46 protein-coding genes (1 of these 46 cut by a window edge) are annotated in these 57671 nt (G+C 71.2%); 30 read left to right on the plus strand and 16 right to left on the minus strand.

The features are described from left to right. Positions 1 to 491: 491 nt before the first annotated feature. Positions 492 to 743: a hypothetical protein gene (locus tag ASG96_RS19690; protein WP_157611058.1), complete on the plus strand. Its 252-nt coding sequence runs from the start codon at positions 492 to 494 to the stop codon at positions 741 to 743. A 75-nt stretch (positions 744 to 818) separates the two neighbouring features. Beyond that, positions 819 to 3698, plus strand: a complete 2880-nt coding sequence (locus ASG96_RS19695; RefSeq protein WP_057589056.1) for an AAA family ATPase — start codon at positions 819 to 821, stop codon at positions 3696 to 3698. Between the two features lie 288 nt (positions 3699 to 3986). Here ASG96_RS19695 and ASG96_RS19700 read toward each other — a convergent pair whose 3' ends face one another. Beyond that, on the minus strand, positions 3987 to 4370 hold the full coding sequence (locus ASG96_RS19700) for a MerR family transcriptional regulator (protein ID WP_057589235.1): 384 nt from the start codon (positions 4368 to 4370) through the stop codon (positions 3987 to 3989). 84 nt (positions 4371 to 4454) lie between these two features. Here ASG96_RS19700 and ASG96_RS19705 point away from each other — a divergent pair, with 84 nt between their 5' ends. The 4 genes from ASG96_RS19705 (at position 4455) to ASG96_RS19715 (ending at position 7329) form a co-directional block, all read left to right on the plus strand. Beyond that, positions 4455 to 5453 (plus strand): aldo/keto reductase, encoded by a 999-nt coding sequence (locus tag ASG96_RS19705; protein ID WP_056749922.1) that lies wholly within the window; start codon positions 4455 to 4457, stop codon positions 5451 to 5453. Positions 5454 to 5606: 153 nt separating this feature from the next. After that, positions 5607 to 6191: an isoprenylcysteine carboxylmethyltransferase family protein gene (locus tag ASG96_RS19710; RefSeq protein WP_235506324.1), complete on the plus strand. Its 585-nt coding sequence runs from the start codon at positions 5607 to 5609 to the stop codon at positions 6189 to 6191. Between the two features lie 239 nt (positions 6192 to 6430). Then, positions 6431 to 6592 (plus strand): hypothetical protein, encoded by a 162-nt coding sequence (locus ASG96_RS23415; RefSeq protein ID WP_157611060.1) that lies wholly within the window; start codon positions 6431 to 6433, stop codon positions 6590 to 6592. A gap of 275 nt (positions 6593 to 6867) precedes the next feature. Next, a complete protein-coding gene (locus tag ASG96_RS19715) occupies positions 6868 to 7329 on the plus strand; it encodes an SRPBCC family protein (protein ID WP_056749916.1) in 462 nt (153 codons plus the stop codon). Positions 7330 to 7605: 276 nt separating this feature from the next. On the opposite strand, the gene ASG96_RS19720 is transcribed toward ASG96_RS19715, so the two are convergent. The 3 genes from ASG96_RS19720 to ASG96_RS19730 form a co-directional block, all read right to left on the minus strand. After that, positions 7606 to 9450, minus strand: a complete 1845-nt coding sequence (locus ASG96_RS19720) for a SulP family inorganic anion transporter (protein WP_057589057.1) — start codon at positions 9448 to 9450, stop codon at positions 7606 to 7608. A 551-nt stretch (positions 9451 to 10001) separates the two neighbouring features. Continuing rightward, positions 10002 to 10883: an SDR family oxidoreductase gene (locus ASG96_RS19725; RefSeq protein ID WP_082588590.1), complete on the minus strand. Its 882-nt coding sequence runs from the start codon at positions 10881 to 10883 to the stop codon at positions 10002 to 10004. A gap of 531 nt (positions 10884 to 11414) precedes the next feature. Next, positions 11415 to 11972, minus strand: a complete 558-nt coding sequence (locus ASG96_RS19730) for an OsmC family protein (protein WP_057589058.1) — start codon at positions 11970 to 11972, stop codon at positions 11415 to 11417. 121 nt (positions 11973 to 12093) lie between these two features. Here ASG96_RS19730 and ASG96_RS19735 point away from each other — a divergent pair, with 121 nt between their 5' ends. Next, positions 12094 to 12747 (plus strand): TetR/AcrR family transcriptional regulator, encoded by a 654-nt coding sequence (locus tag ASG96_RS19735; protein WP_057589236.1) that lies wholly within the window; start codon positions 12094 to 12096, stop codon positions 12745 to 12747. 166 nt (positions 12748 to 12913) lie between these two features. On the opposite strand, the gene ASG96_RS19740 is transcribed toward ASG96_RS19735, so the two are convergent. Together ASG96_RS19740 and ASG96_RS19745 are read right to left on the minus strand one after the other, a co-directional pair. Continuing rightward, complete coding sequence (locus ASG96_RS19740) at positions 12914 to 13240, minus strand: hypothetical protein (RefSeq protein ID WP_057589059.1); 327 nt, start codon at positions 13238 to 13240, stop codon at positions 12914 to 12916. Beyond that, positions 13237 to 14085, minus strand: coding sequence for an alpha/beta fold hydrolase (locus tag ASG96_RS19745; protein ID WP_057589060.1), 849 nt, complete (start codon positions 14083 to 14085; stop codon positions 13237 to 13239). Before ASG96_RS19745 ends, ASG96_RS19740 begins: the two co-directional genes overlap by 4 nt. Positions 14086 to 14165: 80 nt before the next feature. Here ASG96_RS19745 and ASG96_RS19750 point away from each other — a divergent pair, with 80 nt between their 5' ends. Then, positions 14166 to 14849 carry a TetR/AcrR family transcriptional regulator gene (locus ASG96_RS19750; RefSeq protein WP_082591905.1) on the plus strand — a complete coding sequence of 228 codons (684 nt, stop codon included), beginning with the start codon at positions 14166 to 14168 and terminating at the stop codon, positions 14847 to 14849. Between the two features lie 126 nt (positions 14850 to 14975). Here ASG96_RS19750 and ASG96_RS19755 read toward each other — a convergent pair whose 3' ends face one another. The 3 genes from ASG96_RS19755 to ASG96_RS19765 are packed head-to-tail and all read right to left on the minus strand — an operon-like array spanning position 14976 to position 22979. Further along, positions 14976 to 17306 (minus strand): beta-galactosidase, encoded by a 2331-nt coding sequence (locus ASG96_RS19755; protein ID WP_057589061.1) that lies wholly within the window; start codon positions 17304 to 17306, stop codon positions 14976 to 14978. After that, the gene (locus ASG96_RS19760) at positions 17303 to 19498 is read right to left on the minus strand and encodes a glycoside hydrolase family 3 N-terminal domain-containing protein (RefSeq protein WP_057589062.1); all 2196 of its coding nucleotides are present in this window, start codon (positions 19496 to 19498) and stop codon (positions 17303 to 17305) included. The genes ASG96_RS19755 and ASG96_RS19760 overlap by 4 nt, the downstream gene beginning before the upstream one ends. Position 19499: 1 nt before the next feature. Further along, positions 19500 to 22979: a GH36-type glycosyl hydrolase domain-containing protein gene (locus ASG96_RS19765; protein ID WP_057589063.1), complete on the minus strand. Its 3480-nt coding sequence runs from the start codon at positions 22977 to 22979 to the stop codon at positions 19500 to 19502. A gap of 189 nt (positions 22980 to 23168) precedes the next feature. Between ASG96_RS19765 and ASG96_RS19770 the strand changes: the two genes are divergently transcribed. From ASG96_RS19770 to ASG96_RS19815, 10 genes are all read left to right on the plus strand, one after another. Further along, complete coding sequence (locus tag ASG96_RS19770; RefSeq protein WP_057589064.1) at positions 23169 to 24851, plus strand: ABC transporter substrate-binding protein; 1683 nt, start codon at positions 23169 to 23171, stop codon at positions 24849 to 24851. A 61-nt stretch (positions 24852 to 24912) separates the two neighbouring features. Beyond that, positions 24913 to 25899 (plus strand): ABC transporter permease, encoded by a 987-nt coding sequence (locus ASG96_RS19775; protein ID WP_056754821.1) that lies wholly within the window; start codon positions 24913 to 24915, stop codon positions 25897 to 25899. Next, the gene (locus ASG96_RS19780) at positions 25899 to 26849 is read left to right on the plus strand and encodes an ABC transporter permease (RefSeq protein WP_235509237.1); all 951 of its coding nucleotides are present in this window, start codon (positions 25899 to 25901) and stop codon (positions 26847 to 26849) included. Before ASG96_RS19775 ends, ASG96_RS19780 begins: the two co-directional genes overlap by 1 nt. After that, the gene (locus ASG96_RS19785; RefSeq protein WP_056754824.1) at positions 26846 to 28699 is read left to right on the plus strand and encodes an ABC transporter ATP-binding protein; all 1854 of its coding nucleotides are present in this window, start codon (positions 26846 to 26848) and stop codon (positions 28697 to 28699) included. Before ASG96_RS19780 ends, ASG96_RS19785 begins: the two co-directional genes overlap by 4 nt. 158 nt (positions 28700 to 28857) lie before the next feature. Next, positions 28858 to 29904, plus strand: coding sequence for a LacI family DNA-binding transcriptional regulator (locus tag ASG96_RS19790; RefSeq protein ID WP_057589065.1), 1047 nt, complete (start codon positions 28858 to 28860; stop codon positions 29902 to 29904). Between the two features lie 794 nt (positions 29905 to 30698). Then, complete coding sequence (locus ASG96_RS23680) at positions 30699 to 31184, plus strand: glucoamylase family protein (RefSeq protein WP_255359607.1); 486 nt, start codon at positions 30699 to 30701, stop codon at positions 31182 to 31184. A gap of 123 nt (positions 31185 to 31307) precedes the next feature. After that, a complete protein-coding gene (locus ASG96_RS19800; protein WP_056754836.1) occupies positions 31308 to 31784 on the plus strand; it encodes a hypothetical protein in 477 nt (158 codons plus the stop codon). Positions 31785 to 31935: 151 nt separating this feature from the next. Beyond that, complete coding sequence (locus ASG96_RS19805; RefSeq protein ID WP_200962726.1) at positions 31936 to 33261, plus strand: ABC transporter substrate-binding protein; 1326 nt, start codon at positions 31936 to 31938, stop codon at positions 33259 to 33261. Positions 33262 to 33545: 284 nt separating this feature from the next. After that, positions 33546 to 34271: a carbohydrate ABC transporter permease gene (locus ASG96_RS19810; protein ID WP_157611064.1), complete on the plus strand. Its 726-nt coding sequence runs from the start codon at positions 33546 to 33548 to the stop codon at positions 34269 to 34271. Then, complete coding sequence (locus ASG96_RS19815; RefSeq protein ID WP_056754842.1) at positions 34271 to 35122, plus strand: carbohydrate ABC transporter permease; 852 nt, start codon at positions 34271 to 34273, stop codon at positions 35120 to 35122. The genes ASG96_RS19810 and ASG96_RS19815 overlap by 1 nt, the downstream gene beginning before the upstream one ends. Before the next feature lie 89 nt (positions 35123 to 35211). Here the strand turns inward: ASG96_RS19815 and ASG96_RS19820 are convergent, their stop codons facing one another. Together ASG96_RS19820 and ASG96_RS19825 are read right to left on the minus strand one after the other, a co-directional pair. Then, positions 35212 to 35544 (minus strand): cupin domain-containing protein, encoded by a 333-nt coding sequence (locus tag ASG96_RS19820; protein WP_056754846.1) that lies wholly within the window; start codon positions 35542 to 35544, stop codon positions 35212 to 35214. 82 nt (positions 35545 to 35626) lie between these two features. Beyond that, positions 35627 to 36001, minus strand: a complete 375-nt coding sequence (locus ASG96_RS19825) for a hypothetical protein (RefSeq protein WP_057589067.1) — start codon at positions 35999 to 36001, stop codon at positions 35627 to 35629. Between the two features lie 151 nt (positions 36002 to 36152). Between ASG96_RS19825 and ASG96_RS19830 the strand changes: the two genes are divergently transcribed. Beyond that, positions 36153 to 36608, plus strand: a complete 456-nt coding sequence (locus tag ASG96_RS19830) for a hypothetical protein (protein ID WP_056754852.1) — start codon at positions 36153 to 36155, stop codon at positions 36606 to 36608. A gap of 40 nt (positions 36609 to 36648) precedes the next feature. On the opposite strand, the gene ASG96_RS19835 is transcribed toward ASG96_RS19830, so the two are convergent. Further along, entirely contained in the window at positions 36649 to 37770 is a 1122-nt protein-coding gene (locus ASG96_RS19835) for a carbohydrate kinase family protein (protein WP_057589068.1), read from the minus strand. A 153-nt stretch (positions 37771 to 37923) separates the two neighbouring features. Here ASG96_RS19835 and ASG96_RS19840 point away from each other — a divergent pair, with 153 nt between their 5' ends. Beyond that, positions 37924 to 39285 carry a 6-phospho-beta-glucosidase gene (locus tag ASG96_RS19840; RefSeq protein WP_057589069.1) on the plus strand — a complete coding sequence of 454 codons (1362 nt, stop codon included), beginning with the start codon at positions 37924 to 37926 and terminating at the stop codon, positions 39283 to 39285. A 19-nt stretch (positions 39286 to 39304) separates the two neighbouring features. On the opposite strand, the gene ASG96_RS19845 is transcribed toward ASG96_RS19840, so the two are convergent. Next, positions 39305 to 42475 carry a discoidin domain-containing protein gene (locus tag ASG96_RS19845; RefSeq protein WP_057589070.1) on the minus strand — a complete coding sequence of 1057 codons (3171 nt, stop codon included), beginning with the start codon at positions 42473 to 42475 and terminating at the stop codon, positions 39305 to 39307. 126 nt (positions 42476 to 42601) lie between these two features. Here ASG96_RS19845 and ASG96_RS19850 point away from each other — a divergent pair, with 126 nt between their 5' ends. The 9 genes from ASG96_RS19850 to ASG96_RS23870 all read left to right on the plus strand — a co-directional run bounded on the left by ASG96_RS19850 (position 42602) and on the right by ASG96_RS23870 (position 52661). Beyond that, positions 42602 to 43360 carry a LamB/YcsF family protein gene (locus tag ASG96_RS19850; protein ID WP_082588593.1) on the plus strand — a complete coding sequence of 253 codons (759 nt, stop codon included), beginning with the start codon at positions 42602 to 42604 and terminating at the stop codon, positions 43358 to 43360. Positions 43361 to 43383: 23 nt separating this feature from the next. Beyond that, positions 43384 to 44985 carry an urea amidolyase family protein gene (locus ASG96_RS19855; RefSeq protein WP_082591928.1) on the plus strand — a complete coding sequence of 534 codons (1602 nt, stop codon included), beginning with the start codon at positions 43384 to 43386 and terminating at the stop codon, positions 44983 to 44985. 187 nt (positions 44986 to 45172) lie between these two features. Continuing rightward, complete coding sequence (locus ASG96_RS24345) at positions 45173 to 46129, plus strand: lytic transglycosylase domain-containing protein (RefSeq protein ID WP_057589072.1); 957 nt, start codon at positions 45173 to 45175, stop codon at positions 46127 to 46129. Positions 46130 to 46291: 162 nt separating this feature from the next. Then, a complete protein-coding gene (locus ASG96_RS19865; RefSeq protein ID WP_057589073.1) occupies positions 46292 to 48016 on the plus strand; it encodes a nitrite/sulfite reductase in 1725 nt (574 codons plus the stop codon). Then, positions 48013 to 48762 (plus strand): phosphoadenylyl-sulfate reductase, encoded by a 750-nt coding sequence (locus ASG96_RS19870; protein ID WP_056754872.1) that lies wholly within the window; start codon positions 48013 to 48015, stop codon positions 48760 to 48762. Before ASG96_RS19865 ends, ASG96_RS19870 begins: the two co-directional genes overlap by 4 nt. Further along, positions 48759 to 49706: a sulfate adenylyltransferase subunit CysD gene (gene cysD, locus ASG96_RS19875; protein WP_056754874.1), complete on the plus strand. Its 948-nt coding sequence runs from the start codon at positions 48759 to 48761 to the stop codon at positions 49704 to 49706. The genes ASG96_RS19870 and cysD overlap by 4 nt, the downstream gene beginning before the upstream one ends. Before the next feature lie 73 nt (positions 49707 to 49779). Continuing rightward, positions 49780 to 51150: a sulfate adenylyltransferase subunit 1 gene (locus ASG96_RS19880; protein ID WP_056754876.1), complete on the plus strand. Its 1371-nt coding sequence runs from the start codon at positions 49780 to 49782 to the stop codon at positions 51148 to 51150. Beyond that, the gene (cobA, locus tag ASG96_RS19885) at positions 51138 to 52361 is read left to right on the plus strand and encodes a uroporphyrinogen-III C-methyltransferase (protein ID WP_057589074.1); all 1224 of its coding nucleotides are present in this window, start codon (positions 51138 to 51140) and stop codon (positions 52359 to 52361) included. The genes ASG96_RS19880 and cobA overlap by 13 nt, the downstream gene beginning before the upstream one ends. A 126-nt stretch (positions 52362 to 52487) precedes the next feature. Continuing rightward, positions 52488 to 52661 (plus strand): hypothetical protein, encoded by a 174-nt coding sequence (locus ASG96_RS23870; protein WP_157611066.1) that lies wholly within the window; start codon positions 52488 to 52490, stop codon positions 52659 to 52661. A 15-nt stretch (positions 52662 to 52676) separates the two neighbouring features. On the opposite strand, the gene ASG96_RS19890 is transcribed toward ASG96_RS23870, so the two are convergent. Beyond that, positions 52677 to 53231, minus strand: coding sequence for a hypothetical protein (locus tag ASG96_RS19890; RefSeq protein WP_057589075.1), 555 nt, complete (start codon positions 53229 to 53231; stop codon positions 52677 to 52679). 99 nt (positions 53232 to 53330) lie between these two features. Here ASG96_RS19890 and ASG96_RS19895 point away from each other — a divergent pair, with 99 nt between their 5' ends. Further along, entirely contained in the window at positions 53331 to 56363 is a 3033-nt protein-coding gene (locus ASG96_RS19895; protein WP_057589076.1) for a glycoside hydrolase family 38 C-terminal domain-containing protein, read from the plus strand. A gap of 59 nt (positions 56364 to 56422) precedes the next feature. On the opposite strand, the gene ASG96_RS19900 is transcribed toward ASG96_RS19895, so the two are convergent. Together ASG96_RS19900 and ASG96_RS19905 are read right to left on the minus strand one after the other, a co-directional pair. Beyond that, positions 56423 to 57376, minus strand: coding sequence for a phosphotransferase enzyme family protein (locus ASG96_RS19900; RefSeq protein ID WP_057589077.1), 954 nt, complete (start codon positions 57374 to 57376; stop codon positions 56423 to 56425). Between the two features lie 30 nt (positions 57377 to 57406). Beyond that, on the minus strand, positions 57407 to 57671 hold the 3' end of the coding sequence (locus ASG96_RS19905) for a hypothetical protein (protein WP_057589078.1). The gene runs 329 nt beyond the window's last position; 265 of the gene's 594 nt are visible here — the last part of the coding sequence; the start codon falls outside the window, past its right edge — the gene reads right to left on this strand; it ends in the stop codon at positions 57407 to 57409.

Here is a 57671-nt window from a genome sequence, read left to right on the forward strand (position 1 = left end):
GCTGGAGGCGATCCGGTGCTTGAAGCGCAGGATCTCCGACGCCATCTAACGCCAGCTCGTCACCGACGCCGCAGCCGCCGAGATCAAGGTGGCTGAGGATGAGAACGCGGGTCCGGGAGGGCACCGCGGGGCGTCTCACGTATCCAGCGCGGCTGGCTCGAACCCGCTCACCAGCGCTTCGGATCAGCCACTTCCCGGACCCGCGCCAACGACGCTACGCCGCACGCCCACCACGCGGAAGACCCACCTCGACGCGACCGGTTGACAACAGAAGGGAGCCGAAACGACGCGCTTGGCGAGTGTCGCTCGAAGGGCATCAGGTCGCGGCGTTCCCGAATTCTGCTAGGTCATCCTTCGTCGCGGCCGCTCTGGAGACCTACGGAGGCGGCCGGTCAGCTGTAGTAGTTCTCCCGATGTGCGAGGGGCGCTCGGCGCGAATGGTGGAGGTGTTGGCGGAAAAGCCGCCACACCTGACAAGGAGCACCAGGCTCATGAACACTCGCCACCTCGCCGCCGGTCTGCTGGCGGCAACTGCCTTCGCGGCTTCCGCTGGATCCGCCAACGCCACCGGCATGTCGCAGCCGATGCCGGAACCTAGCGGAACCGCTGCGGTACAGGCTGCATCAGCCGTCCGGGACTCGCTGATGAAGGAACTGCTGGCCGAGTACGCCACCAGCCACCGGCGATCGGTGCACAACGAGATCGTCCTGGCCGGGAACGTCCCTGTTTCCGTTGCCTTCTGACACCACCAGCAGATGGGTGCTCGTACGCTGAGGGCAGTGTGGGCGGATCCGTCCGCGCCCGTTGTGGAGTCGCCGATGGCCAGGACGTTCGAGCTGGAACAACCCCTCGGCCGGGACGAGGAGATCGTCCTGGCCGATGGCCTGCTCCGCGCCACCCTTGCCGACGCGGGTTCGGCCGACCCCCACGTCCGTGCCCTGCTCGTGGGCGGCGACGCCGGCATCGGAAAGACCACGCTCGTTCATGCTCTAGGCGCCCGGGCAGCGGCGCTTGATCTTGGCTTCACGGTCGGTCACTGCCTGGACCTGGCGACAGGGCCGCCGTTCGGTCCCGTCACCGAGGCATTGAGGGCGATCGTCAAGCACAGCGGAACCCGGCTGGAGGTCGTTCCGGGGCCGGCCCGATGGCTCGCCGCCGGCGAGCCGTCGTCGTCGGAGGGCTCCCTCGAGAGCCTGCTGCTGGCCACCGAGGCGCTTGCCCGGGCCGCGCCGTTCGTCCTCGCGCTCGAGGACCTGCACTGGGCCGACACCACGGTCCGCGACTTCACCCTGGCACTGCTGCGCACCTGCCGCGCCCCGCTGCTGCTCATCGTGACGCTCCGCACCGACGAGCTGACCCGGCGGCACCCGGTGCGGCCGCTGCTGCTCGAGCTGACCCGGAGCCCGGCCACGACCCGAGCCGACCTCGAAGGCCTCGACACGGACGGCGTCGCACAGCTGGCCCAGCGGCGCACCGGTCATACCCTGCCGGCCCTGGCCGTGAGCCAGCTGCTGGAGCGCTCGGCCGGCAACCCACTCCACGTGGAGGAGCTGCTCAGCGCCGCTGACAGCGCGGTCCCCCTGCTGCTGCACGACCTGCTGCTGCGCCACGCCGACAAGCTCTCGACAGGATCGGCTCGACTCGCCAGGCTCGCTTCGGTCGGCGGCAGCACGATCGACGTCGAGGTCCTGCGTGAGGCTTCCGGCCTGCCCGACCCACAGTTCCAGACGGCGCTTCAGGAGGCGCTCGACGCCAACGTCATCGTCCGGGTCCGGGACCGCTTCACGTTCCGGCACGCCCTGCTGCGTGAGGCGATCCACGACGACGTGCTTCCCCATGAGCGTTCCAAGATGCACGCCGCCTACGCGGCCGCGCTGCGTGGTCGCGTCGAGTCGGGGACGACCGCCGAACGGTGGCAGTTCGGTGCCGCGCTCGCACTCCACGCATACGCCGGCCACGACATCCCGCTGACCTTCCGGGCCTCGGTGTGGGCAGGGCTGGCCGGCAAGCAGTATGGCGCGGCTGCCGCAGCGGACCACTTCGAGCGTGCCCTCGAACTCTGGGACCGGGTGCCCGACGCCGGGGCCGTGACCGGTCTCGTCGAGGCAGACCTACCTCGGCTCGCCGCGAAGGTGCTCGCCAACGAAGGCGTTGGGGACCGCGTGCAGGACCTGCTGCGGCGGGCGGTCGCGCTGCTCGATCCGGACGGTGACCCCCTTGCTGCCTGCCGCGTGTACACAGCAGTCGGCAGCAGCTGGGGCGAGGTCCCTGAGCTGATCAGCAGAGCGGAGGCGCTGGAGCGTGCGATCACCCTTGCAGGTGACGAGCCCAGTCGTGAGCTTGCCGAGGCACTCATCGCGAGCTCGTTCCACCACAGCAACCTGGAGGAGTACGGTCTCGCCCTGAGATTGGCGTCCAGGGCCATTTCGGTGGCCGACACCCTCGGGGCAAAAGACCTGCTCGCGGAGGCTCGGTGGGAGCTGGCCGACCCGTTGTTCAATCTCGGCCGCTGCGCCGAGGCGTTGACTGTCTACCGCGACGCGGTCAAGTCGGCGCAGGCCGCCGACGAACCGGGCATGAGCCTGGAGGCGCGTGGGGAGCTCGCGTACTTCATGGTCATCTGTGGCCTCGTCGACGACGGACTGGCGCTGGCCAGGCAGGTCCGGACGGATGCCGAGCGCGCCGGGCTGCCCCGCTTCGTGGCCTTCGGTGCTGAGCAGGAGGTGGAATGGCTCGTCTGGGACGGGCGGTTCGCCGACGCAGAAGCCCTGTTCGAGGAAGCCTGCCTCCCCGCCAAGCAGGACTACCGCGATCGATGGATGCGGGTCACCCTCCTGCTCGCGCGGGGGGAGGCACGCTCGGCTCTGGCGATCGAGGAAGAGGGCATCGCTGCCGGGACCGCCCAGCCGGGAGTTGGCCACTCTCCGCGCCTCATCGACGCCTGCGAGGAGGTGTCGGACCACCAGCGCATGCTGGCCACGGCACAGGCCCTCTTGGCGACGACCGCACCCACCGACTCGCCGCTGCGGCTGGCTCTAGCAGCCAGCTGCTCGTACCGCGCCATGGTCGCTGCCCGCGCTGCGGGCGTCCCGCCAGCTGAGGACCTGATCCGGACGGCTGCCGACGCCCTCGACGTCGCTCAGCGTCACGCGACCTCGGAATGGTCCCAAACCTGGTACGGCATGCACCTGGCCCTCGCTGAAGCGTACGAGGCGCAGCTCGCTTGTCTTCCGGCGATCGCGCAATGGCGCGGTGCGGCCGAGCTCGCGTCACGCTTCGGTCGCTACACGGCACTCCGCCCTCAGCTGGAACTGGCTCGAGAGCTGCTCGCGCACGGCGCACGCGAGGAAGGAAAGGAGATCCTCATCCGGCTCCGTCACGACGCGCACGCCATGGGAGCGCGCTGGTATGAAGAGCAGGCGACCCTTGCCGCCCGTCGGTTCCGCGTGCCGCTCCCGCAGGTTGACGCCCGAGCCGGGCCGCTGAACGTGCTTACCCGACGCGAACGCGAAGTCCTCGACCTCGTCAGCACCGGCGCCACCGACCGGGCCATCGCCACAGCCCTGTTCATCACCGAGAAGACAGCCAGCACCCACGTCGGAAGAGTGCTCGCCAAACTCGGCGTCGCCAACCGCGGTCAGGCCGCAGCGGTCGCTCGGGCGGCTGACGGCGCGACCACCGCGCGCGACGAACGATGACCATGCGCCCAGCCAAGTGCCACCCGCCGGCTGCGCTGCCAATGTCACGGCCGGCTCTGCCGCCGTCGCGTGGCCAACTGGCAGGGTGATGACGAATGGTGATTGGCGTCGAAGTGGGTCGTTGAAGCGCTCAGCCGGTACGCAGGCCTGACTCCGAGGCGGCGTAGCGCCACCCCGATCCGGCAGAAGCAGAAGGGCCGCCACCCCAGCATCGAACGCTACGAGATGAAGAGCGAGCGGGTGATCCCGGTCGTCTACCTCACCCGTCGCTGAACCGGACGTCGTAGGTCACGGGAGCCGCGAGCGGTACCACTCGAGCTTGCCCTCGACACGTTCGAGGTTCGCCTGCAGCTCCCGGATCTGGCGCAGCACCTCGGTCCGGTGCTCTTCGAGCTGCTCGATGCGGGCACCGATGGTCGCGTCGTCGTCCTCGCCCACGAGCGTGGCGAACTCCCGCATCCGCCGGATCGGCATGCCCGTCTCGCGGAGGCACGTGAGCACGCTGATCCACTCGAGGTCGCTCTCGAAGTAGCGGCGATGGCCGCTCGGGGTGCGTTCCGTACGGAGCAGGTCCTCGCGCTCGTAGTACCGGAGGGTGTCGATGCTGACCCCAGCCTCTCGCGCGGCCTCACCGACGCGGAGGCCGGCGCCGTCCTTGCGCGTCGTCGTCATCGGTCCACCGTAGAGGTGAGGGTCGACGAATGGTCCGTTCAAGGGCTTGATCTGGTGCGCGCTCAAGGATCTAGCGTCGTTGACATGACGACATCTGAGAACACCATCACGACCCGGCGAACCCTCGGCCGCAGTGGCATCGACGTGAGCGCCCTCGGGGTCGGCTGCTGGGCCATCGGCGGTCCGTGGACCATGGACGGCCAGCAGGCGGGCTGGGGCGAGGTCGACGACGACGAGTCGGTCCGCGCGCTCCACGCGGCGATGGCCGGCGGGGTCACCTTCTTCGACACCGCCGCCAACTACGGGGCCGGCCACAGCGAGGTCGTGCTCGGTCGCGCCGTTGCCGACCGGCGTTCCGACGTCGTGCTCGCCACGAAGTTCGGCTACGCCGTGGACGAGGCCGGCAAGAGCGTCAGCGGCGTCGACGTCACGCCGGACGCGGTGCGACGGTCATGTGCCGAGAGCCTTCGACGCCTGGGCACCGACTGGATCGACCTCTTCCAGCTGCACGTCGGCGACCTCGAACCCGCCCGGGCCGAGGACGTGCGCGCCGTGCTCGAGGGGCTCGTCGACGAGGGCACTATCCGCGCGTACGGATGGAGCACCGACGATGTGGATCGCGCCCGCGTCTTCGCAGCGGGTCCGCGCTGCGCGTCCGTCCAGCACCAGCTCAACGTGCTCGAGGACAACCCCGCCATGCTCGACTTCTGCGAGAGCGAGAACCTCGCCAGCATCAACCGCGGGCCCTTGGGGATGGGCGTGCTCACCGGCGCCTACGACGGCGGGGCGAGGCTCTCGGCCACCGATGTCCGCGCGACAGGTGCGGCTTGGATGAAGTACTTCATCGACGGCAGGCCGAACCCGGAGTGGCTGGCCCGGGCTGCCGCGATTCGCGAGGTCATCACGTCCGGTGGGCGCACTCCCGCCCAGGGGGCGCTCGCTTGGATCTGGGGACGGAGCCCGGCCACCGTCCCTATCCCCGGAGTCCGCACCGTGGCGCAGGCCGAGGCAAATGCCGCGGCGCTGCAGCACGGCCCGCTGACGCAGGTGCAGATGGCGGAGGTCGCGCGCCTGCTCGCCTGAGGACGCGGCGCGCTGGGGCTGCACACCCCAGCCAGAATGGTCGACAGGCGGCGGGGTGACGCCCGGTCGTCAACGCGGGCATCAGCGCATGGACGGACGTCTCGTCCTCCGCGCGGCATGCCCGGACACGCTATGACTGGCAGACTGGTTCGCGTGGCGACGGCCTGGATTCAACAGGAAGCCTGGGCTCGGCTGGTGTTCGGCATCAGCGTCGCTGCATTCGCTGTAGGCGAGTTCTCTCAGGTGGTGAAATGGCGTCGCGGTGCCTCGCGCACGGACGTCCGAGGTGAAGTGGTGTTCCGGGTGATCTTCTTCGCGGGCATCCTCATGCTGCCGCTCGCCCAGGCCCTGGTGCCCGAAGCTGTACTCGATGGTGCCGGGGTGTTCGTACTGGGAACAGTGATCGGTTGGCTCGGCCTACTGCTGCGGTGGTGGTCGTTCGCCACCTTGGGCACGTACTTCACGACCGTGGTGAAGACTTCTTCCGATCAGGTGGTCGTCGAACGCGGCCCCTATCGGATACTGCGGCACCCCAGCTACACCGGCCTACTCGCGGCGTTCGTCGGATGTGGCCTGATGCTCGGCAACTGGGTGGGCACCGCTGCTTGCTTCCTTCTGATCCTGGTTGGGCTCATCTACCGACTTCTGCGCGAGGAGCACGCGATGATCGACAGTCTTGGAGACGCGTATCTGGACTTCGCGAAGGACCGTGCGCGGCTGGTCCCCTTCGTCTGGTGACGAGCAGATCTGGGTGGCAAGCGACGTCAGAATGTTCCAATGGAGCCGACCGCTAACGGGCATGCGGGGGAGACGCCCTTCGGCGGCGGAATGACACGCCTTCGCGACGAGTGCCCGAACGAGCGACTCTCGCTACCTGGGCGGTCGACGGGTTCGGACCGACGGCCGCCTCCGGGGCACACGCGATCGACCTCCAGGCTCAGTGTGGGGACTGGCCCACGCAGACGTAACGTGTCGGGGTGATGTTCGGCCGAGACCTTCGCGACGCGGTGGCGCGGCGCGAGTTCACCCTCTCGATCCGGCTGTGGAGCCGCCCGCAGGTCAAGGTCGGTGGCCGCTACCTGAGCGCCGGCCTCGTCATCGAGATCGACCTCCTTCGAGGTTCTGCTTCTGCGCCGTGACCGATGACGATGTACGCGCCTCGGGCGAGGCCATCTGGAGGCGCTCCGGACCGGGCCGCTCACTCGGGGCCGGTCCACGACGGCACTATGGTCATCCGCGTTGAGGTCCGTGTGGTGTAACCCCAGCGGCCTGGTCGGGGTTCCCACACGCTGCCAGCGGTTGTGGTGGCGGGTCGGCAGTCGTGCCCGGCGATGTCGGAGGCCAACCGCTGGCAGTGAAACGGGCCGCGGTCAGGTGGCACCCTTCGAGGGGCATCGAGTGTTTGGATGGACCCATGGCCAGCCAAGGCGAAGTTGGGCGTGTCGTGAGCGCCAGCCGCGATATTGCTGCGGGAACCGCCCGGATCTTCGAGCTCATCGCAGATCCGACCCAACAGCCGCGCTGGGATGGCAACGACAACCTGTCTCGGGCACCCGCCGGTCAAAGAGTCCACGCCGTCGGTGATGTCTTCACCATGACAACCACCAAGGGCAACATCCGAGAGAACCACGTGGTCGAGTTCGTCGAGGGCCGACGAATCGCCTGGGTCCCCGCTGAGCCGGGTCAGGAGCCGCCGGGACACCTGTGGCGATGGGAGTTGCAGCCAATCACGTCATCGCGTACGCGCGTCACCCACACCTACGACTGGACACGGTTGTCCGACGATGACCGGCGGATCCCGCGCGCTCAGGCGACCACAACCGAGAGGCTGATGGCGTCGCTCGATCGACTCGCTGAGCTCGCTCAGAGTGAATGACCCGACGCTGCGGCCCACCCTCATCTTCGGGCCCAACGCATGCCCTTCACGCCCTACGTGCGCGACAGCGGATCGTACGGCGCGCAGTCTGCTGCTACCGGCTCTCGGCATTATGTGCGGAAAGTCGGTGCGGCCGACAGGCGGCGATATGACGCATGAGTCATGACTTCAGCCGGCGGGTACTGGGAGGGGCACCACGCAGATCGAACGTCACCATCGCCCGAGGCTCTCAACCAGGCCAGGCTGGTTGAGGATCTCCCTCGGGCACGGCGTTCACTATGACCCCTGCTCGTTCGGCGGGGCTGGACCCGGGTCGCGGGCGACGATGTGTTCCTCGCCGTCTGCGTCGAGGGGTTCGTCGGCCAGCGCTCCGCCGGCGGGTGGCACCCCGTCGTGGGCAGGGAGGTCGAGCAGGCCGTGCACTCGACGTGCCTCACGCACGCCCTGAGAGATGCTGTGCCACAGGTGGTCTTCGCCGAGATCGGGGATCAGTCCGGAGCGGCGCAGCGCCTTGCGGACCGGCCACATGACCCGGACGAGGAAGAGGTCGACATCCCGTCGTACCAGGGCAGCCCGGAGGTCCGCGAGGGCGTCCGCGCTGGTCGTGTCCATCTGGTTGGTCGCCTCCAGGTCGAGGACCAGAGCGCGCGTAGCCGGTGTGGAGTCAATCAGGGCGAGGATGCTGTCGTTGGCCGGCGCCGCCGTGACCCAGAAGAGCGGCACGTCGAGGCGAAGCACGATCACCCCGGGGTACGTCGAGCGCTCAGCATGGTTGCGGGTGCTCCCCCATGCTGCCTTCTCATCGGGCACTTTGCCCATCACTTCGACGTCGACCCTGGTGGAGCGGAAGACCAGGCCGATCACCGATCCGGCCACGGCGAGTAAGAGGCCATTCAGGGGGCCGAACGCCAGCACGCCCGCCGCAGCGATGACGGCGGCGACGATGTCGTTGCGGCGCACCACTCTGTAGCGGGCCATGGCCTCGAAGTCCATGAGCTTCCACACCGCGTTTACCACGATCGCGCTCAACACCGCCCGTGGGAGCACCGACAGCGCGGGGGCGATGGCGACGATGACAACCACGGCCAGCCCCGCCGCAGCCAGCCCGGTCAGCTGCGTCCGCCCGCGGGCGTCACTGACCGCAGCCGTCTTGGACAGGCTCCCGGCCACGCCGAGCCCACCGAACAGGCCGGACGCGACGTTGGCCGCGCCGGAGGCGAGCAACTCCTGGTCGGCGTCGATCCGGTAGCCCCCCCGGGCCGCGAAGAGGCGTGCCGCGCTCAGGCCCTCTGCCAGGCCCACGAGGGCTAGTGCCGCTCCGGCGGTGAGTAGGCCGGCCAAATCGGCGGGGTCGACGGCAGGTATGCCGGGCCTCGGCAGCCCACGCGGGACCGGGCCGACAACCTCAACCCCGCGTGCCTGAAGATCCAGCGCCGCCGACGCCGCAAGGCTGCCGAGCAGGACCAACAGACCCCAAGGGAACTTCGGAAACAGACGGTGCCCGCCAAAGAGGACCACGAGCGAGACCGCCGACACGGCCACAGTCGTGAGGTCGGCCTCGCCGCGAGTGACGCTCGAACCCAGGGCACTTACCCGTTCGATCACCTTCCCTGTCGGCGTCGGCACCCCGACCAGGTGGGGCACTTCGTTGAGGATGACAAGCAGGGTCAGTCCGAGGACGAAGCCTGTGACGATTGGCTTGGACAGGAACTCTGCCATCCACCCAACCCGGACGAAGCCCGCAGCGACGAGCACCAGCCCTGAGCCGAGCGCCAGTGCGGCCGTGTATGACGCTGCTTGCGCCGTACCTGCGACCCCGAAGCTGGCCAGAAGGGACCCGGACAGCACGGACACCGTCGACACCGGGCCCACGACGAGCTGTCGGGACGAGCCGAACACGGCATATGCCACGAGCGCCACCGGGAGCGCGTAGAGGCCGACCTCAACGGGAGCACCTGCGATCGACGCGTAACCGAGAGCCTGCGGAATCGCGAGCGCCGCCACCACCGCGCCGGCGATGAGGTCTCCGCGCAGCCACGCAGCCTGGTAGCGCGGCAGCCAGCGGACCATGGGAACCCGGCGCCAGCGGCCCTCCGAGAGTGCCATCGTGTCATCGCTCACCCGTGCTACCTCGTTCTGCCAGGTGTGCTGCAAACGCTACCGGAGCGGATCCATGGCACCCGAGCAAATGGGCTACCCGGCGGATAGACGCGGCCGCCGAGGCCTACAAGTCTCGCTCGTACGCAAGCATGAGGGACCCGCCCTCGCCTTCGGTCCGGCGGAACCCGGCTGCTTCGTAGAGGAGTTGTGCCAGACGGTCGTCCTCACTGGTGACCACCAGGGCGTAGCCGACGTCGTCGTGACCATGCCGCCACAGCTCGTGGATCACCGGCCAGATTCGCAGACGCGCGGCGCGGCCCGGCCGATCGCGCAACCCTGTCTGTCACTGAGTTGCGCCCGGGGGACCGCAGGCCATCCGTCTGAAAGGGGGGCTGCTGCTCAAATCGTTGATCAGGCACCCTTCGCCGCTGCGCCTGACCCCGGTGCGGATTCGCATCATGCCAAGCGGCGTCACGCGGGCGAATAGACGCACCTCCCCGACTCACGGATCGCGGCAGATGAGTGTAGGAGACTCGATCTGCAGGACTGGATGCCAGCCGTGGGATGCAGGATCAGACGGTGTCCCAGTTGTGCTCGCTGATCCAGCGCACAAGCGATAGGGGCTCGACGCCAAACTGCGCGCGCGTCGCCGTCATGTCGACGGCCCCCGTACCGCGCCGGATCATGGACCTGACTTGCGCCGCGACCTCGAAGGCGACAGTTTCGCCAAAGATGGGCGCCAGCGCTCGCTCGTAGTCGTCGGGGTCGATGGGCAGGTAGCTCAGTGAACGCCCCATCACCTCACCGAACCGCGCGGCGATGTCGTCGCCGGTGAGCGCCTCGGGTCCCCCTACGTCGAACTCCTGCCCTGCCAGGTCGCCACGCTCGAGCGCGGCCACTGCGTACGCGGCCGTTTCTTCCGCCGAGACCCACGACATCGGGAACTGGGCGGGCAGCGGGAATGCCACGACACCTGACTCGACGATGCCCGGCCTGATCCATGGGCCCAGGAAGATCTCGTAGTAGAAGGTCGGGCGAATCACGACGCTCGGGATTCCGCTGGCGCGCAGGTAGTCGACGACCTCCTGCCGAGCCTGGTAGGCGTGCACATCCTCACCGGATATGACGTGGGCGCTGGTGTTGAACACCACGAGGTCCACCCCGGCCGCTTTGGCGGCGTCGACGGCGTTGCGGCCATAGGCCTCGTGCAGCTCGAAGTCGTACTGCAAGGGCAGTTGGAGGACTACGCGCTCGATGCCCTCATTCGCCGCCGCGAGACTTTCCCGGTCACCGAGGTCGGCCACCGCGACCTCGGCGCCGCGAGCGGCCCAGTGGGCGGCGTGGTCTGCGTCGCGTGTCACCACCCGCGTGTTCTTGCCCTGTTTGAGCAGCTGGTCCTCGACCGGAGTTCCTTGGGTGCCCGTTGCACCGTAAACGAGCACAGTTCCAGCCATTGTCGTTCCTCCAGTACTGACGACGGCGCACCGGACAGTGCGGCCCCGAGGATCCTCATGATCGTCCTCGCGGGTTCTGGTCGTCTACTGCTTCCAAGCCCCACCTTGAGGTGACAGCGCAGTGATCCACAAGATCCGGAGCCCGTTTAGGTGCCGACCTTTAGAGGAGAGCAGGCGTCCGACATCACGAAGATCCATTCGGAACCAACAATCATCGGCCGTATCGGCAGGATCCATCGGGGCTTGGCCCGGGACTTGACCCCTGGCCGGAGCAGTTACCGCTGCGGCACTGCTCATCATCTGACCACCCGGAGAGGTGAAGGCAAAGCGAAGCCCCATCACGTGGGGGCTTCGCGCAGGCTGGGAGTTGCGTGGGCGCCCCGAGGCGTCTGGTGCCCGCGACTGCGCGCCGAAGTTGATGCCCAGCCCCGCTCGTGCGGCTTGCTCTGGGGGCGGAGGTCAGGCGGCTACATGGTGCGAGCCGGGCCTGATGTCCGCGCCGGGTCCGGCGCGGACATCAGGTGGATCACCTCAGGCGCGTGCGACGTCGATGGACACGGCGACCGGGTTGGTGATCGTGTCCCGGACGGGCGAGAAGCGGGTGAGGGCGGCCAGCTCGGCGACCTGCTCGTCGTCGAACTCGCCGGCGACCTTGATGCTCACCTGGATCTGCTGGTAGCCGGGGCGGACGTTGCCGTCGAGGCCGAGGAAGCCCTGCACGTCCAGGTCCCCTTCGACCGTGCACTCCAAGCCCTGCAGCGCCATGCCGCGGGCGGCGGTGTGGTAAACGACGGTGCCTGCCAGGCAGGCTGCGAGGGCCTGCAGGGCGAACTCGCCGGCGTTGGGGGCCCGGTTCTCACCGAGCAGGACCGGCGGTTCGTCGCTGTCGACGAGGAACGGCTGGGCGCGGGTGGTGTCCTCCTGGCCCGCGCCGTAGAAGCCCTGGATCGTGGTGCGGCTGTGGCCGCCGTCGACCCAGTGGTTCCGTGCGCGGAACTGGAACCGTCCCAGACCGGGGTCGGCCGTGACGGCTTCGATGGTGGCGTTCAGGCGCTCGAGGTCGACGCCGTTGACGGTGCTGATGCTCATAGTGGTTTCCTCTCGGGTGTTGAGTGGTTCGACCGCGCCCGACCTTCCACCGATAGTTGGCACGATCGGTCGTACTACTTGGTGGCGTGACAGTACGACCGATCGTGCTATGTTGTCAATCATGACGAGCGATACCACGAGCCAGGTGAGCCCCCGGCTGCGTCAGCGGCGTGCAGACGGGGAGCGCACTCGCCGGGCCATCCTGAGCAGGGCCGCGTCGCTGGCCACCGTCGACGGACTGGAGGGACTCTCCATCGGAAACCTGGCGGCCGCGACCGGGATCAGCAAGAGCGGTCTCTACGCGCACTTCGGGTCCAAGGAGGAGCTGCAGCTGGCCACCGTGGAGGAAGCGGAGCGCATCCTTAAGGAGGAAGTGGTGCAGCCGGCGCTCGCCGCCGCACCCGGCCTTGGTCAGTTGGCGGCGGCGTGCGAGGCGTTCTTCAGCTACGTGGAACGTCGCGTCTTCCCCGGCGGCTGCTTCTTCGCAGCCACCTCGCTGGAGATGGGAGCGCGCCCCGGGCCGGTCAGGGATCGCCTCGCCACTGTCCAGTCCGACTTCACGGCCCTGCTGCGCTCCTTTGCGGGGACCGCGATCAAGCAGCATGAGCTTGCCGCCCATGAGGACCCCGACCGGCTCGCCTTCGAGCTCCACGCCATCCTTCTGGGCGCCGACACCAAGTTCGTCCTGCATGACGACCCGGCCGTTATGTCCCTCGCCCGCGAAGTCATCAGCCACCGGCTGGGACTGGACACCATCGCCGACGCCCCCACGTGAGCTCGCCCAGGGCGGTCGCTGCAGACGGAAGTCCAGCGCCGGGGAGCACGTTGACGAACATGAGCGCGCCACGGGCACCGAGTACGCGCCCGGTCACCGTGATGAGGCTGCGTATGGCAGGTTCCTCCAACAAGCCCTTGCCCACGGTATCGACGTACGTCCCTTGCTAGCCGAGCGAGACGCGCCCAAACCTGAGCTTCACCCGGCTTAGTAGTGACGACGCTGCCCCGGGCGAGCCCGGCCCGACGGACGAGTAGTTGCCCACCAACTGCAGCACCGCACAGCCCATCAGCAGACACTCGACGCCTCGCATCTGGGTGAGCAGCCCGCGAGCCAAGAGCACCGACACCACCGTCGGGCCGACCGTTTCCAGTCCGAGTAATCTGGACGGTCCGAACTCGGCGACGTTGTGGACGACCAGGCCGAGCCATGACAGCGCGACGGGTGGGACGACGGTCGTGGCCGGAGTGGCCCAGTCAGGCGATGCCGTCACTGCACCGTCGGCCGCCGTTCTGAGACAGTCGCTGCGTCCTCGGCTGCCCAGAAGTCGGCGACGAGTTGCGCCGTGGTGGCCGGTGCCTCCAGCGGCACGAGGTAGGCGGCGTCCGGGACGATCGCCACGCCACCGGACGGGAGTAGTCGAGTTGCTTCTTGTGCCTGCGCGGGCGTGAAACCGTGGTGGTCGGCGCCCGTGATGATCAGAGTGGGCTGGGCGACGTGCCGGAGCGGGTCGCTCAGGTCGGTCCTGTGCAGCGAGACCGAGGTGATCGCGTTGCGCAACATTCGCCGATCCGCACGGCGCAGGCAGTCATGGACGAGGTCCACGGCCTCCGCGTCGCCGGCCCGGGTCCGGGGCGACAGCAGCACCTTGCTGGTGCCGTTGACCACCGCCGGCGAGGGCCCCGACGCCCGGTACAGGCCGAGAAGCAGATAAGTGCGCGCCCGCTCTAGCGGGCTCAGGGCTGCGATCGGGCTGCCCAGCATGACCAGGGTCCGGACGCGGCTGGGATGCCGCGTCGCTGCAAGAACGCCGACGTGACCGCCCCAGGCGTTGCCCACCCAGTCCACCGGCCTCTGGACCCCAAGTTCGTCGAGGATCGTGATGGCGGCATCGGCGCACTCCTCGCTGCTATAGCGGCGACCGGGATCTGTGCTGTTCCCGTGCCCCGGCCCGGTGACGATCAGCAGCTGCCGTCCGCCCTGAATCAGCGGCACGAGCCGTTTCCATGATCGGTCGTCCACGAACAGGCTGTGCCACAGCACCACCGGCTGACCCTGACCCAGGACCTGGACCTTCAGGTGCCCGACAGCCGTTTCCACGATGTGTTGCTCTTGCATGACGCCTCCGTTGACAGTGTCAACCTCTAGTGTCGATACCATTGGTTGACAGTGTCAACCCCCCAGATGTGGAGGCAGGGATGGACAGCGCACCGGAGTTGGTGGGCACCGGCGACGCGCTGGACCGTCGCCTGGTTCAAGCAGCCGTCAAGGCGCTAGAGGACACGCCCGCTGACGCGCTGAGCTTGCGACAAGTCGCCCAGTCCCTCGCCGTGAGTCACCAGGCTCCCTACGTACACTTCGGCTCCAAGCGCCGGTTCCTGGCGGCGGTGGCAGGCGCCGGGCTGCAGAGTGCCGCCGACGACGCCGCGGCAGCCGTCGCCGCCAGCCCCGATTCGTTGAGCCGGTTGCATGCCCTGACGGGCGCCTACCTGTCCTTCATTCGCGACCGGCCCCATCTGCACGACCTGGCCTACGGGCCCGCCATCGCCAAACGAGACCACCCGGCGCTGCAGCGCGCAGCAGCCGAATACTGGTCCTTGCTCCACGACACCGTCGCAGCGTGTCAACCCCCCGGCATTGCCGAGGAAGAGGTGCTCCGCCGTTCCGCCGCCACCTGGGGGACCGTCTACGGCATCACCCGACTGGTCACCTTTCACCAGATACCCCAGTCGGTGCCCGCGGATGCGGACACGCTCGTCCACGCCGCAATCGACGCGCTCTTCACCGGATGGCAAACCCAGCGGATCACTCGCGAACCCTCCGACCACAACACGCCGAGAACGTCGCCATCCCCCCACAACGATGAGGCGGTTAGCCCATAGTGGGCGCTGAGCCTCTAGCCCTATCTGGGGGGTATGGGCTACGTGCAGGGAGTCCATCGCTCAGCAGCGAAACGGCCGGGGTGCGACGTGTTGTCGTGACCCCGGCCGTTTCTCGTGCCTCTGACTTCAGGGCCGCAGAGCGTGCTCCCCCGGGGCCAGCTCCACGGGCAGGCCGTCGACGATGACCGTCGTGCCGCCGTCCTCGTCGAGGCCGGGGCGGAAGTGCACCGTGCCGTCCGCGTCCACGCCGGCGATCTCCGCGGACGCCCAGTCCAGACGACGCCCCGCGACGTCGAGGCCGAGGGGCAGGATGTGCCCCGACCGCGGCGGCACCTGCAGGGTGGTGCCGACCGCGATCGGGGTGCCGTCGAGGGCGACCGTCACCGTGGCCGGTGCTCCCGAGGTGTTGATGACGTGCAGGGCCCGCTGGCCGTCGTCGGTGCTCGTCGTCGTGGCGAAGACGCCCGGCCACTGGGTCTCGAGGCGCAGCCCAGGGGTCACCCCGAGGCTCGAGAGGGCCCGGTCGAAGAGCACCGGGTCCGAGGGGACCTGGGCCGCGAGGACGATCGCCCGCCCCTCGCCGAGCGGCACGTCGACGCCGCACACGGCGCCGTAGACGTCCGTCAGGACGACATCGCCACGCTCGTGCGACAGAGCCTGCACCCAACCAGCCCGCATCTCGGGCCACGGCTGCGCCCACCCGTGGGCGACGAGCGACGGGTAGTAGTGGCCGGTGTCGCGCACCACCTCACCGCCTCTGATCCCGAGGGCGTCCGCCAGCAGCGTGCACGGCGAGCCGTCCAGGTCGCGCTCCGGGACGCGGCCGAGGAGCACGACGTTGCCGCCGGCGCTGACGTGACCGACGAGCCGCTCCTGGACGACTCTCGACAGGTAACGCCCGGTGCCGACGAGCACGGTGCTGCCAGGCTTCGGGTCGCGCCGCTCGAGATGCGTTGCCCCGTAACGGAACCCGCCGAGCAGGAGTGAGCGTGCCAGCGCCTTGCGCTCGCCGGCGCCGCGGTGCGACGTCAGGTCGTCGACGACCTCGGTCATGAGCTCGGAGCCCGGGTGGTGGTACTCCGTCATGTACGCATCGAGCACCAGTCCCAGCGAGAGGTCGTCGTGGTCCTCGTCCATGCGGGCGAGCCACGGCTCGTTGGCCTTGACCGCCAGCACTCCCTGCCGCGTCGCCTCGTAGGCGTACCCGCGCTGCCCCTCGGGCCCGACGGGCGCGGCCGTGCCGTGGCGCTCGCCGGTGAAGCTGATCCGGTCGTTGCCGTCGTCGACGCGCTCGTCGAGTGGCGGGTTGATGCCGCCGGCGAAGAGGTAGTAGTTGACGAGCCGGTTGCCCTGGGCGAGGCAGAGACGCGTCTTGAGGTCGGCCGTCGAGGGGTCGTACTGCATCTCGGCCCCGGCGCCGTAGTCACCCGACCCGGCCTCGAACTCGAGCGAGGTGAGCGGCTGGTCGCCGTCGTGCACCGCGGCCATGTAGGCGTTGATGACGTAGAGGTCGGTCATGGTGTCGAGCGTGGCCTCGCCGAGGTAGTGGTCGGACCCCGAGACCATCCCCGGGATGCCGGCATACGTGTCGACGAGCTGGCTGATGCCGATGGGGAACGGCGCGCCGTTGCCACCCTCGGTGCCGTGGATGTTGACGAAGAACGGCACGCCCGCGACGCCGCGCTCCTCGCACATCCGGCGCAGCGCCGCGACGTAGTCGGCGAAGCGGCGGCGCATGAAGAGGCCGAGGTCGAGCCGGAGCGCTCCGGCCCACTCCTCCTTGGGGGAGCGGACGACCTGCGCCCAGCCCACCTCACCCGGCGCGACGGCATACGGCTGGTCGGCGCCGTGACGCTCGCGGACGAAGTCGCCGAACGCCTCGACGAGCCCGTCGGTGAGGTCGGGCGAGTTCGTCACCCAGGCGAGCATGCCGACCTCGTTGTCGAGCTGGACGCCGATGATCGGGCCCCCGTTGGGCTGCAGCCGCGGCACGAGCACCGGCATGATCGCGTCGAACCACCGCGCGCTCTCCGACAGGAACGCCGGCGCCAGGTAGTCGACCGTGCTCGAGCTGACCTGCTCGCCGTCCCAGCCGACCGGGATGACCTCGGGGTGGTCGCGGTAGACGCTGAACGGGATGCCCTCGTTCTTCAGCTCGGCCATGATGAACGGTCCGGGCCGGGCGATGAAGCGCAGGCCCTTCGCGGCGGCGAGGTCGATGAACGCCCCGATGTCGCGCTCGGGCCGGGTCTCGCCGGTGACGTCGATGCTGCCGTCGGGCAGCTCGTGGAAGATCCACGGGATGTAGGAGGCGACGGTGTCGCAGCCGGCCTCGACGAGCAGGTCGAGGCGCTGGCCCCACTCCGCGCGCGCGACGCGGAAGTAGTGCACCTCGCCCGACATGACGATGCGGGGCTCGCCGTCGATGCGGATCTGGCGGTGGACGGTCTCGATCATGAGGAGGCCTTCGGGGAGGTGATGGTGACGGACACGGGCTGGAGGCGGGCCACGTCGGGCCCGGTGAGCAGGACGATCTCGCCCTCGTCGACGCGCGTCGTGAGGTCAGGGCCTGCGTATGCCGTCTGCTCGGCCTGCACGTCGAAGGTGACCTCGCGTGCTTGGCCGGGCTCGAGGTCGACGAGCGCCCAGTCGGTGAGCTCGACGAGGGGGCGGGTCACCTGGGCGACGGGGTCGCGGAAGTAGAGCTGGACCACCTCGCGGCAGGGGCGCCCACCGGTGTTGGTGACGGTGACGGTGAGCGTCGTGGACCCGTCGGTCGTCATCGTCGGCGACGACAGGCCCGGCGCCCCGTAGTCGACGGTCGTGTAGGACAGGCCGAAGCCGAAGGGCAGCCGCGGGTAGGTGAGGGCGTCGATGTAGCGGCCCTCCTCGTGGTCGACCTCGGCCCGGATGAGCCGGCCCGTCGGCCGCTGGTGCGTGCTCGTCGGGATGTGGCCCGTCGAGAGCGGGAAGGTCATCGGGAGCCGGCCGTGCGGCTCGGCGTCGCCGAGCAGGACGTCGGCCAGGGCGGTGCCGGCCTCGACACCGGGGTGCCACACGACGAGCACCGCGTCGGCGAGGTCGAGCAGCTCGGTGAGGTCGAGCGGGCGGCCCGTGTAGACGACGGCGACGAGCGGCTTGCCGAACGCCGCCACCGCGCGCACCAGCTCGAGCTGGCCCGGAGGCAGGCCGATGTCGACGACGGACTGCGCCTCGCCGGAGCGGGACCGGTGCTCGCCGAGGAGCAGCACCGACGTGTCTGCCGCGCGCGCCTGCATCAGGGTCACGTCGGGGAAGCGGCCGTCGGCGACCGTGACGCGGTCGCCCAGGCGCTCGCGCAGGGCCGCCCCGGGGGTCACCACCTCCTCGCCGCGGCCGTCGAGGACCCACGTGCCGAGCAGTGCATCGCCGTCGTCGACAAAGGGCCCTGACAGCAGGACGCGTCCGGCGGCGTCGCCGAGCGGCAGGACGCCGTCGTTCTTGACGAGCACGTGCGCCGCCCGGGCCGCACGGAGGGCGACGGCCCGGCTCCCGGAGGTCGGCGCGTTCGAGGCACCCGGCCGGGCGGCATACGGACGCTCGAAGAGCCCGAGGCGGAACTTGAGCCGCAGCACGCGACGGACGGCATCATCGACGAGCGCGAGGTCGACCTCTCCCGACTCGACGAGCCCCTCGAGGTGCTCGAGGTAGGCGCCGCTGACCATGTCGAGGTCGACGCCCGCCCGGATGGCGAGGGCAGCGGCCTCCCGCTTGTCGGCGGCGACGCCCTGGAAGACGATCTGGCCGATGCCGTTCCAGTCGGCGACGACGACACCGTCGAAGCCCCACTCGCCCTTGAGGACCTCGCGGACGAGGTGCTCGTGGGCGTGCATCGGTATGCCGTCTACGTCGTTGAAGGCCGCCATGACGGTGAGGACGCCGGCGTCCACGGCCGAGCGGAACGGGCGCAGGTGCAGGTTGCGCAGGGTGTTCTCGCCGACGCTGACCGTGTCGTAGTCGCGGCCACCGGCGGCGAGGCCGTAGCCGACGAAGTGCTTGGCGCACGCCGCCAGCCGGTCGGGGTCGCTCGGGTCGTCGCCCTGGAAGCCGCGGACGAGCGAAGCGGCCAGGCGGCCCGAGAGCACCGGCGTCTCGCCGAGCGACTCGGCGACCCGGCCCCAGCGCGGCTCCTCGGAGATGTCGACCATCGGCGTGAAGGTCCACGCCACCCCGTCGACGACGGCCTCGCGCGCCGCGACCTCGCCGATCTCCTCGGCGACGTCGGGGTCGAAGGAGGCGGCGATGCCGAGCGGGATCGGCGCGACGGTGCGGTGGCCGTGGATGACGTCGCGGCCGAAGAGCAGCGGGATGCCGAGGCGGCTGCCCTCGACGGCGTGGCGCTGGGCGGCGTCGATGTTGCCGACGAGCACGCCCTCGTCGCGCTCGTTGCCGCCGGTCGGGCCGGACGCGTAGAGGCTCGAGCTGATCCGGCCGGCCGCGATCTCGCCGGCATCGGCCTCGGGGTCGATGTTGGCGACCTGGTGGGTCTGGCCGACCTTCTCGGCCAGGGTCATCTCGGTCATGAGGAGGTCGATGCGCTCCTCGACGGGCAGCGTGGCATCGAGCCACGGCCGCTGCTGGGTGGGCGGCGTGGCGGTGACGTCAGTCATGTCAGTGGGTCTCCACGAGAATCTCGATGGTGGGTTCGGTGGTCCGGGTGCCGTGGTCGCCGTCCGGCGCCGGGGCCGCGAGCAGGTCGGCGGCCCGCACGGCCGCTCCCGCCCGGCGGTAGGGGTTGGTCAGCGGGCGCAGGCGCAGCTCGCGCCCACCCACGCAGACCCGCCGGACGCCGTGGCCCACGGGCCCGACGACGTAGCGGACCGTGAGGTCGCTGCCGGCGAGCGGCAACCGGGCCGTGAGCTCGCTCGCCCCCGTCTCGCCGTTCGGCGGCAGCACCGGGTCGATCTCGACGTCGTCGCCGCGCTGCCGGATGCCGAGCAGCACCTCGGTGACGAGGCGGAGCACGAGTCCGGGGCCGGAGGAGTAGACGCGCCACCCGCCCTCGAGCGGCACGTCGCCGGCCATGAGGGCGGCATACCGCTCGGACGCGTCGTAGCGGTCGGTGAAGGCGCCGTCGGACGACGAGTAGTAGCACGTCGTCTGGCGCGGGCGGGCTTGTGGCACCAGCGAGTCCAGCCCCACGGGACTCGCCTTGGCGAGGGCGTTGAGCAGCGCGGCACCGTCACCGACGCGGGCCAGCGCCTCGGCGTAGCGCAGGTGGGCGTGCATGTACATGAGGCCGATCTCGCGGCCCCAGAAGGTGCTCGCCTCGGCGCGCTGGAAGACCGTCATCGGCCCGCCGACGTAGCTGACCGGGCGGTCGAAGAGACGCGCGCCGTCAGGCCCGAGGAGGTGCTCCTCGATGAGGTCGAGGTGGTGGCGGGCCTGCTCGGGCGTCAGCAGGTCGGCGCCGATCGCGTGGATCCAGGGCAGCACGCCGTAGCGCAGGCCGGTGCGCTCGTCGGTGGGGTGGACGAGCGGCTCGAGGCGGCCGTCCTCGTGCTGCAGCAGGTAGCCGGGAAGCACGGGGTCGGCGGCGAGCTGGTCGAGCAGGGCGTCGTGGGTGCGCTCGGCGAGCTCGTCCGCGTCGGCGGCGAGCGCCGTCGTGCCGCCCGGTGCACCGACCGCGTGGAGCCCCTCGGCGAGGGTGCGCAGCGACTGCGTCTGGAGCACGGCCGTCCACGTGGAGACGAGGTGGGCGGCGAGGTGCGGGTCGGCCGGCTGGAGCGAGTCGTTCCAGTCGCCGTGGCCGTATGCCGGCAGCGGGCTCCCGGGGACCGTGCACTCGGCGATGCGCGCCACGGCACGCCGCAGGTGCTCGGCCACGGTCGCCGGCTCGCCGAGCGCCTCGTCGCCGACGAACGCGACCGTCTCGTCGAGGAGGCTCGCGTCACCGGTCGTGCGCAGGTAGTCGCCGGCCGCGAGGACGGGCCAGAAGACGACGTCGCCGTGCGAGTCCTGCTGGCCGGTCTCGGGTAGCGGGGGGAGGAACTCGAACGCCTGCGGCCAGTCCCCGCGGGCGTTCTGGGCGCGGAAGACGCGCAGCAGCACGTCGCGGACGGCGTCCTGCCGACCGAGCGCGGTCAGCAGGCCGACCGGTCCCTGGCAGACGTCGCGTGTGCCCCACGCGCCGCCGGAGAACTGCTCGAGGCCGCGCGGCGAGAGGTAGTGGACGAAGGCGTTGTGCGCGAACCACGGCAGAGCGGCGGAGAGGTTCGCGGCCTGGGACCCGGCGTCGCCGAGCGATGACCCGTCGAGGCTGACCGCGTGGCCGGCCTTGTCCCAGAAAGCCGCTCCGAGGTGCTCGCCGGTGGGGACGACCTCGCCGACCGCCGCGTCACCGGCCCCCGGCGCGGAGCCGACGACGACCTCGAGCTGCTCGCTCGGGTCGAACAGGACGGTGACCCAGCCCGGGCCGCGCCCGACGCCGTCGGCCTGGAGCCGGGCGTCGCCGACCTGCGGCGTGCCCGGGCCGCTCCACGAGATGCGCCACGGCCTCGGGTCGTGCGCCGTCGTGACCTCGACGTGGTCGCCCTCGGTCGCCACAGAGGGTGCCTCGGAGAGGTCGTCGGCCACCTGCATGGCGAGGAGCACCCGGCGCGGGGCCGCGCCGCGCTGCCCGACCGACAGCGTTAGGGCGTGCTCGTCGGCGGGGGCGCTCGAGGTCACGGTGAGCAGGGGACCGGACGCGGCGGCATACCACCACGTGCAGTGGTCGAGCCCGGTGAACCACGCGCTCGGCGTCTCTAGAAGGCTCCAGGTGCCGTCGGCGTCCTCGACGAAGAGCCGGAGGCCGTGGGCGCGCTGGAGGCCGAGGTAGGTGCGGCGACCCGTCACGACGGGGTTGCGTCCGACGTGCCCGCGGGTGATCTGCGAGTGGAAGGTGCCGGCCATCCAGACCGTCGACGCGAGGGAGCGCGAGTCGGGGGTGAAGGCGTCGCCCGTGCGGAGCAGGTGCCCGTGCGGGCGCAGGACCGCGAGCTCCTTGGCGGGCGTGACGAGCTGGCCGCCGCGGACGGTCCACGCGAGCTCGGTGCCGTCGTCGGCCGACTCGACGTGGGTCCGACCGTCGAGCAGGCCGGCGTCGTCGAGCTCGGCGCGGTCGAGGGGCCGCGACGCGAAGCCGGGGCTGGAGGACCACAGGGTCGCAGGGGTCGCGGCGTCGGCCCTGTCACCCGCCCTGTCACCCGCCCCGTCACCCGCGCCCCGCCGGCCGTGGGCGCCGTCGCCCGCCGGCGCCCACGGGGTCGGAGTGGCGGCCAGTGCGACGTCGGCCCAGCGGGCGTCGGCGTCGGACGTGGCCTCGGGATGGTCCTCGAGGACGATGCCCCAGAAGCCGGTGCGGTGGGTGTCGGCCGGTGCGATGAGGGCCGGGGCGTCCTGCAGGGCGATGAGCGAGTGCTCGTGCTGGAGGCGCGCGCTCGGCAGCTCCGGGGCGTCGAGCCCGGGCCAGGCCACGCCGCGCCCGGTGCGCTCGACGAGCTGGAGGGCGTCGGTCGCCCAGCCGGCGCCCGTGCCGACCGTGCCGACCATGAGCCACGGCACGCGCTCGCCGGGCATGTTCTGACGGACCGCGACCGCGGTGCCGTGGTCGGCCGTCGCGACCGGGGTGATGTCGAGGTACTGGCTGACGTAGTACTCGTTCACGCGGACGTTGCCGAGGGGCGCGAGGGCGGGGTCGTGGGTCAGGAGCGCGTCGGCCGTCACGGGCTCGCCCGTCGTGTTCGTCAGCTCGAGGTCCCAGTGCCACGTCGGCGTGGCCGGTGACCCGTCACCGAGCTGGAGGGTGAGGGAGTAGGCGAGTCCCTCGTGCCGGCCCCTGACGGTGACGGAGCCGTCGCCTGGGGTGACCACCGAGCCGCTGCCGGGCCCCAGCAGGGCCCGACGACGTATGCCGTCCGGCCGGTGCACGCGCAGGTGGACGTTCGTCAGGCCCGCCTCTGCGACGGTCGCGGGGTGCAGCAGCAGGCTGGTGCCGAAGGCCTCGAGACGGCGCAAGGCACCGTTGTCGAGCACCTCGGCGGAGAGCGTGGAGCTGCCCTCCGGGGTGAGGACCGTGGGGGCGGTCAGGACGGCGTTGTCGTCGAGCACCTTTCATTCCTACCAGCGGGCCTGATTTCGCTCCAGAGCGAATCCCCTTGAAAACAAATGAAAGTCAGGGCACGCACAAAGGACCCCATGAAAGTAGTTACATGCCTCCAGAGCGTTGACAGTCGTCATGAGCGCGCCCATAACCTGACGGAAATCCCGCCCTTGATGAAGGACTGACGGAGGTCTGCAATGACGCTGACTCGCACGAAACCCCTGTTGATCGTGACCGGCCTCACCGCCGCCCTGGCCCTGACCGGCTGTGCCGGCAGTGCGAAACAGAAGGAGAGCGACGGCGCAGCCGGCGCCGGCGGGATGATCGCCCAGCTGACGTTCCCTTCGGAGGCAGACGCGTCCGTCGGCAGCCTCGCGAACTACAACCCCTACGCACCGAAGCCACTGACGACGACGTGGCTCTACGAGCAGCTCATCGTGCGCAACGCGCTCACCTGCGAGGAGACTCCGTGGCTGGCCGAGAAGGCCACCTGGGAGGGCGGCGAGAAGCTCACCTTCGACATCCGGCAGGGTGTCAAGTGGACCGACGGCCAGCCGTTCACCGCCAAGGACGTCGCCTTCACCTTCAACCTCATGAAGCAGTATCCGGCGCTCGACAAGCCCGGTGTCTGGACGTCGACCTTCGGTGCGCCGGCCACCAGCGTGACGGCGGAGGGCAACAAGGTCGTCTTCGCCTTCTCCGGGAACGCCGCCCCCAAGTACGACGGGATCATCGCGTCGAAGATCCTGCCCGAGCACATCTACTCCAAGGTCGGCGACCCGACCAAGTACGTCGACAAGACGCCGGTGTCCACCGGCCCCTTCAAGGTGGGCAGCTTCAACGGCCGCCAGCTCGTCCTCGAGCGCCGGCCGGACTACTGGCAGGCCGACAAGATCAAGGTGAAGAAGCTCGTCCTCGAGGGCCAGTACGACGCCTCGCAGGCGGCTCTCAAGCTGCGGTCCGGTCAGCTCGACGCCTACTTCGGTGAGATCCCCAACCCGGAGAAGACCTTCGTCAGCGCGGACCCCAAGAACAACCACTTCTACTACGCGCCCAACGGGATGTCGGTGCTCACGGGCAACAACGAGAAGCCGCCGTTCAACGACGCCAAGTTCCGCGAGGCCATCTCCTACGCCATGAACAAGCAGGAGATGTCGCTCAAGGCCACCTACGGCGTCATGAAGCCGGCGAGCCAGACCGGCCTCAAGCTGCCGTCCATGGACAAGCTGCTCCCTGCGCAGTACGCCGGCAAGGACACCGTCATGCCGTACGACCTCGCGAAGGCGGGCGAGCTGCTCGACGCCGCGGGCTACAAGAAGGGGCCCGACGGCAAGCGCACGAACCCGGACGGCTCGCCGCTCGCGGTCAACTTCTCGGTACAGGCCGGCTGGATCGACTACCAGGCCGTCGCCGACGTGGCGGTCAAGGGGCTGAACGACCTCGGCATCACGTCCAAGGTCACCGCTTCCGCACCGGACTCGGTGGACGGTCAGAAGAAGACCGGCGACTACCAGCTGATGATCGAGTACCTGCACGGTGGTTGCGAGCTCGCCAAGAACCTCGGCACCAAGCTCTCGAGCACCCAGATCCCGACGAAGACCGAGGTGCTGCCCAACGTCCAGCGCTTCAAGGACCCGGCGGTCGACGCGGCGGTCACGAAGCTCGCCGGCGACACGGACCGGGAGAGCCAGAAGACCGATCTCGCGCCCCTGGTCGACACGATGATGACGCAGTACCCGGTCACGTCGCTGATCTACGCCCCGGCCCGCGTCATCTACCGCACGGACAAGGCGGTCGGCTGGCCGAGCGAGCAGGACCCGTATGCGAACCCGCAGGACGACAAGCTCCTCATGCTGACCCACCTCACCGCCCCGAAGTGACCATCTCCATCTCAGTCGGGGCGGCCGCCAAGGTCGCCCCGGCTCGGGCAGGGAGGCCCGCATGACGTACTTCGCGCGGAAGTTCGGCTTCTTCCTGGCCACCCTCTGGGCGGTCGTCACCCTGAACTTCCTCATCCCACGACTGCAGCCCGGTGACCCGGCGGAGATCATGGTGAAGCGGATGGCCGGCAAGGACGCCGCCCTGGACCAGGCCCAGGTCGAGGCGATGCGGGCCATGCTCGGCACGCCGACGGATTCGCTGTGGCACCAGTACCTCTCGTATCTGGGCGAGCTCATCCACGGCAACTTCGGTCTCTCCTACACCTACTACCCGTTCCCGGTGACAGAGGTCATCGCCCAGGCGTTCTGGTGGACGATCGTGCTCGTGACGGTCGCCCAGGTGCTCTCGTTCGTCGGTGGGGTCGTGCTCGGGGCGTATGCCGCGTGGCGGCGCAACTCGCGCTTCGACTCGGTGGTGACGCTCGGGTCGACCTTCCTCGGCACCCTCCAGGTGTTCTGGGTCAGCCTGCTGCTGCTCTACGTCTTCGGCTACAGCCTCGGCTGGTTCCCGACGTCGGGCGGCTACGAGGAGGCGACCCCGGGCTGGAACTGGCCGTTCATCCAGGAGGCGATCTCGCACTCGTTCCTGCCGGCGTTCGCCCTGCTCATCGTCACACCGATCGGCTGGATCCTCGGCATGCGCAACACGATGATCATGAACCTCGGCGAGGACTACATCCGGCTCGCCAAGGCCAAGGGACTCCCCGACCGCGACGTCGCCCTGAAGTACGCCGCGCGAAACGCCTTGCTGCCCAGCGTCACCGGCTTCGCGCTCGCACTCGGCGGCGTGCTGGGCGGGGCGATCCTCGTCGAGACGGTCTTCGACTACCCCGGCCTCGGACGTCTCATGGGTGAGGCCGTCGAGCAGAAGGACTACCCGTTGTTGCAGGCGCTCATGCTCCTGACCACGGTCGGCGTGCTCGTCGCCAACCTCGCCGCAGACCTGCTCTACGGCGTGCTCGACCCACGAGCAAGGAGGGCTGAATGATGAACGCCAACACCACCCCCGTACCGACCCCGGGCGAGGAATTCATGGCCGCGGGGGAGGCCGGCCAGGAGCTCGCCGTCGAGCAGGTCAGCGACGCCGAGACACCTGACCGGTGGTGGCAGGTGATCTGGAGCAGCAGGAAGGCCCGGGTCGGCGTCATCATCCTCGCGATCTACGTGCTCGTGGCCGTCTTCGCCCCCCTGATCGCCCCCCACGACCCGCTCGACGGCTCGTTCGAGCCGCTCGCCGGCCCGAGCTCTACCAACTGGCTGGGCACGACGACGAGCGGCCAGGACATCGCGTCTCAGCTGATCTACGGCACCCGGATCTCCTTGCTGGTCGGGCTCTTCGGCGGTCTCTTCGCCACCGTGATCGCCACCTTCATCGGCCTCATCTCGGGTTACGCGGAGGGCACTCTGCTCGACGACGGGCTGTCCTTCCTGACCAACGTCTTCCTGGTCATCCCCGTCTTCCCGCTCATCATCACCCTCGTCGCCTACTCGGAGGTGCGCGGACTCTGGCTCATCGTGGGCGTCGTCGCGATCACCTCCTGGGCCGGAGCGGCCCGTGCGAAGCGCTCCCAGATCATCACGTTGCGCAACCGCGACTTCGTCACCGCGGCGAAGTTCTCGGGCGAGGGAACGTGGCGCATCGTCTTCCGGGAGATCATGCCCAACATGAGCTCACTCGTGCTGGCGAGCTTCGTCGGTGCCGCGACCGGTGCCATCGCCGCCGAGGCGGGCCTCGCGGCCCTCGGCCTCGGTGACAGCCGGAGCGTCTCGTGGGGCACCATGCTCTACCAGTCCAACGCGCAGGGGGCCATCGCCCAGGGACTGTGGCTGTGGGTCTTCGTGCCAGGCCTCGTTCTCGCCATCCTCATGACTGCGACGACGTTCATCAACTTCGGCGTCGACCTGCTGAGCAACCCCCACCTCCGGGAGGACGCATGACACTCCTCGACGTCCGCGACCTCAGCGTCCGCTACGAGCCCAAGGCCTCCCGGCCCCTCGACGCCGTCCAAGGGGTCACCTTCTCGATCGAACCGGGCGAGTTCGTCGGACTCATCGGCGAGTCCGGCTCGGGCAAGACGACCCTGGGCACCGCAGTGCTGCGCCTGCTGCAGCGGCCCGGTCGCATCAGCGGTGGCTCGATCGAGTTCAACGGGACCGACATCACGGACCTCCCGGAGGACGAGCTGCGCTCGCTGCGCTGGCGTGACCTCTCGACGGTCTTCCAGAGCAGCATGAACTCGCTCAACCCCGTCGTCCGGGTGGAGGGCCAGTTCCGTGACGCCATCGAGCAGCACTCGTCCCTGCGCGGCGAGGCGGTGACACGACGCATCCGTGAGCTCTTCGACATGGTCATCATCGACCCGAAGTTCATGACCGCCTTCCCGCACGAGCTCTCCGGGGGCATGCGCCAACGGGTCAACCTCGCGCTGGCTCTGGCGCTGGACCCGAAGTTCATCCTGCTCGACGAGCCCACCACCGGGCTCGATGTCGTCGTGCAGCACTCGATCCTCGAGAACGTCCGGCGCCTGCAGGCCGAGCAGGGCTTCGCGGTCCTGTTCATCAGCCACGACATCGGCACCGTGCTCGACCTCTCGGACCGCATCCTCGTGATGTATGCCGGCCGCATCGTCGAGGACCAGAGCGCCGGCGCGCTGCTACGCGAACCCCTGCACCCGTACACGAAGGGTCTGCTCGGGTCGTACGGCGACCCACGCGACGAGATCGTCAAGATCACGTACGTCCCGGGTCGGCCGCCGGACCTCAGCCGCTCCATGGTCGGATGCAGCTTCGCTCCGAGATGCCCAGAGCGGATCCAGGTCTGTCTGGAGGAGGACCCGCCGCTCGTGCCGCTGAACGGTGGGCGCGCGGCGTGCCACGTCGCCGTGCTCCAGCGCGCAGAGGACGGCGCCGAGACGTTCGGGGAGCCGAAGCGCGGGTTCGAGGGACCGCAGTTCGTCAAGACCGCCGACGAGTCCCGGAGCGCCCTGACCAACGAGGTCGTGCTCTCGGTCGAGAACGTCTCGAAGGTCTTCGAGCGCCGTCGGGGGCTCACCGTCACACGCACGCAAGCCGTCAGTGATGTCAGCTTCGAGCTGCGGCGGGGCGAGGTGACGGCGCTCGTGGGGCAGAGCGGCAGCGGAAAGTCGACCCTGGCCAAGATGATCACCGGCGTGGAGACCCCGACTCAGGGCCGCATCGTGTTCCACGGCCCGGACGGCGACCGGCTCGTCTCGGGATTCAAGGGCAGGGCCCTGCGCGCCTATCGCAGCGACGTCCAGATGGTCTTCCAGGACCCGTACAGCTCGATCAACCCGGCCAAGCGACTCGGCTACGTCCTGTCCCGCCCGCTGGTCAACTACCAGGGACTGAAGGGTGAGGAGCTGCGCGAGCGGGTCAAGGAGCTGCTGGAACGGGTCGCCCTGACGCCGGCCGAGCGGTTCATCAACCGCTACGGCTACGAGCTGTCCGGTGGCCAGCGCCAGCGCGTCATCATCGCGAAGGCGCTCGCCGTCGAGCCCGAGATCATCGTCGCCGACGAGCCGATCTCCAGCCTCGACGTGTCGATCCGTGCCGAGATCCTCGAGCTGCTCAACGACCTGGTCAAGGAGAACGACGTCAGCATCCTCTACATCACCCACGACCTGCTCAGCGCCCGCATGCTCTCCGACGAGGTCATCGTCCTCAACGGCGGCAAGGTCGTCGAGAAGGGGCCGACCCTCGGAGTCATCCGTGCCCCCAAGGACGACTACACGCGCAGCCTGCTCGATGCGATCCCCAACCCGTTCTGACGCGCCGGTCGGGAGGACCTCCTGCACGTCGCGGCGGGGTGGTCCGGGAGGGAGCCCCGGACCACCCCNGTCGGCGAAGGTGACGCCGAGGCGGTCTGCGTCCGGCTTGTGAAGCGTGGCGGCGCCGTGCACAGTTGACCCCGGGAGAGGGAGCCTGGGTGTCCACTGAGCACGACGACGCGCGACCGGTCACGATCTACACCGTGGCCGAGCGGGCCGGCGTGTCCATCGCCACCGTCTCGCGCGTGCTGAGCGGGTCGACCCCGGCGTCGGCGATGACCCGGCAGCGGGTGCTGCGGGCCGTCGAGGACCTCGAGTACGTCCCGCTGCGCGCCGGCCGACCCGTCGACGTGCCGTCCCACGAGACGCACGGCCTCGTCCTGCCGGGCCTGCGCGGGCCCTACTACTCCGAGCTGCTGTCGGGCTTCGAGTCCACGGCCGCGCGCGAGGGGCAGTCGGTCGTCGTCGTCGTGTGCGACGCGTCGAAGGACGCCGAGGCCTCGGTACGCAAGATCCTCGGCCGGGTCGACGGCATCGTCATCGCCAACGACACGATCAGCGACACGATGGTGCGCCAGATCGTGCGCTCCACCCCGACGGTGCTCGTCGCGCGCGACGCCATCGAGGGCTGCGACTCGGTGCAGGTCGAGAACTTCATCAGCTCGGCCGAGCTGACCCGGCACCTGCTCGAGCACGACCGCACCCGGCTCGTCTTCGTCGGCGACCCCGACACCTCTCACGACGTCTCGGAGCGCTACCGCGGCTTCCAGCACGCCCTGACGCGCAAACGCGGGGCCGAGGTGGCCGGTCCGATCCGGGTGCAGTACGAGGAGACGTCGGGCCGTCGTGTCATGGAGGGGCTGCGCGAGGCCGAGGCGGCGGGAGCCGAGATCGACGGGCTCGTCTGTGCCAACGACGAGCTCGCGCTCGCGACGATGGTGCTGCTGGGCCGCGAGGGCCGGCGCGTGCCGGACGACATCGCGGTGGTCGGCTTCGACGACATCATGACCTCGCGCTACCTCGCCCCCGGCCTGACGACGGTGCAGCAGCCGATGCGCGAGCTCGGACGGTGGGCCGCGATCCGGCTCCACGAGCGCATCTCCGGTCGCACGTTCGACGTGCACCCCCAGGTCCTGCCCACCCGCATGGTCGTCCGTGGCTCGTGCGGCTGCGACTGGGACCAGACCTCCGTCGTCAGCGACTGACGCCTTCCGCTCCCCGTGCTCCTCGGCGGCCCCATCGACCGCCACGACGCACCTCGGCACGCTCACCCCGATCCCGTATGCCGGTTCGCGGCGGTCCGTCGGACCGTTGCCACCGTCTCCGCCCCAGGACCCAAGGATCTCCGTATGCCTGACCGCACCCTCCTGCTCCGCTGGGCCGCCGACACCTGGCGCTCCTTCGAGGCCATGACCGACCCCGGCACCGGCCTGCCGACCGACAGCATCGCCGCCTCGCTCGACCCCGCGACCCGCAGCGGCTACGACCGCTCGGGCGCCCTGCTGCGGCAGATGCCCGACAGCGGTCACGAGATCCAGCAGTTCCTCTCCAGCGTCGACAACGGCTGGCTCGCGGCCGGGCTCATGGTGGCCGCGGCAGCCGAGCCCGCAGTGGCGCCCGAGGCGCACACCGAGCTGCACCGGACGGACTTCGGCGCCTTCCACGACGCCGCAGCCGGGCCGAGTGGACCCGGTGGACGGCTGACCGGAGGCTTCTGGGTCGACGACCCGTTCCGGCCGACGCGTCGGGCCGCGTTCGTGCCCGGGCACGCGGAGGTGCTCCACACCGTGCACCACTACGACCTGCTCGACTCCGAGCCTCGCATCGCGAGCTACGTCGGCATCGCCCACGGCCAGATCCCGCCCGAGCACTACGCCTCGCTCGACACCAGGGTGCGCCACTACCGCGGCCGCGACGTCGTGCCGACGTTCGGCGGGTCGATGTTCGAGGCGCTCATGCCGACGATCTTCGTCCCCGAGTCGACGTGGGCACCCGACACGTGGGGCGTCAACGAGGCGCGCACGTGGCGCTGCAGCGGGAGTACGCGCTCGACGAGAAGGACTACGACTACTGGGGATTCAGCCCGTCGGCCTGCCCCGGCGAGGGCTACTCGGTGTTCGGCGTCCCACCGATCGCGTCGGAGGCGGAGGGCTACCCGAGCGAGCGGGACGGCGAGGTCGTCGTCACGCCGCACGCGTCGGCGATGGCACTCATGGTCGAGCCCGACGCGGCGGCGGACAACCTCGCGCGCATCGAGCGCGACCTCGGCGCCTACGGTCCGGGCGGCTTCATCGACGCCGTCGACACGCGTACCGGCCGGCACGCCGGACGGCATCTCTCGCTCGACCAGTCGATGGTGCTCGGTGCCCTCGCCGACGTCCTCGCCGACGGCTGCCTCCGGCGCTGGTTCTGCACGCCCGCGGTCGAGGCCGTCCTGCGCCCTGTCGTCGCCGCCCGCCGGATGCCCCTGACCGGACCTGCCTGAGAGCACCTGACAGGCCGGTCGTGGAGTCCTTCCGGCACGTGGTGCCGGGAGGACTCCACGACCCCCGGCCCGGACCGGCCGTACTCTGGTCGTGTCCCTTCGGACGAGAGGTGGGGCGCGGACGTGACGCAGTGGCGTGAGCAGTGGTCGGACCAGGAGTGGTTCACGCTGCGACTCGCGCCCGTGTGGGTGCTGAGCGCCCTCGCCGGCCGGGTCCGCTTCGACGACGACGAGCGCGGCGCCTTCTGGGACGCCGTCACCGACGCAGCCCTGCGCAGCACCGGTCCCGGGCGTGAGCTGCTGGGCACGGCCGCAGCCGAGCGCCGGTGGCTCTTCGACGAGTTCGAGCTCGACGGCCGTCCCGTCGTCTCGGGCCTGCTCTCCGTGACGCGCCTGCTCGAACGCATGGACCCCGACACACGGACCGACGTCCGGTCGAGCATCCTGCGCGTCGGTGCGGGCGTGGCCCTGGCCCGTGGCCACTTCGGCCGCCGCATGACGCTCGAGGACGAGCAGACTCTGCTCCTCGTCGAGCAGCTGCTCCAGACGGCCCCTGAGACCCTGAGCGACAACCCGCTCAACTCCCCGGCCACCATCTGAACCGCGCCGGCGTCGGGGAGTGGCCCATCCGGCATACGCGGAGGTAACGGGCATACGATCGCCGGGTGGGCGAGGTCGAGCAGACTGGCCGACCGCCCGTCGTGGTGAACGGTGCCCGCACACCCGGGCAGGAAGGACGCAGGGGAACCTCATGTCAGACAAGGAGATCGGCCGCGGGATCGGCCAGGCCCTCGGAAGCCACCTCAGCCGGCGCTCGCTCTTCGCGCTCGGTGGTGCCGCCGCCGTGACGGGTGTGCTCGCCGCGTGCGGCAGCAACACCGGACGCGAGCCGGCAGCCACCGGCGGGGCGACCGGCGGTGGCAGCGGCGCCACGCTGAACCAGTGGTACCACCAGTACGGCGAGGCCGGCACGCAGCAGGCCGTCGAGAGGTACGCCGCCGCCTACAAGGACGCGACCGTCAAGGTCGGCTGGAAGCCCGGCGACTACGACCAGTCCACGGCCGCCTCACTGCTCACCGACGCCGGGCCCGACGTCTTCGAGTACGGCAACGGCCCGACGATCGACATGATCAAGGGCGGCCAGGTCGTCGACCTCACCGACCTCGTCGGAGACACGAAGTCCGACTTCAACCCGAGCATCCTCGAGCGGATGACCTACGAGGGCAAGACGTATGCCATCCCGCAGGTCGTCGACATGCAGCTGCTCGTCTACCGGAAGTCGCTGCTCGACAAGGCCGGCATCGCCCCGCCCCAGACCATCGACGAGCTCATCGCCGCGGCGAAGAAGCTGACGCAGGGCAACGTCAAGGGTCTCTTCCTCGGCAACGACGGCGGTGCCGGCCTCATGGGCGGCCCGATGCTGTGGTCGGCGGGGCTCGACTACCTCACCGCGGACAACCAGTTCGGCTTCGACGACCCGCGGGCCGCGACCGCCCTCGGCAAGCTCCGCGAGATGTGGGACGCCAAGGTGCTGCTCCTCGGGGCGCCCAAGGACTGGTTCGACCCGTCCGCCCTCACCGCCGGCCTCACCGCGATGCAGTTCACCGGCCTGTGGACCTTCCCCGACCTCAAGAAGGGCCTCGGCGACGACTTCGGCGTCATGGCCTGGCCCGCCCTCGACGGCAGCGGCAAGGCCTCGGTGCCCGTCGGCGCCTACGGCTCGTGCGTCAGCGCCAAGAGCAAGGACGTCGAGGCGGCCAAGAAGTTCGCCAAGTGGCTGTGGATCGACCAGACCGCCTACCAGCTCGACTTCGCGACGGCCTACGGCTTCCACATCCCGTCCCGGACGAGCCTCATCAGCCAGGCGACGACCCTGAAGGAAGGGCAGGCGGCCGAGGCGGCCAAGCTCGCCACCGACGTCGGCCACGCGCAGAGCCCGATCCTGTGGACGCCCAAGTGCGCCACGGCCTTCGGTGACGCGATGAACCGCATCGTCAAGGAGGGCGCCGACCCGGCCGGCGAGATCGCCAAGGTCAAGACGGTGGCCGACGCCGAGCTGAAGCGGGTCCTCGCCTGACAGCGCAGGCCGACCCGGCGGCATACGACAGCGCCGCGCAGCGGGAGGCGGCCGAGCGGGCGACGGGATCTCGACCAGCCGGGTCACCGAGGCCGTCGCTCGGTCGCCGCCTGCGCGGGCGCCAGGACCGCAACCTGTGGTTCTGGGTCTTCGTCGGGCCGTTCGTCATCGGGCTGGTCGTCTTCGTCTACGTCCCGATCGCCTGGTCGATCTACCTGTCGTTCTTCGAGTCGTACAACACGGTCACGCCCACGACGTTCGTCGGCGTCGGCAACTACGTCGACATGCTGCGCGACCCGGCGTTCCGCAACAGCCTGCTGACCTTCCTCGCCTTCGCCGTCTTCATCGTGCCGACGACGTTCGTCATCTCGCTCGGCGCGGCCCTGCTCGTCGCGCGCACCCGCGTCATGCAGTCGTTCTTCCGGTCGGTCTTCTTCCTGCCGACGGCGTGCTCCTACGTCGTCGCGGCGCTCGTCTGGAAGATGTCGATCTTCAGCGGCATCCGCTCGGGTCTCGCGAACGCGGTGCTCGGCTGGTTCGGCATCGACTCGATCCCGTGGCTGAGCCTCGCCGAGCCGCCGTGGTACTGGCTCGTCATCGTCACGGCACGGCTCTGGCTGCAGGTCGGCTTCTACATGATCCTCTTCCTCGCCGGCATCCAGCGGATCAGCCCGACGCTCTACGAGGCGGCCGCGATCGACGGCGCCGAGGGGTGGAAGGTCTTCCGCCACATCACCCTGCCGCAACTGCGCGCCACGTCGACGGCGGTGCTGCTGCTCCTGCTCATCAACGCGTTCCAGGCGTTCGACGAGTTCTACAACATCCTGTCGACGTTCGGCACCTACCCGCCCTACGCGCGACCGCCGCTCGTCTACCTCTACTACACGGCGCTCGGCTCGGGCCAGGACTTCGGCCACGGGTCCGCGGGCGCCGTCATCCTCACCCTCATCATCGCGATCGTCGCGGTAGTGCAGGGCCGCATCCTCCGACTCGGCGACAGGGGCGACTGATGGCGATCGTCCGGAGCAAGCGGCAGTCGCGGATCACCGGGTGGGCCCGCTACAGCGCCCTCGTCGCGGCGGCGCTGCTCTTCCTCGTCCCCTTCTACCTGCTCGTGCGCAGCGCGTTCATGCGCGAGCAGGACCTCGGGTCGCCCGACTTCCACTGGCTGCCGCCGGTCTGGGAGACCTCCAACCTCACCGGCCTCTTCGACAACCCGGCGATCCCGATGGCGCGCAGCCTGCTCAACTCGGGCCTCATCGCGGTGACCCAGACGGTCGGCGTGCTCGTCGTCTCGGGCCTCGCCGGCTACGGCCTGGCCCGCATCCCCTACCGCTGGTCCAACGCCGTCTTCTACACGATCACCGCGACGCTCCTCATCCCCGCAGCCGTGACGTTCGTGCCCAGCTTCGTGCTCGTCTCGACGCTCGGCTGGATCTCGACGCTGCGCGGCCTCATCATCCCGGGCCTCTTCCAGGCGCTCGCGACGTTCCTCTTCCGGCAGTTCTTCCTCGGCTTCCCCAAGGAGATCGAGGAGGCGGCCTTCATCGACGGCCTCGGCTACTGGGGCACCTTCTGGAAGATCGTCGTCCCCAACTCGATGGGCTTCGTCGCGGCCATCGGCACGATCACCTTCATCGGCTCGTGGAACGCCTTCCTCTGGCCGCTCGTCATCGGCCGCGACCAGGAGTCGTGGACCGTGCAGATCGCGCTCTCGACCTTCCTCACGGCGCAGTCGGTCCAGGTCAGCCAGCTCTTCATGGCGGCCCTCGTCGCGATCGTGCCGCTGCTGCTGATGTTCCTCTTCCTCCAGCGCTGGATCGTCGAGGGCGTCGAGCGCACCGGCATCGCCGGCGACTGAGTGCGGTGGATCGCCGGCGCCTGGTGCCGATGATCCACCGCGCCACCGATGCGTAGCGGCGACCGACGGCGTATGCCGTGCAGCCCGGGTCAGGGCAGCTTGGCGACCGTGAGCAGCACGGCAGAGTCTTCGAGCGCCTCGAGCGAGTGGCGAGCCTGCGGGACGACGAGCAGGTCACCCGGCGCGCCCTCCCAGGCCGCGTCGGCCGTGCTGATGCGCACCCGTCCGCGCAACACCTGCACCGTCGCCTCACCGGGGTTCTCGTGCTCGGTCATCGACCGACCTGCAGCCAGCGCGACGACGGTCTGGCGCAGCACGTGCTCGTGGCCGCCGTAGACCGTGTCGGCGCCGCGACCGCTCGAGGTCGTCGTGGCGTGCTCGATCAGCTCCCGGGCGAGGGCGGTCAAGGACGACTTCTCCATGCACTCACCATGGCACCCCGGGGCCCGGCCGTCGATGGTGCCGACGCCACCCGTGGCGTATGCCGTGCGGCCGGCAGTCCGCTCAGCGCACCCTGCGGAGGTGGTCGGGGGCCGGCATCCGGCGCACCTCGACGCTCCAGAAGCGGATGACGAGCGGGTAGGCAGGCACGAGCGTGACGTGGTGCTCGAACCCGCCGTCCTCGGTGGGCACGACCTCGGAGCGCTCGACCTCAGCGGCGGCGGCGACGGCGCGGTCGAGGTCGCGCCGGTTGGTGTGGAGCACGACGGCGCCGACGTACGTGAGCGTGGCCAGCTCGTGGCCACGGTCGGTGTCACCGGCGAGGAGGGTCCACGAGAACGAGTCGCCGGCGATCGACCAGTCCTGCACCTGCGCGGCATGGAGGTCGAGGGCCGCGAGGTCGCTGACGTCGGCGGGCAGCTCGGGCAGTTCGGGCACGTCACCATCGTGCCCGTTGACCGCCGGTCACGGTCGGACCCTTGCACCCCGATCCGGCTCACGCGCGAGCAGCTCCGTGGGCAATGCCACCATCTGGCGGTGGGGGACCCGGACCGTGCCACGATGACAGGAGAAGGCGAGGTGTCGGCACATGGACCTGGATGCACTGCTTCTGACCGTCGAGGAGGGTGTGCTCGACGAGGCCTACTCCGCGCTGCAGCGCTCGCAGGTCACGCACTACGAGCTCGCGGGGGAGGCGCTCACCCGGCAACGCCTGGCCGAGCTCTTCCACCTCGTGGTCGGTGCCATCGGCACCCGCCAGCTGGGCGACCTGAGCCAGCACGTCGAGCAGATCGCGGTCGAGCGCTTCAACCACGGCTTCGACATCTCTGAGGTCCAGGTCGCCTTCAACGCCTTGGAGGAGGCGATGTGGCGACGGGTGGTCGCAGCCTCGCCACCCGACGAGCTGGCCGAGGCGATCGGTCTGCTGAGCACCGTCCTGGGGTTCGGCAAGGATGTGCTCACGCGGACGTACGTCTCCCTCGCCTCCAAGCAGCACGTGGCCTCGCTCGACCTCTCCGAGCTCTTCGGTGGCGCGGCCTCCTGATGCCGGTCCGCGGCCACGTTTTCCCCACCAGGGCTGAGGGTCAGTCGAGGTCCTGCACGTCGGCGCGCTTGGCGATCGTCGCGGTCGCCCGGCGGCAGGCCATGACGGGCACGCGCGGCACGATCTCGTCGAGGAAGCCGAAGCGCCGGCGGAGGGAGCGGTGGTACGCGTCGCCGCTCGTGTCGGAGACGAGCGCGGTCCACCAGTCGGCGAGGTCGCCCCAGCCGGGTGCCGCGAGCGAGCCGCCGTACTGCTGGAGCGCGAGGCCGGCGCAGAGGCTCGCGAAGGTCATCCGCTGCTCGAGCGGCCACTCGGCGAGGGTGCCGACGAGCAGGGCTGCCCCGAAGACGTCGCCGGCCCCGGTGGGGTCGACCTCCTGGACGCGGAGCGACGGGACGCGCGCCTCCTCGCCGGTGCGGGCGTCGATGCCGAGCGCCCCGTCGGCGCCGTCGGTGACGATCGCGACGGGCACCCGGTCGGCGAGGGCGTAGACGGCTTCGACCGGGGAGCCGGTGCCGGTGTAGGCCATCGCCTCGACGGCGTTCGGCATGAAGACGTCGCAGCGCTCGAGCCGGTCGAGAACGTGGGGCGACCACTGCTCCTTGGGGTCCCAGCCGACGTCGGCGAAGACGAGCGCCCCGTTGTCGCGGGCCCGGTCGACCCACGTGGGGCCGTCCGCGCCGAAGGCCTCGTCCTCGCCGAGGTCGACCATGACGGCGCGCGACCGCGGGGGCGTCCCGATGAGCTCGCTCGCGGGGACGGGCGAGGGGTGCCCGTGCGAGACCATGCTGCGGTCCCGGTCGACCGACATCGAGACGGTGACGGGGCTGTGCCAGTCGGCGAAGCGGCGGCTGCGCGCGAGGTCGATGCCCTCCTGCTCCGCGAGGGTGCGCCAGCAGAAGTCGCCGTAGTCGTCGTCGCTGAACGCGGCCGCGAGGCCGGTGCGCAGCCCGAGCCGGCGGGTGGCGACGGCGAGGTTGGCGATGCCGCCCGGGCACGACGCGAGCCCCTCGGCCCACACCTCGGTGCCCGGCTTGGGTGCGCTGGGCAGCCCGGCGAAGATCATGTCGAGGAAGACAGTGCCCCAGACGAACACGTCGAGCGGCGGATCGTCGTCCGTGCGACGGGACGCGAGCGGGTCGAACGTGTGGTTGAGAGGCACGTCTCCATGATCCCGCACCCGCGCCCGCGACTCGCCGGGTTTCCCGCCGACGTATGCCGTGTGGCCGCCTCCCGGGGCACCGCCGGGCCGGCGCCCCGTCCCGTCGGGTGGCCCCGCCGTCACACCTTGGTACGGTCCGAGGGTGGTGCTGCCATGAAGCTGGTCATCCTCGGCGGGGGCGGGTTCCGCGTGCCGCTCGTCCACGGTGCGCTGCTGCGCGACACCGCGGACCGCCGCGTCACCGAGGTCGTCCTCCACGACACGGACAGTGCCCGGCTCGACGTCATGCAGCGGGTCCTCGCGGCCCAGGCCGCCCTGCACCCGCGCGGCCCGGTCCTGCCGCCCTCGGTCACGGCGACGACCGACCTCGACGCGGCGCTCGCGGGCGCCGACTTCGTCTTCTCGGCGATGCGGGTCGGGGGCCTCGAGGGTCGCACCGCCGACGAGCGGATCGCCCTCGACCTGGGGCTCCTCGGCCAGGAGACGACCGGCCCCGGCGGCGTCGGCTACGGCCTGCGCACCGTGCCGGTCGCGCTCGACGTCGCCGAACGCGTACGCCGTCTGGCCCCCGACGCGTGGGTCATCAACTTCACCAACCCGGCCGGTCTCGTGACCCAGGCGATGCAGTCGGTGCTCGGCGACCGGGTCGTCGGCATCTGCGACTCGCCGCTGGGCCTCGCCAAGCGGGCCGCCGGCGCGCTCGGGCACGACCTCGACGACCTCGAGATCGACTACGCCGGGCTCAACCACCTCGGCTGGCTCACCGGCCTGCGCCTCGACGGCCGCGACCTGCTCCCCGACCTCCTCGCGGACGAGCCCGCGCTCGGCGCCATCGAGGAGGGACAGCTCTTCGGCACCGAGTGGCTGCGGTCGCTCGGGTCCCTGCCCAACGAGTACCTCTTCTACTACTACTTCACGCGCGACGCGATCGCCCAGATCACCGGGGCGCCGCAGACCCGCGGTGAGTACCTCGTCGGCCAGCAGGCCGACTTCTATGCCGGGGTCGCCGGCGCGCCCGAGCAGGCCTGGCAGCGCTGGGATGCCGTGCGCCGCGACCGCAACGCGACCTACATGCAGGAGACCCGCGAGGGCGACGACGGGCAGGCGCACGAGCGCGCCGAGGCCGACGTCGAGGGCGGCGGCTACGAGGGCGTGGCGCTCGCCCTCATGGCGGCGATCGCCCGCGACGAGCCGGCGCGCCTCATCCTCAACGTCCGCAACGAGGGCGCCGTCGCGGGGCTGCCGGACGACGCGGTCGTCGAGGTGCCGTGCCGGGTCGATGCCGCCGGGCCCGTGCCGGTCGCGGTCAGCCCTCTGCCCGGTCATGCCCTCGGCCTCGTGCAGCAGGTCAAGGCCGTCGACGAGCTCGTCATCCGGGCCGCCGTCGAACAGTCGAGATCCCTTGCGGTGCAAGCGTTCGCCCTGCACCCGCTCGTCGACTCGGTCACGGTCGCGCGCGAGTTGCTGACCGCATACGCACGCCGTCTCCCCGAGCACTACCGACGCCTGGCGTAGACCCCCCGGCGCCCCGTGGTCAGCCGGGCGTCACCGAGAAGGACACGACGGTGACCCGCTTGCCCGAGTCGCCGGGTGTCGTCACCTCCAGCGCGACGTACCGCGCCGACGTGTCGAGCCGGACGGCACCCAGCACCACGCCGGGGTCGACACGACCCACCCGGCGGAAGGTGAGCCCGTCGTCGGACACCTCGACGGAGCCGGTGCCCGGAGCGGTCCCCCAGTCGACGACCGCGCGTCCGAGAGCCGTCGACGACCCCAGGTCCACGACCATCCTGCCGGAGCCGGTGACCTCCCACGCCGTCGTGGCGTCCCCGTCCACGGCCGCCGCGGGCGAGGTCATCGTCGCGGGCAGGGGTGAGGTCGGGAAGGTCTGACGGGTGAGTGCGAGGTCGTCGAGGGGGTATGCCGTGCCGCTCACCCTCGCGGTCGTCGTGCGGGTGCGCGACACCGTCACGCGTCGGCGCTCGCCGTTCGCGAACGCGACCTCGACCTGGCCGTCGATGCCGCTCAGGCGGGCGGTCACGGCATCGTCGACCGTGACGACCAGCCGCTCCGCCGGCCGGCCTCCGCCGATCGCCGAGACCGTCGCCCGGGGCGCCAGCACCACGCCCGACGACGAGCCGAGCGCCGCCGTCAGCACGCTGCCGTCGCCGGTGATGCGCTGCGTGCCCTCGTAGCAGTGGACGGCACCGTCGGCAGCCAGCGCGATGTCGGTGTCCACGTCCGCGTCGGTGAGGTTGACGATGCTGAGATGCCCACCCGCGAGGGACGCCGTGACGCCCGGCGTCGCAGGCTGGGGCGCGTCCGCCTCGGCCGCATCCGCGAGCCGCGCGAGGTCGGCGGACCGGACGTCCGGGAGGCCTTCGACGACGATGCCGGCGCTCCCCGCGGCCGGACCGGCCGACAGGGTGAGGATGCTGTCACCGACCTCGATCGGGTTGGCCGAGCCGCGCACGAGGAAGCCGACCCGGTCGTCGATGCCGACCCAGCGGGAGCTGCGCAGCACGCGAGGGTAGGCGGCCCGCGTCGTCCACGTGGTGCCGTCGTCCGAGGTCTGCACGACGTAGGCGCGGCCGGCCGCGGCCTCCCAGTCGATGGTCACCTGACCGACCGCCGTCGGAGTGCCCAGGTCGACGGCGAGCCAGCTGTCGGCGCGCGGCCGGTCGGCCCGCGACACCGCCCAGCGGGTCGTCGAGTCGGCGTCGGTCGCCAGGGACGCAGCGCGGCCCGTGTCGCTCGACGACGCCGTGGTCGGGCGCCGGGCGGCGAGGTCCGCCCCGTCGGGGGCCGAACGCACCTCGAAGGAGATGACCGAGTAGCCGTAGGTCGGGTCCGGCGTCACGCCGAGCATCCGCACGTGACGTGCCGTCACCGACCCGGCGACGTCGACGACGTCTCGGCGTGCGACCCCGGCCGGGAGGCCACCCTGTGCGTCGGCGGCCTTGGCTTCCAGCGTGCCGTCCGCGGTGACGAAGGTTCGGGTGCCGTCGAGCCCGCGCACGCCGGGCATCGTCAGGTTGTGCAGCCCGAACGTGCCTTCGCGGTCGGCCACCCCGGAGCTGGTCAAGACGACCTCGCCACCGGGCAACGTGGCGAGCCCGACGCGTCCGGCGGAGCCGAGGGTGAGCACGGTGACCGACGCGTCGTAGCCGTCCCGCGCGGCGGCATAGGTGCGCGCACTCCGGGCGGTCACGCCGAGGTTGGTGCGAGGGAGGTACATCGGTGACGTGCCGCCGAGGTTGAAGAACCAGTCGTCGTGGTCCGGCTGCCACGCGAGCTTGACGAAGCCGGCTTTGCTGATCGCGCCGGCCCAGGCCCGCGGGCTCTGGTGCGACACGATGCCGGGGCCCGAGCCGAGGTCGACCGCCCCGGTGCCGGCGGCATACAGCTCCTCCGACGTCAGGGGCTCGGGGCCCCCGCCGTGCGCGGCTCGCCACTCGTGGAGCAGGAAGCTGATCGCGACCTCTGCCCGTGCCTCGGGCTCGTACTTCGGCTCACCGGAGAACTTCGTCAGCCGGTGCTCCGGTGGGTAGGCGAGGTAGGGCAGGAGCCGGTCGGCGAGGTCGGCCTCCGAGCGGGCAGCCGCCCGGTCACCGAGGACCTGCGCGAGGAAGGCGAGCGGGATGACGTCGCGTCCGTAGAGGTGCTCGCGGTCGTCCACGAGCGGCATGAGCGGCTCGCCGGCGTCGCTCATGAACCCGACGAGCCGGTTCCACAGGGGCTCACCGTTGGGCTGACGGGTCAGCACCTCGGGCAGCGGACGCCCGGCGACGAGGAAGTGCGCGGCGTTGCGCCCGGACGTGCGCCACATCTCCGACTGGTAGTGCGGACCGAAGGAGCCGTGGTTCTCGACGACGAACGTGTCATGGACGTTGTGGGCCGTGTTCGTGAGCACCGGGATGCCGTCGACGACCGTCGGGTTGGCCGCGTCGGCCTGCGGGAGGCTCCCCTCGTTGCGGCTCCAGCGTCCGTAGGCGGCGAACCAGTCCTGCCAGCGCGCGTCGTCGGGCGCCCAGGCGAGACCTGGGGCGAGGGACTGCGCGTAGACACCCATCTCCTCCAGCTTCGTGTCACCGACCCAGCCGCCCTTGAGGCCGTTGGGGGTCCACGAGCCGGACGCCGGGTCGTCGCCCGTGCCGAGCGAGGTCGTGTACGCGGCCTGCTCGACGGCGACCGCCCGCATGCGGTCGCGGGTCGTCTCGTCGAGCTCGTCCCAGAGCAGGCGTGCGGCGAGCTGGACGTAGAGCTGGAAGGTCGTGTCGAAGAAGAGCGTGCGGCCCCACTCGGTGCCGCCGACGTTCCGGTTGGACGCCGCGAAGTGCCTGAGGCTCGCCAGGGTGCGTGCGCGCAGTGTGGCCTCGTCGACCCCCGCCTCGTCGGGGTCGTAACCCCCGCGGGTGAGCAGTACGGCGTGCCCGAGGACGACCGCGAAGCCGAAGTCGGTCGTGCGGTAGTGCCCGGCCGCCGCGTCCCACTGGGTCTCGGACCATCGCGTGTGGCGCAGCAGCGCCCGGTGGTAGGTCTGGGCCACCGGGTCGGCGTCGAGCCACCCGTCCGGTGCGGCGAGCGGCGCGGACAGACCGAGCGCCGAGGCCGGTGATGCCTGGACGCCGGGAAGGCACGCGGCCACACCTCCCGCTCCGAGGAGCCCGAGGAAGCGACGGCGCGAGGTGACGGTCGTTGTCATGGCGTGATCCTTCGACCGTGTCAGAGGGTCAGTCAACGGTCCGTCACGGTGCTGTCCGATCAGGACAGGGGGATCGGACACGGCCAGGCCATGCGGCGCCGACCTCCGGTGCGGGAGGATCGGGTCATGCGCCTCGACCTCAACGCCGACGTCGGTGAGTCCTTCGGTGTGTGGACCCTGGGCGACGACGCCGCCGTGCTCGACGTCGTCACGAGCGCCAACGTCGCCTGCGGCTTCCACGCCGGGGACCCGCTCACGCTTCGCACGACGTGCCGGTATGCCGCCGAGCGGGGTGTCGTCGTCGGCGCGCAGGTCGCCTACCGCGACCTCGCCGGCTTCGGTCGGCGCTTCATGGACGTCCCGGCCGAGGAGCTGACCGCCGACCTCATCTACCAGCTCGGCGCCCTGTCGGCGATCGCCCAGGTCGAGGGCACTGACGTCGCCTACGTCAAGCCGCACGGCGCCCTCTACAACGCGGTCGTCCACCACGAGGCGCAGGCCCGGGCGCTCGTCGACGCCGTCGTGGCGGTCGACACGTCCCTGCCGGTCCTCGGCCTGCCCGGCAGCCTCGTGCTCGAGCTCGCGGCGGACGCTGGGCTGCGCGCGGTGACCGAGGCCTTCGCCGACCGTGCCTACACGCCCGAGGGTCGGCTCGTGCCGCGCACGGAGCCGGGAGCGGTCCTCCACGACCCCGTCGAGGTGGCGGCGCGTGTCGTCCGACTCGTGCTCGACGGCGTCGTCACCGCCGTCGACGGCACGGACGTCGAGGTGCGCGCGGAGTCCGTGTGCATCCACGGCGACACCCCGGGCGCCGTCGCGATGGCGCGGGCGGTGCGGGCGGGTCTCGAGCAGGCCGGCGTCGAGATCCGCCCCTTCGCGGGCTGAGCGTGGAGGCGCGGCTGCTTCCGATGGGTGGCGCAGCCCTGCTCGTCGAGGTGGCCGACACCGACGCCGCGCTGGTCCTGCGAGCCCACCTGGCGCCGCTCGTCGAGCAGGCTGCTGGCGTGTGGGCGGCCGTCGACCACCTCGTCGTGGGCGCACGCACGGTGCTCGTCGTGGTGCGCGATCCCGGCCTGCGGTCGGACGTCGGTCGGGCGTGCCTCGACGAGGCGGCCGGACTCGCCGCGACTCCCACGGTCCCGGGCGAGGACGTCGTCGAGATCCCGGTCCGCTACGACGGGCCCGACCTCGAGGAGGTCGCCCGCCTCACCGGCCTCTCCCGCGACGCGGTAGTCCGGGCCCACACCGGCACGACCTGGCGGGTCGGCTTCGGTGGCTTCGCGCCCGGCTTCGCCTACCTCGTCGACGGAGACCCCCGACTGCGGGTCCCACGCCGGGACGAGCCGCGCACGCGAGTCCCGGCCGGATCGGTCGCTCTGGCAGGCGATTTCAGCGGTGTCTACCCCCAGGACTCGCCTGGGGGCTGGCAGCTGGTCGGGACCACCGATGCAGCTCTGTGGGACGTCGACCGCGACCCGCCCGCCCTCCTCGTGCCCGGTCGGTCGGTCCGCTTCGTCGAGGTCGACGCCACCTCGCCCCCGTCGTCGAGTGGCCCCGTGGCCCCACGCACCACACGGGTGACCGGGGCGGGAGCGACAGCCGGGCCCCCCGAGGGGCAGGACCGTGCGGCCGGGCGGGGGCTGGAGGTGCTCGCCACCGGGCCGCTAACGCTCGTCGAGGACCTCGGCCGGCCCGGCTTCGCCGACGTGGGGGTGGGACGCTCCGGCGCAGCCGACCCGACGGCATACCTCCTCGGTCTGCGTCTGGTGGGGCACGCCGACGCCGGCGAGGCGACGCCCGCCTCCCTCGAGGTCACGCTCGGTGGGCTGTCCGTGCGTGCCCGCGGCGACCTGCTCGTGGCGCTGACCGGAGCTCCGTGCCCGGCGGACGTCGACGGCAGGCCGGTCCCGCACGCCGCGCCGGTCGCGCTCGCCGACGGGCAGGTGCTGACGCTCGGGGTCCCGACGGTCGGCCTGCGCACGTGGCTCGCCGTGCGGGGCGGTGTCGTGGTCGCGCCGGTGCTGGGGTCGCGGTCGACGGACACGCTGGCGCGCCTCGGACCGCCCGTCCCCTCGGTCGGCGACGTGCTCCCCGTCGGACCTGCGCCGGCGTCGTTCCCCGTCGTCGAGGTGGCACCGCAGCCGTCGTTCCCCACGGGCGAGGTCGTGCTCGACCTGGTCCCGGGATCCCGCGCTGACTGGTGTGACCTCTCGGGTCTCGACGACGTGCGCTGGACCATCTCCTCTCGCAGCAACCGTGTGGGAATCCGCCTGGAGGGCAAACAGATCCATCGACAGGGCGCGTATGCCGACCGCGAGCTCCCGAGTGAGGGCATGATCACGGGGGCGGTGCAGGTGCCACCGGGTGGTGAGCCCGTCGTCTTCCTCACCGACCACCCGGTGACCGGCGGCTATCCCGTCGTCGCCGTGCTGACGCCGCCCGCCGTGGCCCTCGCGGCACAGCTGCGTCCCGGACAGCAGGTGCGGCTGCGCTGGTCACGCGGCGGGTGAGGAGGATGCGAGCGACCTGCCGGGGTGGATTCCTTCACCGAGGTGTCGCGGGCGCCCGGCGTCGCGACGACGCGAGCCGCGGGGCAGGATGGTCCGTGGCCCGACGGGACTCGGCGTTCGTCGCCATGATCGGGGATTTCGCGTTCTACTGGTGAGTGGGGCGCCCACGCGCCACCGAGGAGGGGACATGTCACGCCGGACCGGGCGAGGCCTGACCGCGGCACGAGCCGCCGCGGCCTCCGTCGCCGTGGCTGCGGTCCTGCTCGGTGGGGCCCCAGGGGCCGTGGCCGACACCGCGCCCGCCGTGCCGACGCCCACCCCGGCGCCGCTGCTGTCTCCCCTGGTCGGCGGTGGGACCGCGTCGCCCACCAGCACCGCCAGCGCGACTCCATCTGATTCACGACCGCCCTTCGACGCCGGGTTCGGTTCCGTGGCAGGCGATCTCGTGCTCCCGGTCTTCGACGAGATCCGCGTCGCGGCGGCACTCCTCGTCGGGGACGCGGCCCAGGTTCCGGTCCCGGTCCCCGCCGCCTCCCTCGAGCCGGGCGGCGGGTCGAGCAGCAACCCCACGCCGTGGCGACCGAAGGCGGTCATCAGGATCCCGGTCGCCGTCAAGGCGCCCTCGAAGGGCACCACGAGGCCGGCCGCGCGGACCAAGGACGAGATCCTCTGGGCGGCATACGCGGGCGCTGCGCAGCGGCAGCGCAGCTGTCGCATCCCTGCCATGCTCCTGGCCGCGATCGGCGAGGTCGAGTCGTCCTCGCTACGTGGGCGCCGGCTCGACGCCGGGCACGACGTGGTCCCGCCGGTCTTTGGCCCCGTGCTCTCGGCGATCCGCGACAGCGACGGCGGACGCTACGACGGCGACTCGGTGTGGGACCGCGCCGCCGGGCCGATGCAGTTCATCCCGGGCACGTGGCGCCTGTGGGGCGCCGACGGCAACGGCGACGGCGTCCGCGACCCGCAGAACGTCGAGGACGCCGCGCTCGCCGCCGCGAACTACCTCTGCGCCGGTGGGCGCGACCTGTCGCGACCGGCCGACCTCACCGCCGCCGTGCTCTCCTACAACCACTCGCAGCGCTACCTCTCCACCGTGCTCGGCATCGTCCAGGCCGTCGACTCCGGCCAGCTCGCCGGCCCCTGACCCTGAAGCCCAACCGTCGAAAGGCCACAAACCGGGACGCGGTTCGTGGCCTTTCGACGGTTGACGGGCGTGCCTGCCCGGCATTCCCACCGGGTTGGTGGGAAAGGGCCGCACTCTGGACCCGGTTGGGCTGGGATAATCGCTGGTTATACATTCGATCACATGACCGTCACCGAATCCGCGACCGGAACGGGCCCCGCGCGCCCCGGCACGCGTCCGCCCCGCGCCGGCCGCTCCAACGGGCAGTGGAAGGTCGACGGCACCGAGCCGCTCAACGGCAACGAGGCGTGGAAGCAGGAGGACGGCGGGCTCAACGTCCGCGAGCGCATCGAGCAGGTCTACTCGCGCGAGGGCTTCGCGTCCATCCCGCCCCAGGACCTCTCCGGCCGGTTCCGCTGGTGGGGGCTCTACACGCAGCGCCGTCCCGGCATCGACGGCGGCCGCACGGCCCAGCTCGACGACACCGAGCTGTCCGACGAGTACTTCATGCTCCGCGTCCGCCTCGACGGCGGCGCGATCGGCCTCGCCCAGCTGCGCGTCCTCGCGGAGATCAGCCACGAGTTCGCCCGCGGCACGGCAGACATCAGCGACCGCCAGAACATCCAGTACCACTGGATCCGCGTCGAGGACGTCCCCGAGATCTGGCGCCGCCTCGAGGCCGTCGGCCTCCAGACGACCGAGGCCTGCGGCGACACCCCCCGCGTCATCCTCGGCAGCCCGCTCGCCGGCGTCGCGCAGGACGAGATCATCGACCCGACGCCGGTCATCGACGAGATCCTCGACCGCTACATCGGCGACCCCGAGCTCGCCAACCTGCCGCGCAAGTTCAAGTCGGCCATCACCGGCCACCCGAGCCTGGACGTCGTGCACGAGATCAACGACATCTCCCTCGTCGGCGTCGTCCACCCCGAGCTCGGCGCCGGCTACGACCTCTGGGTCGGCGGTGGCCTCTCGACGAGCCCCCGCCTGGCCGAGCGCGTCGGGGTCTTCGTGCGGCCCGAGGAGGCGGCCGAGGTCTGGCACGGCGTCATCCGGATCTTCCGCGACTACGGCTACCGCCGCCTGCGCAACAAGGCCCGCCTCAAGTTCCTCCTCGCCGAGTGGGGCCCCGAGAAGTTCCGCCAGGTGCTCCAGGACGAGTACCTCGAGCGTGAGCTCCCCGACGGCCCGCCGCCGGCCCCCGCCCATGGTCCCGGCGACCACGTCGGCGTGCACCTGCAGAAGGACGGCAAGCGCTACATCGGCGCCGCCCCCACCGTCGGGCGCATCAGCGGTGACGTCCTCACCGGTGTCGCCGAGCTCATGGAGTCGGTCGGCTCCGACCGGCTGCGCCTCACCCCGCACCAGAAGCTCGTCGTCCTCGACGTGCCCGGTCGCCGGGTGCGCGGCGCCGTGACGCGCCTCGAGAAGCTCGGGCTGAGCACCGCGCCGAGCCCCTTCCGCCGGCACACGATGGCGTGCACCGGCATCGAGTTCTGCAAGCTCGCCATCGTCGAGACCAAGGCGACGGCCGCGACGACGATCGCCGCTCTCGAGCAGCGCCTCGCCGACGTCACCGGGCAGCTCGACACCCCGATCAGCCTCAACGTCAACGGTTGCCCCAACTCCTGCGCGCGCATCCAGGTGGCCGACATCGGCCTCAAGGGCCAGCTCGTGACGATCGACGGCGAGCAGGTGCCGGGCTTCCAGGTGCACCTCGGCGGTGGCCTCGCCTCCGTCGACCGCGACGAGGCCGGCCTCGGACGCACCGTCCGCGGCCTCAAGGTGACGGCCGACGACCTGCCCGACTACGTCGAGCGCGTCGTGCGGACCTTCCTCGACCAGCGCGAGTCCGGCGAGAGCTTCTCGTCGTGGACCCGTCGAGCAGACGAAGGAGCACTCCTGTGACCGCAGTCCCCCTCGCGACCCCGAAGGTGCCGCGCAGGCGCCGCAGCGAGGTCGAGCTCAAGGCGATCGTCGACGACTTCAACGAGACGCTCGGCGCCGACCCCGAGCACGAGCCCACGGCCGACGAGGTCGCCGCGTGGGCGGCCTTCCACTTCGACGGCACCCTCGCGGTGGCCTGCTCGATGGCCGATGCCGTCCTGCCCCACGTCGTCTCGCGCTTCGCGCCGGGCGTCGACGTCCTCTTCCTCGAGACCGGCTACCACTTCTCCGACACGATCGTCACCCGCGACATCGTCGCCGAGGACCTGCCGATCACGCTCGTCAACGTGCTGCCCGAGCTGACCGTCGCCGAGCAGGACGAGAAGTACGGCGCCCGCCTCTACGAGCGCGACCCGGCGCTCTGCTGCCAGATGCGCAAGGTCGAGCCGCTCGCGCGGACCCTGCCGCTCTACGAGGCGTGGGTCACCGGCGTGCGGCGCGAGGAGGGCCCGACCCGGGCCGACACCCCCCTCGTGACGTGGGACGCCAAGAACGGCCTCGTCAAGATCAACCCGCTCGCGGCGTGGACCTTCGACGAGCTGCTGGCGTATGCCGGTGAGCACCAGGTCGAGGTCAACTCCCTCCTCTCCGACGGCTACCCGTCGATCGGCTGCGAGCCGTGCACCCGCCGGGTCGAGCCCGGCGAGGACCCCCGCGCCGGCCGCTGGGCCGGCTTCTCCAAGACCGAGTGCGGACTCCACACATGACGACGACCACCACCACCCCGCCGGCCGTCGCCGCCGCCGACTCCGACGACCGCCGCCTCACGCACCTCGACGCGCTCGAGGCCGAGGCGATCCTCGTCATCCGCGAGATGGCCGGCGAGCTCGAGCGGCCGGCGCTGCTCTTCAGCGGTGGCAAGGACTCCGTCGTCATGCTCCACCTCGCGACGAAGGCCTTCTGGCCGGCGCCGATCCCCTTCCCGGTGCTGCACGTCGACACGGGCCACAACTTCCCCGAGGTGCTCGCCTACCGCGACGAGACCGTCGAGCGGCTCGGTCTGCGGCTCGTCGTCGCGAGCGTCCAGGACTACATCGACGACGGACGGCTGCGCGAGCGCGCCGACGGCACCCGCAACCCGCTCCAGACGCTGCCGCTGCTCGACGCCATCAACGACAACCGTTTCGACGGCGTCTTCGGCGGCGGCCGCCGCGACGAGGAGAAGGCGCGCGCCAAGGAGCGCATCGTCAGCCTCCGCGACGAGTTCGGCCAGTGGGACCCGAAGAACCAGCGCCCAGAGCTGTGGAACCTCTTCAACCCCAGGCACCGTCCGGGCGAGCACGTGCGTGTCTTCCCGATCAGCAACTGGACCGAGGTCGACATCTGGCGCTACATCGACCGCGAGGACATCCCGCTCGCGCCGCTCTACTACGCCCACGAGCGCGAGGTCTTCCAGCGCGACGGCATGTGGCTCGCGGTCGGTCCGGTGAGCCGGCCCCGTGACGACGAGCCCGTCGAGACGCGCCTCGTGCGCTACCGCACCGTCGGCGACATGTCGTGCACGGGGGCCGTCGAGTCCCCGGCCCGCACCAACGCCGAGATCGTCGTCGAGGTGGCCGCCTCGACCCTGACCGAGCGCGGCGCCACGCGTGCCGACGACCGGATCTCCGAGGCCGCCATGGAGGACCGCAAGAAGGAGGGCTACTTCTGAGCTCCCCACGACGTTCTCCACTCGTCCCTCGCTCCGATACGTCGCGGGGGCCCCACGACAAGGACACCCTGAGATGAGCGCCACCAGCACGCCCGTCCTCGACCCGGCCGCCGTCGCCGGCGCCGCCCGCGGGACGCTCCTGCGGCTCGCCACCGCGGGCTCGGTCGACGACGGCAAGTCGACCCTCGTCGGCCGGCTCCTCCACGACACGAAGTCGGTGCTGTCCGACCAGCTCGCCGCCGTCGAGCGGGTCAGCCGCGACCGCGGCCTGACCGCTGCAGACCTGGCCCTGCTCACCGATGGCCTGCGCGCCGAGCGCGAGCAGGGCATCACCATCGACGTCGCCTACCGCTACTTCGCGACGGCGAGCCGCTCGTTCGTCCTCGCGGACTGCCCCGGGCACGTGCAGTACACCCGTAACACCGTGACGGGCAGCTCGACGGCCGACGTCGTCGTGCTCCTCGTCGACGCCCGCAAGGGCGTGCTCGAGCAGACCCGTCGCCACCTCGCGGTGACCGCGTTGCTCCGGGTGCCGCACGTCGTCGTTGCCGTCAACAAGATCGACCTCGTCGACTTCTCGCAGGAGGTCTACGACCGCGTCGAGGCCGAGGTGCAGGCCGTGGCCCGTGAGCTCGGTGTCGTCGACGCCATCGCGATCCCGGTCAGCGCGCTCGACGGCGACAACGTCGCGGAGCGTTCGCCGCGCACGCCCTGGTACGACGGCCCGAGCCTGCTCGAGCTGCTCGAGGCGCTCCCGCCCTCGGACGACCCGGGGGGCGAGTCCTTCCGGCTGCCGGTGCAGCTCGTCATCCGCCCCCAGGGGGCGGCACGCGACGAGGCGCACCGCGACTACCGGGGGTATGCCGGCCAGGTGGCCTCGGGCGTCGTGCGCGTCGGTGACGAGGTGGTGGCCCTCCCGTCGGGCCGCCGCACGACCGTCGCGGGCATCGACCTCGGCGACCGCGAGCTCCAGGAGGCCTTCGCGCCGCAGTCGGTGACACTGCGCCTCGCCGACGAGATCGACATCTCGCGCGGCGACGTCATCGCGGCCGCGGCCGATGCCCCCGAGCCGACGCAGGACATCAAGGCCGTCGTCTGCTGGCTCGGCGACGCGCCGCTGCGCCCGGCCCAGCGCCTGCTGCTCAAGCACGGTTCGCGCACGGTGCAGACCGCCGTGCGCTCTCTCGACGGAGCCCTCGACCTCGACGACCTCCACACGGTCCCCGCGGAAGCCCTGTCGCTCAACGACATCGGCCTCGTGACACTTCGTCTCGCCGCGCCCGTCCCGGTCGAGAACTACTCGACCTCGCGCCGCGGTGGCTCGTTCCTGCTCATCGACGCGCACGACGGGCGCACCGTCGCCGCCGGCATGGTCGGCGCGACCCTGCCCACCGCCGCCGACGCCCCGACCGAGCCCGAGGGTGACGAGGAATGGGAGATCTGAAGCCGGCCCTGCCGGTCGTCCTCGACCTGACCGGCCGCCTCGTCGTCGCGGTCGGTGGCGGCCCGGTGTCCGCACGCCGGGTCCGGGCCTTCCTCGACGAGGGCGCCGTCGTCCGCGTCGTCGCGCCCTGGCTCTGCGAGGACCTGCGCGACCTGGCCGTCGCCGGCCGGGTCGACTGGGCCCCCCGCGACTACGCCGGACCCTCCGACCTCGCCGGCGCCTGGTTCGCCCACACCGCCACGGGCGAGCCGTCGGTCGACCGCGAGGTCGCCGCCGACGCCGAGGCCCTGCGCATCTGGTGCGTCGACGCGACCGACGCGGCCGGCACCACCGCGAGCGTCGCCGCTCGCGCCGACGTGACCACCCCGGACGGCCGCGTCACGGTGGCCGCGTATGCCGCGGGCGACCCCGGTCTGGCCGTGACGGTCCGCGACGGGGTGGAGCGGGCGCTCGCCTCGGGCACCCTCGACCTGCGCCGCACCCGCACGCACGGCAGGCGCGGCTGGGTCGCCCTCGTCGGCGGCGGCCCCGGCACCGACGGCCTGCTCACGACCCGCGGTCACGAGCTGCTCGCGTCGGCCGACGTCGTCGTCGTCGACCGGCTCGCACCCCGGGCCGTCGTCGACCGGCTGCCCGCGTCGGTGCGCGTCATCGACGTCGGCAAGACGCCCGGCCACCACCCGGTGCCGCAGTCGCGGATCAACGACCTGCTCGTCGAGGAGGCCCGGGGGGGCCTCGGCGTCGTGCGCCTCAAGGGCGGCGACCCCTACGTCCTCGGGCGCGGTGGCGAGGAGCGCGACGCGTGCGAGGCACACGGCATACGGGTCGAGGTGGTGCCCGGCGTGACGAGCGCCGTCAGCGTCCCGGCGGCGGCCGGCATCCCCGTCACCCACCGCGGCGTGGCGCGCGGCTTCACCGTCGTCACCGGGCACGACGACATCCCGGTGCTGCCGACGGGCGGCGACCACACGCTCGTCCTGCTCATGGGCGTCACCCAGCTGGCTCGCACGACCGAGCTGCTCGTCCGGCACGGCCGGGCGGCCGACTGCCCCGTCGCGGTCGTCGAACGCGGCTTCGCGCCCGACCAGCGCACGACCGTCGGCACGGTCGGCACCATCGCCGAGCTCGCGCGCGAGCGGGGTGTGCAGGCCCCCGCCGTCGTCGTCGTGGGTGACGTCGTGCGCCTCGGACCCGACTGGCGCCGGCGCTGAACCGCGCTCACCTCGCCCGACCCCCAAGGGGTCGGGCCATCCGTGTTTGGCGGCTGCCCGCGCGTCGGGCTATCGTGGTGGCCAACGCATACCCCTATGGGTATCCATCGAGCGAGGAGAGCGACCATGTGCCGAGCGGCCACCTGCAGGACCTGCGGCAAGACGACGTGGGCCGGCTGCGGCCAGCACGTCGACCAGGTCATGCGCAACGTGCCCGCGGGCCAGCGCTGCCCGGGTCACACCGAGCCGGACAAGGCGTCCGGCTCCGGCTTCCTCAGTCGCATGCTCGGTCGCGGCTGACCACGACCGTCCGCGTCAGGCGAGCGCGGCCGCCTGCCGCTCGACGATCGAGACGAGCTGCGGCCACCGCACCGCCTCGGCCCGTCCCCCGAGAGCCGCGACGACGACGGTGCTGCCGGCGACGCACCACACGGTGAGCGTGCGCGAGTGCTCGCCGTCGAGGACGAACGGCTGCTCGGCTGCCTCGACGTGGGTCGTGCCGGCCACCTCGGGTGCCGCGACGGTCCGCAGCTCGCCGACGTCGGAGAGGCCCTTGCTCTGTGGCATCGTCCGCGGCAGGGCGCGCAGCTCGGTCAGGGCCGCGCGAGCGTCGTCCGGTGACGCGAAGGGGATGACCTGGATGAAGAGGTCGGCCCGGCCCACCTCCTGGTAGCCGCGCACGCTCGTCACCGAGCGGATCGCGCGCGCCCGGGTGATGGCCTCGCTCGTGCTGCCGCTCGCACCGGTGCGGTACGTCCGCCCACCGCGCGCAGCCCAAGGTCCGCCGGGCAGGTCCCCCGCCGCCAGACAGGCGTTGCGCGAGCCGATCGACTTGACCTGCGCCAGCATGAGGCGTCCGATGTTCGTCACGCGGTCACGATATGCCGGAGGTCGGCGCCCGTGCGGCGATCGGTCCGGGCCGGGCCGCTGTGCCGACGTCCGCGGACCCCGCACTCCTGAGAGGCAGTCATGCACGACGACATCCCCCTGACCGTGGGCCGCGTGACGCGCGTCCTCAAGGAGCGCATCCTCCCGGCCGTGCACGCCGAGTCGGTGCCGCTCACGGCCCAGTGGCACGAGCTGCCGGGCGAGCCGGTCCCCCCGGCCGAGGGGCTCGCGCTCGACTACACGCCGTATGCCGTGGGCACCCCGTGGGGCGCAGCCTGGGGCACGACGTGGTTCCGCCTCACCGGCCGCGTGCCGGCGCACTGGGCCGGACGACGCGTGGAGGTGGTCGCCGACCTCGACTTCGACCGCGACATGACCGGCTTCCAGTGCGAGGGCCTCGTCTACCGCGCCGACGGCACGCCCGTGAAGTCCCTCAACCCGCGCAACCAGTGGGTGCTCGTCGCGGACGAGGCCGAGGCCGAGCAGGCCGTCGAGCTCTACGTCGAGGCCGCCTCGAACCCGATCCTGGTCGCGGGCAACCCCTTCGTGCCGACCCGCGAGGGCGACATCGTCACGAGCTCGTCGACGCGCCTCTACACGACGGGCCGACTCGACCTCGCGGTCTTCGAGCGCGACGTCTTCGAGCTGGCGCTCGACGTCGAGGTGCTGCTCGGGCTGCAGGCCGAGCTGCCCGCCGGTCCCCGCCGGATGCGGGTGCTCCAGGCGCTCGACGACGCCATGGACCGCCTCGACCTCCAGCACGTCGCCGCGACGGCCGCCGATGCGCGCGCCGCCCTCGTCGACGTGCTCGCGCAGCCCGCAGAGGCCAGCGCGCACGCGATCTCGGCCATCGGCCACGCGCACATCGACTCCGCGTGGCTCTGGCCGGTGCGCGAGACGATCCGCAAGGTCGCACGCACCACGTCGTCGATGACCACGCTCATCGACGAGACCGACGACTTCGTCTACGGCATGTCGAGCGCCCAGCAGTACGCGTGGATCAAGGAGCACCGGCCCGAGGTCTGGGAGCGTGTCCGGGCCGCCGTGGCGGCCGGGCGCTTCGTGCCGCTCGGTGGCATGTGGGTCGAGAGCGACACCGTCATGCCGTCGGGCGAGTCGCTCGTGCGCCAGTTCCTCCACGGCCAGCGCTTCTTCGAGACCGGGCTCGGCATCCGCTGCCGGGGCGTCTGGCTGCCCGACAGCTTCGGCTACTCGCCCGCCCTGCCGCAGCTGATGCGCCGGGCCGGCTTCGAGTGGTTCTTCACCCAGAAGATCTCGTGGAACCAGGTCAACACGTTCCCGCACCACACCTTCCTCTGGGAGGGCATCGACGGCTCCCGCGTCCTCAGCCACTTCCCGCCGATGGACACCTACAACGCGCAGCTGTCGGGCTCGGAGGTCGCCACGGCGTCGCGCCAGTTCCGCGAGAGCCGCCACGCGAGCGGCTCCATCGCCCCGGTCGGCTGGGGCGACGGAGGCGGCGGCACGACCCGCGAGATGACCGGCACGGCGAGGCGTCTCGCCGACCTCGAGGGCAGCCCCACGGTGCGCTGGGAGCACCCCGACGCCTTCTTCGACCGCGCCCGCGGGGAGCTGGCGCACCCGCCCGTCTGGGTCGGCGAGCTCTACCTCGAGCTGCACCGGGCCACGCTGACGTCGCAGCACCGGACGAAGCAGGGCAACCGGCGCACCGAGCACCTGCTCGTCGAGGCGGAGCGGTGGGCGGCCACGGCCGCGGTGCGGACGGGGACGGCATACCCCCACGACGAGCTCGACGCGCTGTGGCAGCAGGTGCTGCTCCAGCAGTTCCACGACATCCTGCCCGGGACGTCGATCGCGTGGGTGCACCGCGAGGCCGTGGAGCAGTACGCCCGGGTCACCGAGGCGGCCGAGGCGATCGTCGCCCGCTCGCTCGCGGCGCTCGTCGGTGAGGGCGGTGTGGAGGTCGAGGCCAACGCCGCGCCCTTCGAGCGGTCGGGGGTGCCGGCGGGTGGCGCCGTCACGCGTGAGCCCGCGACCCACGAGCCGGGGGCGTATGCCGTGTCCCTGAGCGAGCGCGACGGCGGCTGGGTCCTCGACAACGGCGTCGTCACCGTCACCGTCTCGGCCGACGGGCTGGTCACCTCGGCCGTCGACGTCGCGACGGGACGCGAGGCCGTCGCGCGGGGGCGGGCGGCCAACCTGCTCCAGCTCCACCAGGACGTCCCGAACCGGTGGGACGCGTGGGACGTCGACCGCTACTACCGCAACCGCGTCACCGACGTGCGCGACGTGAGCGCCCTGACGGCATCGGTCGGCGAGGACGGCGTGGCCCGGGTCGTCGTCGAGCGGCGCATCTCCCCGGCGTCGACGGTGCGGCAGGAGCTCTCGCTCGCGCCGGGTGCGCGGGTGCTCGAGATCTCGCAGGAGACCGACTGGCACGAGACCGAGACGTTCCTCAAGGTCGCCTTCCCCCTCGACGTGCGTGCCGAGCACGTCGCCGCCGAGACCCAGTTCGGCTTCCACCGGCGGGTGACGCACACGAACACGAGCTGGGAGGCGGCGAAGTTCGAGACGTCGATGCACCGTTTCGTGCTCGCCGAGGAGCGCGGCTTCGGGGTCGCGCTCGTCAACGACTCGATCTACGGCCACGACGTGACCCGCGACGTGGACGGTGACGACGTCGTCACGACGGTCCGTCTGTCGCTGCTGCGGGCGCCGCGCTTCCCCGACCCCGGGACCGACCAGGGCGTGCAGACCCACCGCTACGGCCTCGTCGTCGGCGCGGACGCCGACGTCGCCACCCGCGAGGGCGCGCTCATGGGCACGCCGGCCCGTCGGGTCACCGGTGCGCACGGCGTCGACCCGCTCGTCACCGTGACCGGCGAGGGCATCGTCGTGTCGAGCGTCAAGGAGGCCGCCGACCGCTCGGGCGACCTCGTCGTCCGGGTCTACGAGTCGCTCGGGGGCCGCGCCCGGGGCACCCTGCGCCTCGACCTCCCGGTCGCGTCGGTGGCGACGGTGACGCTGCTCGAGGAGCCGCTCGGCGGCGGGGAGCTCGCGGTCGTCGACGGCGCCGTGCCGCTCGTGCTCGGGCCGTTCGAGGTGCGCACCGTCCGGGTCGTCCGGGCGTGAGGGCGTCCGCGGGCCGTTGGTCGGGGTGTCGTGTCGTGGTCGTCGCGTCCTCGCCGCCGTCAGGTGACGGCGGCGAGCACCCGGTCGATGCGTGGGAGCGTCACCGGGTCGTCGGGGATCTCGAGGAACCAGGCCGCCAGGCGCTCGCGCTCCGACGCGCTGCTCGCGCCGACCCAGCGGGAGCACGCGAGCTGGCCGATGTGGGCCTGTTCGGCGACGAGCATCGTGAAGTGGCCGCGCCGGGTCACCTGTCCCGGCCCGCCGGCCTCGCGGTAGGCCGTGTGGAGCCGTCGCGCCCGCGCAGGGTCGTCGTCGCCGAACTCGAAGAGCACCATGGCGAGCTCCTGGCTCGGGTCGGCCGGGCCGAGGTTCTCGAAGTCGATGACGCAGACCTCGCCGCCGACCGTGGCGAGCACGTTGTCCGCCCACAGGTCGCGGTGGCAGACCCGAGGTGACTCGTGCGGCTCGATGACCGACTCCACCGCGACGAGCTCGTCGACGAGCGCGCCGAGCTCACCGGCGAAGGGAGCCCCCTCGTCGAGGACCCGCTGGTGCACGTCGCGCCAGCGCTGCTCGCCGAACCCCGTCGCGAACCAGTTGTCGACGACCTCGTCCGACGGCGCCCCCGCCCGGTGCAGTCCTGCGAGGGTGCGCCCCACCGCCACGGGGTCGAGCCGGCGCGTCCGCGGCTGCAGGTCGACCCACTCGAAGACACGGATCGCGGTCTCGCCGTCCGCGGTGGCGACGGTCGTGGCGACCCCGCCGCTGGCGGTGCGTCGGATCCGCGGCGTCACGACCCCCTCCTCGCGGGCCGCGTCGACGAGGTCGGCATCCCGGGAGGCGGCGTCGAGGTCGGGCGTCGCGAACCACTCCTTGACGGCATGGCTGCCGTGTCCGGTGTCGAGCCGCCAGACCTGGCCGAGCTGCCCGCGGGCCACGGGCCCGGTCAGGGTCGACGTCCCGTCGAGACCGTAGGCGTCCGCGACCTCTTGGGCCGCTGAGGGGGTGAGCACCGGATCTCGCTCGCGCTCAGACGATCCCGGTCACGGAAGCACGCGCCAGACGGCGACGCCGACCGTGACGACGGCGAGTGCAAGAGCGGCCCAGCCGAGAGGCGACCGACCGGATCGCCCACGACCGAGCAGGAGCAGCAGCGCCGCGAGGACCGACAGGACCGCCGCGACGACGGTCTCCTCGGCACCGAGGTCGATGGTGCGGATGAGGATCGTGTCGGTGACGCCGTGGCGGGTCATGAAACCCAGCAGCCGGATGAGGAAGAAGAGCCACCAGCCGACGGTGATCCAGAAG

The organism is Terrabacter sp. Soil810, from assembly GCF_001429645.1.
In the GTDB taxonomy this organism is placed as follows: domain Bacteria; phylum Actinomycetota; class Actinomycetes; order Actinomycetales; family Dermatophilaceae; genus Terrabacter.

Excerpts from the sequence above, each read along its gene's own strand:
- ASG96_RS19695 (WP_057589056.1), top strand. The coding sequence starts at position 819 with ATGGCCAGGACGTTCGAGCTGGAACAACCCCTCGGCCGGGACGAGGAG.
- ASG96_RS23870 (WP_157611066.1), top strand. The coding sequence starts at position 52,488 with ATGTGCCGAGCGGCCACCTGCAGGACCTGCGGCAAGACGACGTGGGCC.
- ASG96_RS19700 (WP_057589235.1), bottom strand. The coding sequence starts at position 4,370 with ATGACGACGACGCGCAAGGACGGCGCCGGCCTCCGCGTCGGTGAGGCC.
- ASG96_RS19865 (WP_057589073.1), top strand. The coding sequence starts at position 46,292 with ATGACCGTCACCGAATCCGCGACCGGAACGGGCCCCGCGCGCCCCGGC.
- ASG96_RS19805 (WP_200962726.1), top strand. The coding sequence starts at position 31,936 with ATGTCAGACAAGGAGATCGGCCGCGGGATCGGCCAGGCCCTCGGAAGC.
- ASG96_RS19820 (WP_056754846.1), bottom strand. The coding sequence starts at position 35,544 with ATGGAGAAGTCGTCCTTGACCGCCCTCGCCCGGGAGCTGATCGAGCAC.
- ASG96_RS19755 (WP_057589061.1), bottom strand. The coding sequence starts at position 17,306 with ATGATCGAGACCGTCCACCGCCAGATCCGCATCGACGGCGAGCCCCGC.
- ASG96_RS19815 (WP_056754842.1), top strand. The coding sequence starts at position 34,271 with ATGGCGATCGTCCGGAGCAAGCGGCAGTCGCGGATCACCGGGTGGGCC.
- ASG96_RS19775 (WP_056754821.1), top strand. The coding sequence starts at position 24,913 with ATGACGTACTTCGCGCGGAAGTTCGGCTTCTTCCTGGCCACCCTCTGG.
- ASG96_RS19785 (WP_056754824.1), top strand. The coding sequence starts at position 26,846 with ATGACACTCCTCGACGTCCGCGACCTCAGCGTCCGCTACGAGCCCAAG.
- ASG96_RS19725 (WP_082588590.1), bottom strand. The coding sequence starts at position 10,883 with ATGGCTGGAACTGTGCTCGTTTACGGTGCAACGGGCACCCAAGGAACT.
- ASG96_RS19850 (WP_082588593.1), top strand. The coding sequence starts at position 42,602 with ATGCGCCTCGACCTCAACGCCGACGTCGGTGAGTCCTTCGGTGTGTGG.
- ASG96_RS19705 (WP_056749922.1), top strand. The coding sequence starts at position 4,455 with ATGACGACATCTGAGAACACCATCACGACCCGGCGAACCCTCGGCCGC.
- ASG96_RS19750 (WP_082591905.1), top strand. The coding sequence starts at position 14,166 with ATGGACAGCGCACCGGAGTTGGTGGGCACCGGCGACGCGCTGGACCGT.
- cobA (WP_057589074.1), top strand. The coding sequence starts at position 51,138 with ATGGGAGATCTGAAGCCGGCCCTGCCGGTCGTCCTCGACCTGACCGGC.
- ASG96_RS19810 (WP_157611064.1), top strand. The coding sequence starts at position 33,546 with ATGCTGCGCGACCCGGCGTTCCGCAACAGCCTGCTGACCTTCCTCGCC.
- ASG96_RS19845 (WP_057589070.1), bottom strand. The coding sequence starts at position 42,475 with ATGACAACGACCGTCACCTCGCGCCGTCGCTTCCTCGGGCTCCTCGGA.
- ASG96_RS19735 (WP_057589236.1), top strand. The coding sequence starts at position 12,094 with ATGACGAGCGATACCACGAGCCAGGTGAGCCCCCGGCTGCGTCAGCGG.
- ASG96_RS19895 (WP_057589076.1), top strand. The coding sequence starts at position 53,331 with ATGCACGACGACATCCCCCTGACCGTGGGCCGCGTGACGCGCGTCCTC.
- ASG96_RS19840 (WP_057589069.1), top strand. The coding sequence starts at position 37,924 with ATGAAGCTGGTCATCCTCGGCGGGGGCGGGTTCCGCGTGCCGCTCGTC.
- ASG96_RS19690 (WP_157611058.1), top strand. The coding sequence starts at position 492 with ATGAACACTCGCCACCTCGCCGCCGGTCTGCTGGCGGCAACTGCCTTC.
- ASG96_RS19760 (WP_057589062.1), bottom strand. The coding sequence starts at position 19,498 with ATGACTGACGTCACCGCCACGCCGCCCACCCAGCAGCGGCCGTGGCTC.
- ASG96_RS19715 (WP_056749916.1), top strand. The coding sequence starts at position 6,868 with ATGGCCAGCCAAGGCGAAGTTGGGCGTGTCGTGAGCGCCAGCCGCGAT.
- ASG96_RS19830 (WP_056754852.1), top strand. The coding sequence starts at position 36,153 with ATGGACCTGGATGCACTGCTTCTGACCGTCGAGGAGGGTGTGCTCGAC.
- ASG96_RS24345 (WP_057589072.1), top strand. The coding sequence starts at position 45,173 with ATGTCACGCCGGACCGGGCGAGGCCTGACCGCGGCACGAGCCGCCGCG.
- ASG96_RS19780 (WP_235509237.1), top strand. The coding sequence starts at position 25,899 with ATGAACGCCAACACCACCCCCGTACCGACCCCGGGCGAGGAATTCATG.
- ASG96_RS19745 (WP_057589060.1), bottom strand. The coding sequence starts at position 14,085 with ATGCAAGAGCAACACATCGTGGAAACGGCTGTCGGGCACCTGAAGGTC.
- ASG96_RS19770 (WP_057589064.1), top strand. The coding sequence starts at position 23,169 with ATGACGCTGACTCGCACGAAACCCCTGTTGATCGTGACCGGCCTCACC.
- ASG96_RS19855 (WP_082591928.1), top strand. The coding sequence starts at position 43,384 with ATGGGTGGCGCAGCCCTGCTCGTCGAGGTGGCCGACACCGACGCCGCG.
- cysD (WP_056754874.1), top strand. The coding sequence starts at position 48,759 with ATGACGACGACCACCACCACCCCGCCGGCCGTCGCCGCCGCCGACTCC.
- ASG96_RS19880 (WP_056754876.1), top strand. The coding sequence starts at position 49,780 with ATGAGCGCCACCAGCACGCCCGTCCTCGACCCGGCCGCCGTCGCCGGC.
- ASG96_RS19730 (WP_057589058.1), bottom strand. The coding sequence starts at position 11,972 with ATGAGCATCAGCACCGTCAACGGCGTCGACCTCGAGCGCCTGAACGCC.